Genomic DNA, 56,054 nt, shown 5'->3' on the forward strand with positions numbered 1-56,054 from the left:
GACCGGCTTTCCCGCCGTCACCCAGACCGGACTGCCGCAGCTCGTGCGCAGCCGCGCAGCCGGGCATGGCGAGCAAAACGCGCGACTCGACGCGCTGCTGGCGATCATGACCACGTTGTCCGACACCTGCGTGCTGTATCGGGCGGGTGAAGCGGGCCTGCACGCGATGCAACACGGCGCGCAACGGGTGCTGGACGCCGGTGGCAGCGCGACCCTCGGCGGACGTCGCGCGTTGAATCAGCTGGATCAACAACTGTTGGGCCTGAACGCCTCCCCTGGTGGCGCCGCCGACTTGCTCGCCGCCTGCCTGTTCATTGATCGCCTGGAGCCTGCGCTCGGCGAAGAAACGAGGAACGTCTGATTATGGAAACCTTGTCTTTTGAATTTCCTGCGGGGCAGCCTCCGCGGGGGCGTGCGCTGGTGGGGTGCGTTGGTTCGGGTGATCTCGAAGTGCTACTTGAACCGGGGCAGCCGGGCAAGCTGACGATCCAGGTGCTGACGTCGGTCAACGGCAGTTCGGCGCGTTGGGAGAACCTCTTTCAGCGCATGTTCGACGGCCAGACGCCGCCGGCGATGAGCATCGACATCCATGATTTCGGGGCGACGCCGGGCGTGGTTCGGCTGCGCCTGGAGCAAGGCTTCGAGGAGGTCGGTCATGACTGACAGCACGCGGCTTCTGCAGCAACACAGTTTCGTTGAACTCGGGGCCCGGCAACGCGCCCGCGCGCTGCTGGACGAAGGCACTTTTCGCGAACTGATCGATCCCTTTGAGCGGCTGGTATCGCCTTGGCTGGCCAAACAAGGCGTGGTGCCACAGGCAGATGATGGTGTGGTGGTCGCCAAGGGCACCCTTGATGGCAAGCCGGTGGTGATCTGCGCGATAGAAGGCGGTTTTCAGGGCGGCAGCATGGGTGAAGTCGGTGGCGCAAAGATGGCCGGCGCGCTCGAACTGGCCGCAGAAGACAATCGCAAGGGCATTCCCACTGCCGCCGTTCTGCTGCTGGAAACCGGGGGCGTGCGTTTACAGGAAGCCAACCTCGGGCTGGCAGCCATCGCCGACATTCACGCGGCCATTGTCGATCTGCGTCGGTATCAGCCGGTGATCGGCGTGGTCGCAGGCAGCGTCGGATGTTTTGGCGGAATGTCGATTGCGGCCGGGCTGTGCAGTTACCTCGTCGTGACCCAAGAGGCGCGTCTGGGACTGAACGGCCCGCAGGTCATCGAACAGGAGGCCGGCATCGAAGAATACGACTCCCGGGATCGGCCGTTCATCTGGAGCCTCACCGGTGGCGAGCAACGGTTTGCCAGTGGCCTGGTGGATGCGTTTGTCGCCGATGACATCAGCGCCATTCAGCAACAGGTGCAAGCGTTGCTGCATAAGGGCAAGCCCGAGCAGGAGCGCAGCAGCCAATACGCGTGGTACCTCGAACGTTTGTCGCAAGTGGATACCGCCCGGCAGATAGAGCCCGCCGCCGTGCGCACCGTCTACCAGGGAGACTGGTCATGAGTACGTATTCGCTTCGGGGATTGACCTGGTTCAACGCGCTCGCCGCGAATGCCGTGGAAGTGGCCGGGCTGCCGGCGTCAGTGAAAGCAGCTGACGGCACCTTGGGTGATCGTTCGGCGCGATTCCTGGCCGTCATCGCCGATCCGGCCAACCGTTTTCCTCGCGCGGAGAATGGCGAGGTCGGTCTGCTTGAAGGGTGGGGGCTGGCCAAGGCTGTGGACGGCGCCATCGAGCTGGATCGGAACAGCGACAACAAGCGCGCGCTGATCGCGATTATCGACGTACCGAGTCAGGCCTACGGCCGCCGCGAAGAAGCGCTGGGCATTCATCAGGCGCTGGCCGGTGCCGTCGACGCTTACGCCCGCGCTCGTCTGGCCGGGCATCCGGTGATTGGGCTGCTGGTCGGCAAGGCCATGTCCGGCGCCTTTCTCGCCCACGGCTATCAGGCAAACCGGCTGATTGCCCTGCGCGATCCGGGCGTGATGGTTCATGCCATGGGCAAGGCTTCGGCGGCGCGGGTGACCCTGCGCAGCGTCGACGAACTGGAAAAACTCGCCGCCAGCGTGCCGCCCATGGCCTATGACATCGACAGCTATGCCAGCCTCGGTTTGCTGTGGGAAACCCTGTCGGTCAGTCAGATCGAGCAGCCCGGTGAGTCGGACATCGCCCAGGTTCAGCAATGCCTGATTGCCGCAATCAACGACACTCAAGCCGGTGCCAATGACCTGAGTTCGCGGCTGGGCGCGCCGAACCGTGCGGCGTCATCGAAAGTGCGCGAACTGTTGCGAGCTCAATGGTGATGAACGTTTATCAGCCAGTGCAGCCCCATGATCTGTTATGGGGTCTGCCGGCGGCTGCGTTGCCGAGCGATGCGCCGGCATGGGCGTTCGAGGCCATCCGCCTCGGGCAACCGGTGGTGGTGCGCCGTGCTCGTGTCGCGGCAGGCCTGGTGGCGGTGGGCGTGCGAGGCGGGTCGCGGGATCAGCGCTACGCCACTCACATGAAACTTGACGACGTGGAACGCCGGGTGCGCCCCGAGGAACTGGTCGCCATGACGCCTGACACCGATTGGCCAGCGCTGCGCGCCTTGCAGCAGATCCGTCCAATGATGGACGCGCTGGGGCTGGCGTGGGGCGTGGCGGGCGGCGCCGGTTTCGAGCTGGCCAGTGGCGTGCCAGTGCTGCACGCAGACAGCGACCTCGACCTGATTGTGCACGCTCCTGAAGTCTTTGATCGCCAGCGCGCCGCTCGCTTGGTCGAGCAGTTTGCCAGCGCGGAGTGCCGCATCGACCTCCAGCTGCAAACCCCGCTGGGAGGCGTTGCGCTGCGCGAGTGGGCAGGATCGTCACGCCAAGTCCTGCTGAAAACCGCAGACGGTCCGCAGCTTGTAGAAAACCCCTGGCTGGCGCAGGCGTGCGCGGCATGAGCAGTTTCTGGGCGTTTCCCGGCCAGGGCGCGCAACAACCAGGCATGCTGCACGGGCTGCCAGATCATCCGCAGGTTGCGCAGTGCCTGGCAGAAGCGGGCGCTGCGTTGAGCGAGGACGTCCTGACGCTCGACGGTGCCGACGCCCTGCAATCAACCCGCTCCGTTCAGCTCTGTCTGTTGATCGCCGGCGTCGCCTGCGCGCGCATGTTGATGGCCGATGGAAATGGCCCCGACATGGTGGCGGGTCTGTCCATCGGCGCCTATCCGGCGGCAGTCATCGCAGGTTCGCTGGATTTCGCCGATGCGGTGCGGTTGGTCGCGCTGCGTGGCGAGCTGATGCAGAGCGCTTATCCACAGGGCTACGGCATGACGGCGCTCATCGGCCTTGACCAAGCCACGGTCGAGCACCTGATCGCCCGGATCCACAGCGTCGACACGCCGGTTTATCTGGCCAATATCAACGCCGACAGCCAGTTCGTGATTGCCGGTCGCGACGAGGCCATGGCTGCGGTCGCTGTACTGGCCAAAGAGCAAGGCGCCGCCGCGGCCAAGCGTCTCGCGGTCAGCGTGCCGTCCCATTGTGAACTTCTGGCCGAACCTGCACGCCTGCTGGCCGATGCGTTTGCCCGGGTTTGCGTGAAGGCACCGACGTTGAGATACCTCAGCGGCAGCACGGCCCGCCCGATGCTCAGCGCCGAGAAGGTGCGTGACGACCTGGCGTTCAACATGTGCCGCGTCATCGACTGGCGCAGCACGGTTGAGACCGCTTACGAGCGAGGCGCGCGGCTGCACATCGAGTTGCCGCCAGGCACGGTGCTCACGGGCCTGGCGCGCCGCGTCTTCGAACAAGGATCGGCCGTCGCTTTTCAGGGCGCCCGGCTGGACACGCTCAGCGCGCTGTCGCGAGAGGAGGAACGCCGCCACCCCTAAACCGACTGCTGCTTTCGAAGGACCACAAAAACAACAACTTCGACGATGCAATTTGAGGATAAAAACAATGGTGATTTATGGCGTGGCGTTACTCGCAATCTGCACCCTCGCGGGGGTGATTCTCGGCGATTTGCTCGGCGTACTGCTGGGCGTCAAATCCAACGTGGGCGGCGTCGGGATCGCGATGATCCTGTTGATCTGCGCACGGTTGTTCATGCAAAAGCGCGGCGGCATGAGCGAAGGCTGCGAGATGGGCGTCGGCTTCTGGGGCGCCATGTACATTCCGGTCGTGGTGGCCATGGCCGCCCAGCAGAACGTTGTCACGGCACTCAAGGGCGGGCCGATCGCGGTCATCGCCGCGGTGGTGTCGGTGGTGGTGTGTGGCTGCACGATCGCCGTCATCAGCCGTATCAACAAGGGCGAGCCACTGCCCAAAGAGGATGAACTTGCGAACCCGCTTCCAGTGATCGCACCGACTGTTTCCCCAGCAGGAGGCCGCTGATATGTGGGAGCTCATTCAGAAAGACCTGATCAGCCAGGGCCTCGTCACCGCATTCGCCGTCGTCGGCGTGGTGATGTGGATTTCGGTGGTGCTGTCCAAGCGCCTGACGTTCGGGCGCATTCACGGATCTGCCATCGCGATCGTCATCGGCCTGGTGCTGGCGTGGGTCGGCGGTGTGATGACAGGCGGGCAGAAAGGGCTGGCGGACCTGGCCTTGTTCTCCGGGATCGGTTTGATGGGCGGGGCGATGCTGCGAGATTTCGCCATCGTCGCCACCGCCTTCGAAGTGCAGGCGACCGAAGCGAAGAAGGCCGGATGGATCGGCGCGTTCTCGCTGCTGCTTGGCACACTGCTGCCCTTCATCGTCGGGTGTTGCGTGGCGTACGCCTTCGGTTATCGCGACGCCGTGAGCATCACCACCATTGGCGCGGGTGCGGTGACCTACATCGTCGGGCCGGTGACCGGCGCGGCGTTGGGCGCGACCTCGGATGTGATGGCGCTGTCAATCGCGACCGGTTTGATCAAAGCCATTCTGGTCATGGTCGGCACCCCGATGGCTGCGCGCTGGATGGGGCTGGATAACCCGCGTTCGGCCATGGTTTTCGGCGGGCTGGCCGGCACCGTGAGCGGCGTGACGGCCGGGTTGGCGGCGACGGATCGGCGGCTGGTGCCTTACGGCGCGCTGACAGCCACCTTCCACACGGGACTGGGCTGTTTGCTGGGACCATCACTGCTGTATTTCATCGTGCGCGGAATTTTAGGCTGAAGCTTCTGAAGTGCGTAGCGTTCAGCGACGTCATATGGGGCGGAACCGAGCTCAAGCCTGCGCGAGTCGGTTCGAATACATTCGGCACTCCGCCAACAACGCCAACAGGTTCGGGTCGCGTTCTCGGGCTTTAAGGAACACCAGTCCGATGTGTTGCTGCATGCGGTAGCGCGCTTGCAGCGGCACCAGCCGTACCCGGTTTTCGTAGACCGCAGCAATCCGTCCCGGCAGCAGCGCATAGCCCACACCCGAACTGACCATGCTCAGCAAGGTGAAGATGTCGTTGACCTGCATCGCCACCTTCGGCTCGAAGCCAGCCTGCTCAAACACCCGCGCGCCGTCGCGGTGGGTGGCAAACCCTTGGGTCAGCGTGATGAAGGTCATCTCGCGCAGATCGCCCAGGTCGACCTCACGCTGTTGCGCGAAGGGCGAGTCAGCCGGCGTGGCGAGGAAAATATCATCGGAAAACAGCGGCAGCTGCTCACAATCCGGATCACTTACGCTCTCGTTGAGTGACACCAGTGCTGCGTCCACCTCCATGTTCTTCAGCTTGTAGAAGAGGTCGATGTTGGAGCCCAGAATCAGGTCGATGTTGAGCTCGCTGCGGCGGATCTTCAGGCCCATGATCAATTGCGGCACCGTCTTGACCGTCAGCGAATACAGCGCACCCAACTTGAACCGCGCCGCCGAGAAGCCGGCCGCCTGTCGTGTCTGTTCGATGGTGGCGAGCACGTCTTGCACCAGCTTCTGCGCGCGCTCCTCCAACACATAAGCGCCTTCGAGTGGCGTAAGGTTGCGGCCTTCGTGCTTGAACAGTGGGCAACGCAAGGCGCTTTCCAGCGAGTGAATCGCTCGGTGCACGCTGACGGTACTGGTCTGCAACTCCGCCGCCGCGCGAGCCAGATTGCCGGTACGCATGAACGCCAGAAAAATTTCCAGCTTCTTGAGGGTCAGCTCTTCGTCGATCTGCATCGTATGGATCTGCGCCGGATTCTTGTTCTGAGAGCGCTCGATTGTGCCGAAGAGATCGGCCGCTGACTGCATTAAATTCTCGATAACACGACACCAGGCGTTGTCATTGCGCTTCAGAAGCAGGACGCTTGCCCCGTGTTGTGCAACTTAAGAGGCAGTTTGCTGATGTACTACGGAGAAAAATTCAACGCCTGGACCCATTTGGTGGGCGCGATTCTCGCCGCGATTGGCGCCGTGTGGATGTTGGTGATCGCCATGCTGGATGGCGATATCTGGAAGATCGTCAGCGTCGCGGTCTACGGTGTGGCACTGGTGTTGCTGTACAGCGCATCGACGGTCTACCACAGCGTGCGCGGCCGGGCCAAAGTGATCATGCAAAAGGTTGATCACTTTTCGATCTATTTACTCATCGCCGGTAGCTACACGCCATTTTGCCTGGTGACGTTGCACGGGGCGTGGGGCTGGACGTTGTTCGGCATTGTCTGGGCGCTGGCGATCATCGGGATCTTGCAGGAAATCAAGCCACGCTCCGAAGCGCGGGTGATGTCCATCGTCATCTATGCGGTCATGGGCTGGATCGTGCTGGTGGCGGTCAAGCCGCTGATCGCCGCGCTGGGCATGGCGGGATTCGTCTGGCTGGCGCTGGGCGGCGCGGCCTACACTCTGGGTATCATTTTTTTCGCGTTCGATACCCGCGTCCGACACTTCCACGGGGTCTGGCACCTGTTCGTCATCGCCGGCAGCCTGCTGCACTTTGTCGCGATCTCGCGTTATGTGCTTTGAATACCGGCACGATCTGACACATACGCACCGTCCGTAGGAGCCGGCTTGCTGGCGAACGCGTTAGGCCAGCCACCCTAATGTTGAATGCCAAAGCCGGTTCGCCAGCATGCCGGCTCCTACGGATTCAGGTCCGACCCGCATAGCGCATTTGAAGCAAGCCGACTCCTGCAAGCCCAGCTTATCCATGCGCCGCTTCGGTGCATGTCGGCCTGCTGATCACTGTTCATTTTCTGTACATCCCGCAGTCTTGCGCGCTTTGCCCCATGCACCAAGGCGGATAACTTTCGCACCCGATTGAAGCATTTAATTCATTTATTTTATTTGTTGAATTATTTGATTCGTCATCCTAGTCTGAGCCTCGAAACGCCCCCCTTGTGGAAGGCGGCCTTCTTGAACTGACTGATCAATCGGGGAGCAAGACATGAATGTGAAAGTACTCTTGAGCATGGCCGTGGCGACCGCCTTTTCCGCTTCCACCTGGGCCGCTGACTGGACCGTCGGCGCCAATGTGGGCAACGTGCCGTGGGAGTTTCAGGACGCCAAGGGCGAGATCGTCGGTTTTGAGGTCGACGTGGTGAAAGAAGTCGCCAAGCGCGCCGGCAAGACCGTGGAATTCGTCAATATCCCCTTTAACGGCCTGTTCAGTGCCGTGCAGTCCAAGCGCGCTGACATCGCCATCTCCTCGATCACCATCACGCCCAAGCGCCTTGAATCGGTTGGCTTCGCCCAGCCGTATTACGACAGCGACCAGTCCCTGTCCGTGCTGGCCAAATCCGGCATCACTGGCCTGAAGGACATGGACGGTAAAGTGGTTGGCGTCGACACCGGCTCCACGGGCGATATGTGGGTCAACACCCACCAGGCCGAATACAAATTCAAGGAAGTCTCGCGTTACGAAGGGCTTTCGCCTGCGATGCTCGACCTCGCTTCCGGCCGCATGGACGGCTACATCAGCGATATTCCCGCCGTCCTTTACTACATCAAGGACAAGCCGCAGTACAAAGTCGTCGCGCGAATTCCTACCGGTGAGAAGTACTCCCTGATGCATGCCAAGGGCTGGGCATCGGCGGGTCAGGTCAACGACATCATCACCGCGATGAAGAAAGACGGCGTGATTGCCGGCCTGCACAAGAAGTGGTTCGGTGCCGACGCTGATCCTGAGTCCAGCACCGTCAAAGTGGTCGACGTCCTCAAGTAATCGCTGATCGCTCGCGGCCGCGTCCGTCACTGCCCGCCACCAAGGAATCGCAATGGAGTTGTTAGAAACGTTCTTCAACTGGAGCGTGTTCGTCGATGCGCTGCCACTGATGCTCCGCGGCCTTGGGGTGACCGTGATGCTCGGCGTGGTCAGCATCATTCTCGGCCTGGTGGGCGGGCTGGTGCTGGCGATGCTGCGGTTGTACGGGTATGCGCCGGTGCGGTTTCTCGCGCGGGTATACATTGACGTGCTGCGCTCGATTCCCTTGCTGGTGCTGTTGGTGCTGATCTATTACGCGCTGCCGTTCGTGGGCATCCGGCTGTCATCGTTCGCGGCGGCCACGGCGGCGTTGTCGCTGGTGTCCTGCGCGTATTCGGCAGAGATTTTCCGCTCCGGCATCGAAGCCATTCCGCGCGGGCAGTTCGAAGCTTCTGCGTCCCAGGGCATGAGCTTTTTCAACACCATGCGCGACATCATCCTGCCGCAGGCCATGCGCATCGTCATGCCGCCGATGACCAGCAACTGCATCAACGTCATGAAAGACACCGCGCTGGCCTCCGTCGTGGCAATGCCGGACCTGCTCAAGCAAGCGACTCAGGCCCAGGCGCTGGCGGCCAACCCAACCCCGTTGGTGGGCGCGGCTGTCATGTACTTGTTGCTGCTTCTGCCGCTGGTGCAGTTGGTGAGCTGGATCGAGCGGCGTAACGGCGCCGGGGGGAAAAGCGCATGAGCAGCGTCATCGAAATGGAAGGCGTAGCCAAGTTCTACGGGCCCTTCCAGGCACTGACCGACATCAACCTGACCGTCGACCAAGGCGAAGTGGTGGTCATTCTCGGGCCGTCGGGCTCCGGGAAATCAACGCTGATCCGCTGCATCAATCTGCTGGAGGAATATCAGGAGGGCGACATCCGCGTCGGCAGTCAGCGTGTTGAAACCGGGCCGAAACTGGCGGGCATCCGGTGCGAAGTCGGCATGGTCTTCCAGAACTTCAACTTGTACCCGCACCTCACCGTACTGGCCAACGTCGCGCTGGCGCCGGTCCGGGTGCGCGGCATGTCGCGGCGTGACGCCAACGAGCGCGCACGCCTGTTGCTGGAGAAAGTCGGCATGGGCGCCCACGCGGCGAAGTACCCCAGCCAGTTGTCGGGTGGCCAGCAGCAGCGGGTGGCGATCGCCCGGACCATGGCGATGGAGCCGCGGGTGATCCTGTTCGACGAACCTACTTCTGCGCTCGACCCCGAGATGGTCGGCGAAGTGCTGGACGTCATGCAGAACCTTGCCCGCTCGGGCGTGACCATGGTCGTCGTGACCCATGAGATGGGCTTCGCGCGCAAGGTCGCGGACCGGGTGATCTTTATGGAAAACGGCCGAATCATCGAACAGAACAACCCGCACGATTTCTTCACGGCCCCGCAAGAGCCGAGAACCCGTGCGTTTTTGCAGGCCATCCTGCATCACTGATCAGACTGTGGAGCTCATCCCTTGAATGCCTTGAACATCGATTACGTACGCAGCCAGTTTCCTGCGCTCGGCAGCGGTTACGCCTACCTGGACAACGCCGGCGGTTCGGCCGTGCTCAAACCGGTCGCCGACCGCATCACCGACTACCTGCTCAACAGCGCCGTGCAACTGGGCGCGTCCTACAGCGAGTCGGTGGACGCCGGCGCGCGCGTCATGCAGGCGCGCGAATCGGTGGCGCAACTGATCAACGCGCGCTTCCCGGAAGAGTGCGTAATGGGTGGCTCGACCACGCATTTGCTGCAAATCCTCTGCCGCGCCATCGCCCCGTCGATCAGTCCCGGCGACGAGATCATCGTCACCAACTGCGACCACGAAGCCAACATCGGACCGTGGGTGCGACTGTGCCAAGAGCGCGGCGCGACGTTGCGCGTCTGGGCGGTGGACGCACTAAGCATGGACCTGGAGCTGGGCGATCTGGATGCGCTGCTGAGCGAGAAGACCCGCTACGTGGCCATGACCCATGCGTCGAACATCCTCGGCAGCGTCAACCCGGTTGCCGAGGTCGCGCGCCGGGTGCATGCGGTGGGCGGCAAGTTATGCGTCGACGCCGTGGCCTATGCACCGCATCGGCTGGTCGACGTGCAAGCCAGCGGCGCCGATTACTACGTGTTCAGCTTCTACAAGACGTTCGGCCCACACTTTGCGGTGCTGTGGGGCAAACGTGAGGCGTTACTGGAACTGCCGAGCTTGAACCACTTCTTCATCGGTCAGGAGGTGATTCCCTACAAGCTGCAGCCCGGCAACTTGAACTACGAGCTGTCCTACGGCTGCATCGGCATCAGCGATTACCTGATCGACATCGGCCGACGCCTCGGCGCTACCGGCACTGAACGCCAGCTGATGCAGGCGGCGTTCGATGCCTTCGAAGTCCAGGAAGACCTGCTGGCCGAGACGCTGCTCGCATTCCTGAGGGAAACACCCGGCGTGAGAATAATAGGCAAGCCGCGTGTCACGAACGGCGATCGTGTGCCGACCATCAGCTTTGTGGTCGAGGGCGTTCAGTCCGAAGCCATCGTGCGTCGCGTGGACAATCACCGCATGGGCATCCGCTTTGGTGACTTCTACGCCCGCCGCCTGATCGAAGAGCTGGGGTTGACCCCTTATGGCGGCGTGGTTCGTGTGTCGATTGCGCACTACAACAGCGTCGATGAGTTGAATCGTCTGGTGGAGCACCTGGCCCAGGCGATCACCGAACTGCGTCCATCCTGACTTCTACCGAGTGACTTTATGCCTGTACCCCAAACCCTGGCCGAGCTGCGTTCAGCCATCGTCGAACATCAGGAGCGGCTGACGGCGCGGCAGCGTGATGCCGCGCATTACCTGAACGAGCACCCGCATGACGTGGCGCTGAACACCGTCGCGGCGCTGGCGAAGATTTCCGGCATCCCGTCGTCCGCGTTCATTCGGCTGGCCCAGGCCCTGGGCTTTGGCGGGTTCAGCGATGTGCAGCGCTTATTCAAACAGCCGTTGCAACAGGCAGGGCAAGGCAGTTTCAAAGAGCGCATCCGGCACTATCGTGGCGAGCAATTACTGGATGACCCCACCGATGTGGGCGCCATGCTCTCGGCGTTCAGCCGTGCGAACATCGTGTCCCTGGAGCACCTGGCCGAAGGCGAGCAGGTCGAGGCCATCGAGCGCGCCATCGAACTGTTGGAGCAGGCGCGAACCACGTTCGTGGTCGGCATGCGTCGTTCGTTTCCCATGGCCTCCTACCTGAGTTACGCGCTGAGCCGTGTCGGTCGTCGTGCCGTACACATCAGCGGGCTGGGCGGCAGCCTGCGTGAACAGGTCGGCGCGCTGCACAGCGATGACGTGCTGGTGGCGGTGAGCTTTCCGCCGTATGCGCAGGAAACCATCGACGCCTGTCAGCAAGCGGTCGCCGCAGGGACACCCATCGTGGCAATCACCGACAGCATTCTCAGCCCCGTCGGACAAACCGCGTCGGTGATGATCGAGGTCAACGATGCCGAGCTGCTGGGCTTCCGCTCCCTGACCGCCGCGTTCTGCATTGCGCAGACGCTGGCCATGGGCCTGGCGTTTCGTACTGGTCAGAACCTCGACGGCCCGGACCACGATGCACTGAAAACCATCGACTGCTGAGCCCTGGCTTGGCGGTCTGCCGACTGTTCGAACGTTGCAGGAGTAGGCTTTTATGGCGTCACCCATTCGAGATCTGGTCGGCTATGGCCGGCAGCGCCCCCAAGGCACCTGGCCCAACGGCGCGCGCCTGGCCGTCAACTTTGTCATCAATTACGAGGAGGGCTCCGAGCGTTCACTGGCCATGGGCGATCCCGACCAGGAGAGCATGACCGAGTGGGGCAGCTATCAGTTTCCCGATGGCGTGCGCAATCTGGCGATGGAGTCGATGTACGAGTACGGCGCTCGCGTCGGCATCTGGCGCATCCTCGACATCCTGCAACAGGCCAACGTCCCGGCGACATTTCACGCCTGCGCGGTGGCCTTCGAGCAGAACCCGGATGTCGCCAAAGCAGCGGTGGAGCTGGGCCATGAAATCTGCAGCCATGGTTATCGCTGGGAGGAGGTCTTCCGCCTGAGCGAAGCCGAGGAACGCGAGCATATCCGCCTGGCGATCGAGTCGTTCGAACGCACATGCGGCAAGCGCCCGGTGGGCTGGTATTGCCGCTACGGCGCCAGTGTTCATACGCGACGCCTGGTGGCAGAGGAGGGCGGGTTTCTCTACGACTCAGATGCCTACAACGACGACGTGCCGTACTTCGTCGACGTCGAAGGCAAGCAGCATCTGGTGGTGCCGTACACCAGCGACGTCAACGACTTCCGCTACTGGAACTCCCCGGGACTTTCTCAAGCGTCCGATTTCCTCGAATACATGAAAGAAAGCTTCGACGTGCTCTACGAAGAGTCCGCCGACGGCCTGCGAATGATGTCCATCGGGCTGCACCCGCGCATGGTCGGGCGCCCTGGGCGGGTCCGCGCGATCAAGCATTTCATCGAGTATGCCCAAGCGCGCGAAGGCGTCTGGTTCACCACCCGCGAAGAGATCGCCAAGGCCTGGCTGGCCCGCGCCTGATGGAGTAACGACATGCAGGCTTTTGATCTGATCATCCGCAACGCCAATGTGGTGACGGCGGCGGACGGCTTCCTGTGCGACATCGGCGTGCGCGACGGTCGAATTGTCGCGCTGGGCCTTGGCCTGCAAGACGCTGTAGAAGAAGTCGATGCACGCGGGCGCACGGTCACGCCCGGCGGTATTGACAGCCATGTGCACCTGGACCAGCCGACCGGCGATGGCTCGGTCATGGCCGATGACTTCGAAAGCGGCACCCGTTCGGCGGCGTGTGGCGGGACGACCACAGTGATTCCCTTTGCCTGCCAGCAAAAGGGCCAGACCCTGCGCGCGGCAGTGGAGGATTACCACCGACGCGCGGACGGTCGGGCGCTGATCGATTACGCGTTTCACCTCATCGTTACTGACCCCACCGAAGACGTGCTGCGCCGCGAGTTGCCCGAGCTGATCGCCGAGGGCTATACCTCGTTCAAGATCTACATGACCTACGACGCCCTGAAGCTCAACGACCGGGAAATTCTGGAAACCCTGTCGGTGGCGCGTGCCGAAGGCGCGATGGTGATGCTGCACGCCGAAAACAGCGACTGCATTGCGTGGCTGACCGAGCGCCTGCTCGCCGCCGGCCACAGCGCGCCGCGCTATCACGCGACGTCTCGGCCGATGCTGGTGGAGCGCGAAGCCACGCATCGTGCCATTGCGCTGGCCGAGCTGGTCGATGTGCCGATTCTCATCGTCCATGTGTCCGGACGCGAGGCCATCGAGCAGATCCGCTGGGCGCAGAGCCATGGGTTGAAGGTTTATGGCGAAACCTGTCCGCAATACCTGTTTCTAACGGCGGATTCGCTGGGCTGCGATGACAGCTTCGAAGGCGCGAAATGCATTTGCAGCCCGCCGCCCAGGGATGCCGGCAATCAGCAAGTGGTCTGGGACGGGCTGCAGAATGGCTCGTTCGAAGTGTTCTCGTCGGATCATGCGCCGTTTCGTTATGGCGGCGTGGACGGCAAGCGCGCGCAAGGCGAAACGGCGCCGTTTCCCGAAGTGGCCAATGGCATTCCGGGCGTCGAGACGCGCATGGCGCTGCTCTGGTCGGAGGGCGTACGCAAAGGCCGGATCAGCCCGCAAGCGTTCGTCGCGCTGACCGCGACCAATGCGGCGCGGCTGTACGGGTTGTACCCGCGCAAGGGCAGCATCGCCATCGGCTCGGATGCGGACCTGGTGATCTGGGATGAGGACCTGGACATCGAACTGACCAACGACATGCTGCACCACAACGTCGATTACACCCCGTACGAAGGTATGCGTTTGAGTGCATGGCCAGCGATGACCTTCGCCAGAGGCGAGCGGGTCTGGGACGGCAGCCCGTTGGGTGAGCCTGGCCGTGGAGAGTTTCTGCCCTGCGCCCGCCCCGAACCTGCGAAATCACGGCGGCGGGGGTCGGAGTTACCGGAGTGATTCCCCGCGCACGTCAAACGCGGATTTGATTCCGCTTGCCGTGCATCACGGGCGACGCAAAACCGTAGGAGCCGGCTTGCTGGCGAACCGGGCAGGTGGGCGGATCATTTATTGGATGACTCCCGCGTTCGCCAGCAAGCCGGCTCCTACAGTGTGACCTGGGCTTTCCTGAACTAATAATCCCCCCACAACTGCTGCGCGATACTCAGCGCCACCACCGGCGCGGTCTCGGTGCGCAGGACACTGGGGCCGAGGCGGGCAGCGTGGAAACCGGCTTCCTGCGCCTGAACCACTTCTGCATCATTCAGCCCGCCTTCCGGACCGATCAGAAACGCCAGGCTGCCGGGTTTTTCATGGCTGGTCAGCGGCGCCGCCACCGGGTGCAGCACCAGCTTCAGGTCCGCTTCGGTCTGCTTGAGCCAGTCGGCCAGGGTGACGGGCGCATGGATCACCGGCACCACCGAGCGCCCGCACTGTTCACAGGCGCTGATCGCTATCTGCTGCCAGTGGGCCTGACGTTTTTCCGCACGCTCGTCTTTGAGGCGCACTTCGCAGCGCTCGCTGATGATGGGTGTGATTTGCGTCACGCCCAGCTCGGTGGCTTTTTGAATCGCCCAGTCCATCCGCTCGCCCCGGGAGAGGCCCTGGCCGAGGTGGATGTGCAGCGCAGATTCGGGCTGCCCCGTGAAGCTTTCGGTCACCTGAACCTGCACGCGCTTTTTTCCGACTTCCGTCAGCGTGGCGCGAAATTCATTGCCCGAGCCATCGAACAGCTGCACGGCGTCGCCTTCGGACATGCGCAGCACGCGGCTGATGTAATGGGCCTGGGCTTCTGGCAGTTCGTGCTCACCGATGCTGAGCGTGGCATCGACGAAAAAGCGGGACAGTCTCATGTTGTTTCTCTTTGAAGAGGTATCGCGAACGCACTTTGTAGGAGCCGGCTTGCTGGCGAACGCGTTGGGTCATGTTCATCTCTGTTGAATGACACACCGCATTCGCCAGCAAGCCGGCTCCCACAGTGTGGTCGCCATCGTGCGGAAGTCACGGCAGCTCGTACAGGGCTAACCCGGATCCCGGAAATCGGGATGGAAATTCTCTCTCACGGCCACGCTCACGCTGCTGCGCGTCGCGATGTCGATTCCTTCGGTCGCCACTTGCGCCAGGAAGTCGATCTGCTCCGGCGTGATCACGTAAGGCGGCAGGAAATACACCACGCTGCCCAGCGGACGCAGCAGTGCGCCTCGGGTCAGTGCGTGTTCGAACACCTTCAAACCGCGCCGTTCCTGCCACGGATAGGGCGTTTTACTGGCCTTGTCCTGGACCATTTCGATGGCAATCGCCATGCCGGTCTGCCGCACCTCGGCGACGTTGGGATGATCGACCAGGTGCGCCGTCGCGGTCTTCATGCGCAGCGCCAGCGCCTTGTTGTTTTCGATGACGTTGTCCTGCTCGAAAATATCCAGCGTCGCCAATGCCGCCGCGCACGCCAGCGGATTGCCGGTGTAGCTGTGGGAATGCAGAAACGCGCGCAGGGTCGGGTAGTCATCGTAAAACGCGTCGTAAACGTCATCGGTGGTGATGCACGCCGCGAGGGGCAGGTACCCGCCGGTCAGCGCCTTGGACAGGCACAGGAAATCCGGACGGATGCCGGCTTGCTCACAGGCGAACATGGTCCCGGTCCGACCAAAGCCCACGGCGATTTCATCGTGAATCAGGTGTACGCCATAACGATCACAGGCTTCGCGCAGCAGCTTGAGGTAGATCGGGTCGTACATGCGCATGCCGCCTGCGCCTTGGATCAGCGGCTCGATGATCACGGCCGCGACGCTGTCGTGATGCTCGGCCAGGGTCTGTTCCATGACCGCAAACATGGTGCGGGTGTGGTCTTCCCAGCTCACGCCTTCCGGCCGGTGGTAGCAGTCAGGGCTCGGCACCTTGATAGTGTCCAGCAACAGCGCTTTGTAGGTCTCGGTGAACAGCGGCACGTCGCCGACCGCCATGGCTGCCATGGTCTCGCCGTGGTAACTGTTGGTCAGGGTCACAAAGCGTTTCTTGTCCGGCTTGCCACGATTGAGCCAGTAGTGAAAGCTCATTTTCAGCGCGACTTCGATGCAGGACGAACCATTGTCGGCATAGAAGCAGCGCGTCAGGCCTTCGGGCGTCATCGCCACCAGACGCTCTGACAACTCGATAACCGGCTGATGGCTGAAGCCCGCCAGAATCACATGCTCCAGCTGATCGACCTGATCCTTGATGCGCTGATTGATGCGCGGGTTGGCGTGGCCGAAGACATTGACCCACCACGAGCTGACCGCATCCAGGTAGCGCTTGCCTTCGAAGTCCTCCAGCCAGACGCCTTCGCCGCGCTTGATCGGAATAAGCGGCAGGGTTTCGTGGTCTTTCATCTGGGTGCAGGGGTGCCAAAGGACCTTCAGGTCGCGTTGCATCCACTGGTCGTTAAGGCCCATTACTCTTCTCCACATAGCGGCTCGCATGACGCGAGGGCAAACAATCGCGCAAGCCTATGCAATGCATGCCAGCGGGACAACCTTTAGCGCGTTCTTTCAAACGCTGCCGGTGCCGTATTCCAGCCTGACGGACATTGCTGGCGGGCGTTTCGCGGCTGGCGTATCCTTCGCGCTCTTCGAAAAATCGGACAACAAAATCCGACAATTCCCCCCGTTTTTCTCCGGAGTTCGCTGAATGCTTTCTGGTTGGCTGCGCGCCTGTGCGCTGGTGATGGTTGGGCTGGTCAGCGCTTCAGCGCTTGCCGTGGATAAACCGCATACGGCCATTGTCGTCGGCGGCGGTCTGGCGGGACTCACGGCGGCTTACGAGCTGCAGAACAAAGGCTGGCAAGTCACCTTGCTGGAAGCCAAACCCACCGTGGGCGGCCGCTCCGGTCTGGCCGGCAGCGAGTGGATCGGCAACGCCAAGGCCCAGCCTGTACTGAATCAGTACATCGATCGCTTCAAGATCAAAGCGGTGCCCGCGCCGGAATTCGTGCGGACCCCGAGCTACCTGATCGAAGGCGAATACTTCACCGGCGCCGATCTGGCGACCAGGCAACCGGCGACCGCTGAAGCCATCAAGCGCTACGAAGCCGCGGTGGATGACCTGGCCCGCTCGATCACCGACCCGGACAACCCGGCTGCCAACAGCACGCTGTTTGCGCTGGACCAGATCACCGTCTCCAACTGGCTGGACCGTCTGAGCCTGCCACCGACTGCGCGTCAGTTGATCAATCAGCAGATCCGTACCCGCTACGACGAGCCTTCGCGTTTGTCGCTGCTGTATCTCGCACAGCAATCGCGGGTCAATCGTAACGTCGATGACCGCGACCGTCGCGCCGCTCGCCTGCCGGGCGGCAGCGCTGTATTGGCTGAGGAGTTCGTTAAACAACTGAAAGTCATCAAGACCAATTCGCCGGTGTCGGCCATCAGCCAGGACAAGGACGGCGTGACCGTAAAAGCCGGTTCGGTGGGCTACGAAGCCGACTACGTGGTGTTGGCCGTGCCATTGCGCGCCCTGAGCAAGATCCAGATGACCCCGGCGCTGGACGCCCAGCGTCTGGGGGCGATCAAGAGTACCAATTACGGCTGGCATGACCAGATCATGCTCAAGTTCAAGACCCCGGTCTGGGACAGCAAGGCGCGCATGTCCGGCGAGATCTACAGCAACACCGGCCTCGGCATGTTGTGGATCGAGCCTGCGTTGAAGGGCGGCGCCAACGTCGTGATCAACCTGGCCGGCGACAACGCTCGCATCATGCAGGCGTTCGGCGACAAGCAGCTGGTGGATCAAGTGCTGATTCGCATGCAGGCGTTCTATCCGCAGGCGCGCGGCGCCTTCACCGGTTATGAACTGCGTCGCTCCAGCATTGACCCGTCCAGCGGCGGCGCATACCTGGCGTTCGGCCCGGGCCAGATCAGCAAGTACTGGCGCTTGTGGGAACGGCCGCTGCAGCGCGTAGCGTTTGCCGGCGAGCACACCGACACCTTGTACCCGGGCACGCTGGAAGGCGCATTGCGTTCGGGTCAACGTGCAGCGGTTCAAGTGCAGGGTCTGTCGGAAGGCAAGTCGTACGAACCGGTCAAAGCTCCACCACCGAAGGCGCCGGAACCGGTCAAGGAAAGCAGCGGCGGCATTGGCGGCTTCTTCTCCAATCTGTTTGGCGGGTCCAAGCCTGAGCCAAAACCAGCCGAGAAGGCGCCAGAGCCTGCACCGGCCCCGGCCCCTGCGCCTGCTCCCGTGACGCCGCCGCCAGCACCGGTGGTTGAACCGGCCAAGCCTGCGGTCGTCGAGCCTGCGAAAAAGGCGCCCGCCAAGAAAGTGCCTGCGAAGAAGGAGCCTGTCAAAAAGGCCCCGGCCAAACCGGCAGCCCCCCACAAAACGCCTGCCAAGACCGACGCCTCTAAAAAAGCGCCGGCCAAGGCTACGGGTGACAAGGCGGCCCCGGCAACGCCAGCAGCACCCGCGACCGACAGCAAAAACTGATCGGTAACGACTGAAGAGAAAGGCGCGGCTTGATACCGCGCCTTTTTTTCGTCCGGGCTCTGCATAACGCTGGGTTAATCTCCCCCGGACGAAAATATGTCAGAAGATTTCAATCGGATTTCCTGATTCTTCAAAGCAACATTTTGCGCTTTCTTTCGATAGGTAAAGCGCTAGTCTCTCTCCCGGCCCTCACAGGATATTCAGCATGCAGCTACGCAACTCTTCTTCTCGCTATGGCTGGGTCAGCATCGTTTTGCACTGGGGTGTCGCGCTGACGGTTTTCGGCATGTTTGCGCTAGGGTTGTGGATGGTCGGGCTGGGCTACTACGACACGTGGCGCAAGGCTGGCCCGGACCTGCACAAGAGCATCGGCATTACGCTGTTCCTGTTCATGCTGATCCGGGTGATCTGGCGCTTTGTCAGCCCGCCGCCAGCGGCGCCTGGCACCCACAGCCGATTTGTCAAAACGGCTGCGAAACTGGGGCATGCGTTTTTGTACCTGGACCTGTTTTTGGTGATGTTCGCCGGTTACCTGATTTCCACCGCAGACGGTGTCGGGATTCCCGTATTTGGTTTGTTCGAAGTGCCTGCGTTGATCAGCGGACTGCCAGACCAGGCAGACGTGGCAGGCACCGTGCACTTGTACCTGGCCTGGACCCTGGTGATATTCGCGGGACTCCATGGGCTGGCCGCTTTGAAGCATCACTTCGTTGATCGTGATGCCACGCTTGTCCGTATGCTTGGCCGCTAGGCCTGATACCCAATTCAACTAGAAAGGAAGATGACGTATGTTGAAAAAGACACTGGCTGCACTGGCCCTCGGTACTGCCCTGCTGTCCGCAGGCCAGGCAATGGCTGCTGATTACACGATCGACAAGGAAGGCCAGCACGCCTTCATCAATTTCAAGATCAGCCACTTGGGCTACAGCTTCATCTACGGCACGTTCAAGGACTGGACCGGCACGTTCAGCTTCGACGCCGCCAAGCCTGAAGACAGCAAGATCAGCATCGACGTCAAGACCGCCAGCGTCTTCACCAACCACGCTGAACGTGACAAGCACATCAGCAGCAAGGACTTCCTGGACGTCGCGACTTATCCTGACGCCAAGTTCGTGTCCACCAAGGTCAGCAACGTCGGCAAGAACGCCGACGGCAAAACCACTGCTGACGTGACCGGCGACCTGACGATGCACGGCGTGACCAAGTCGGTTGTGGTCAAGACCACGTTCCTGGGCGAAGGCAAGGATCCATGGGGCGGCTACCGCGCTGGCTTCGAGGGCACCACCTCGATCAAGCGTTCCGACTTCGGCAAGATGATGGACCTGGGTCCACAGTCCGACACCATGGACCTGGACATCTCGTTCGAAGGCGTCAAAGCCAAGTAAGACAAGTTGTTGCAGTCATAAAGCGCCGGCCTTTGGGTCGGCGTTTTTGTGTCCGAGATTGCTTAAACCACGCAAACAAAAACGCCCCGAACCAGTCGGGGCGTTTTTATGGCTGCTGAGCAACCGGCGCTGCTTAACCTTCGCGGTTGCGGGTCAGCAGGGCTGGTTTTTCACCGCGCGGGCGGCTTGGCAGTTGATCAAGCTGCTCAGCCGAAGGGAAGCGATCGGTCTTGGACTCTTTGTGCATGATCTTCGGTGCCGGCTGACCGTCGCGGGGGCCGCGAACCGCTGGCTCCTGACGCGCTGGCTGTTGTTCTTCACGCGCAGGACGACGAGCGCGTGGCTGATCTTCGCGGCGCGCCTGACCGTCACGGCCAGAACCATTACGAGGGCCATTGCGCTTGGCGGGCGTACCTGCGGCGGTGCCGGTACTGGCGGGAGCGCTTGAACCCGAACCGCTGCCCGTTCCACTGCGCGGACCGCTACGGCCCGGCGCCTGACCACGCGGTGCCGGTGCGGCGCCAGTGGCAGGAGCGCCCGGACGACGGCCGCGGCTCTGGTTCTTGTTCTGGTAAGGACTGACGTAGTCGGCGCGGTTGCCGAAGTTGTCCACCTCGTCATCCAGGAACTCGTCCGGTGCACGGTTGGCACCTGAAGCGGCTGGCTGCGACTGGCGTGACTCGCTCGACGCTGTGCCCTGACGCGGCTTTTGAGGGCGTGCCGGACGTGCCGGGCGCTCGCCCGACGCTGCGGCCGCTGCCGGTTTTTCCTTGCCCTTGTCTTTGCCTTTGTCCTTGCGACCGCCACCACCACCGCTGCCGTTCGGCCCGTCGCCACGCGGGCCACGGGCATTGCGCGGGTTGCGCACGTCCGGACGCTCGCGGACTTCCGGCTTCTCGGCTTCAACCGCCGTGATGTCGAAGCCCATCAGATCGCCGTCGGCAATCTTCTGCTTGGTCATGCGTTCGATGCTTTTCAGCAGCTTCTCTTCGTCTGGCGCAACCAGCGAGATCGCCTCGCCGCTACGGCCTGCACGACCGGTACGACCGATGCGGTGAACGTAGTCTTCGTCGACGTTCGGCAGTTCGAAGTTGACCACGTGCGGCAACTGGTCGATGTCCAGACCGCGCGCTGCGATGTCGGTGGCGACCATGATGCGTACGGTGCCAGCCTTGAAGTCGGCCAGCGCTTTGGTGCGGGCGTTCTGGCTCTTGTTGCCGTGGATCGCCACAGCGCTGAGGCCGTGTTTATCCAGGTACTCGGCCAGGCGGTTGGCACCGTGCTTGGTGCGGGTAAACACCAGTACCTGTTCCCACGCGCCTTGAGTGATCAGATGCGCCAGCAGCGAACGTTTGTGGTTAGCCGGCAGGCGGAAAACGCGTTGCTCGATGCGCTCGACGGTGGTGTTCGGCGGCGTGACTTCGATGCGTTCCGGGTTATGCAGCAGTTTGCCGGCCAGCGCGGTGATGTCCTGCGAGAACGTTGCCGAGAACAGCAGGTTCTGACGCTTGGACGGCAGGCGCGCAAGGACTTTCTTCACATCGTGAACGAAGCCCATGTCGAGCATGCGGTCGGCTTCGTCCAGCACGAGGATTTCGACATGGGACAGATCGACGCTGCCCTGACCGGCCAGATCGAGCAAACGACCCGGGCAGGCAACCAGCACATCAACGCCGCGCGCCATGGCCTGGACCTGCGGGTTCATGCCGACACCGCCGAAAATGCAGGTACTGACGAACTTGAGGTTCTTGGCGTAGATCTTGAAGCTGTCGTGAACTTGAGCAGCCAGTTCACGTGTCGGGGTCAGGACCAGAACGCGTGGTTGACGCGGGCCATGACGCTGGGATTTGTCCGGATGACCGTTGGGAAACAACCGCTCCAGGATCGGGAGGGCGAAACCACCGGTTTTACCAGTACCTGTCTGTGCGGCGACCATCAGATCGCGGCCTTGCAACACGGCGGGAATGGCCCGCTGTTGCACTGGGGTAGGCTGGGTGTAGCCAGCAGCCTCGATGGCGCTGACTAAAGCCTCGGAGAGACCGAGGGAAGCAAAGGACATGAGTAATCCTGTCTTGAGTTGGGGCCATAGAGGCCCAAATAGGGATGATCTTCCAGGCGCAGACTAAAAGGTTCTGCACGTCACATGAATGCGCTCGACCCTGCTGCGGTCATCGCACACTCCATGGAAGGTGCAATGGCGTCCGGTCCTGTGGAGGTCTGTAAGTTCAACTCGGGCAGGGCGCGAAAAAGGCGCTGCTGACGTGTTCGAGAAGTCTTCTGTGAGACCGAGCACCCGGGCGCAAGCCTGGCGGGGACGCCGGAGTATAACAGAGCAATCACAACGCGCTGCTTTCCTGCTGCTCAACGGTTTTATCGACGCCTTTGCCCGATTCTGCAGAAACGGTCGCTGGTGTTTCGCCGGTGTATTGCGTCACCAGTTTCGCGTAGGCGGGTTCGCGCTTGAAACGTGTCAGCTCTGCGCTGAACCGCTGGGCCAGTAAATCCATGCCGGCATTGCGACGCAGCCCCAGATACTGCCCTCGGTGATTGAGCACGAACGGTAATTGACTGACTTGGCCACCGAGCTTGAGCTGCTCGATCATCTGTTGGCCTAGCAGGCGATCGGTCACCATCAAATCGATCCGGCCACGGATGAGTTTGCCAAAGTTCGCCTCATGGCTCGGCGCAGGTTCGCGGATGAACGCTGTCGAGCTGTCAAACGCCGGGCTGTATCGATACCCGGGGGAGACGCCAACGCTCAGCCCGTGCAGGTCGTCCACACCATTGACGACATGCGGTCTGGCATTGGCCTGAAACAGCACCCAGTCGACACTCGACAACGGTTCGCTCGGATACAGCAGATCAGCCCGCGCTTCATCCTTGAAGATGTCGAGAACACCGTCGGCTTCGCCTTCGCTGAGCATCATCAGACAGCGTTTCCATGGGAGAAACTGCCATTCGACGTCGATGCCCAGCCGCTCGAAGACAATCGCCGTGGCGTCATAGTCCAGACCGGAGGCGCGGTTGCCGTCCACGATGACGTACGGTGACCAGGGTTCGGTGACGATCCGCAGCTTTTCGCCCAGCGCACTGCAGCTGAGGCAGGCGAGGAGGGCGGCAACGGATATTCGGAGGATGGGCGACATGCGCGCGAGATTACGACGGGGGCCGACTAAATAGAAGCAGTGATTCTCAACAAAAACACAATGCAATGCTGAATGACGGCGCCGGCAGGGCTCGTGGTGACGAGGCCTGCCGCTGAAGCTGACGCCGCTCGAACCGTCTGAATTGAAGCCTCTCTTACGCAGAGAGCTTCAGGTTGTTCCAGACCGCCAGGCTCGGTTCGGCCTGATTCAGTGTGTAGAAGTGCAGACCGGGGGCGCCGCCGTGCAGCAGTCGTTCGCACATTTCAGTGATGACCTGCTCACCGAACGCCTGAATGCTCGCCGTGTCATCGCCGTACGCTTCCAGCTGCTTGCGGACCCAACGCGGGATCTCGGCGCCACACGCATCCGAGAATCGCGCCAGTTTGCTGTAGTTGGTGATCGGCATGATGCCCGGCACGATCGGGATATCCACGCCCAGCTTCTGTATGCGCTCGACGAAGTGGAAGTAGCTGTCGGCGTTGAAGAAATACTGGGTGATGGCGCTGTTGGCGCCAGCGTTGGCCTTGCGCACGAAGTTTTTCAAATCATCTTCGAAGTTGCGCGCCTGCGGGTGCATCTCGGGGTAGGCAGCGACTTCGATATGGAAATGGTCACCGGTTTCTTCACGGATGAAGCTCACCAGGTCATTGGCGTAACGCAGCTCGCCGCTGGCCATGCCCATGCCGGAAGGCAGATCACCGCGCAGGGCGACGATACGCTTGATCCCGGCTTGCTGGTACTGCGTCAGCAAGCTGCGCAAATCGGCCTTGCTGTCTCCGACACACGACAAGTGCGGTGCAGCAGGGACGTGTACTTCTTTTTCCAGCTGCAGCACGGTGTTGATCGTGCGGTCGCGCGTGGAACCTCCGGCACCGTACGTGCAGGAGAAAAAACCTGGGTTGTAGCTGGCCAGCGTGCGGGCCGTGGCAAGCAGTTTTTCATGGCCAGGGTCGGTCTTCGTGGGGAAGAATTCGAAGCTGTAGCTACGGTCTTGGGACATGGTCTTAACCTTGAAAGCTCAAAAGCCTGACGCGAACCCTGCAGGAGCCGGCTTGCTGGCGAAAACGGCAGTTCGGTCGACATCAAGGTGTCTGACCTGACGCTTTCGCCAGCAAGCCGGCTCCCACACGTTGCGGCCGTTCGTGCGGCGGCTGCGTGCCCGTAATGACGAGCACGCCCCGCAGACGTATCAGTAGCGGTAAGCGTGCGGCTTGAACGGACCTTCGACGGTCACGCCGATGTAGTCGGCCTGGGTCTTGGTCAGCTTGGTCACAACGCCGCCGAAGCCACGTACCATTTCCAGCGCGACTTCTTCGTCCAGCTTCTTCGGCAAGACTTCAACGGTCAGACGCTCGGCTTTCTGGGCAGGGCTCAGGTCCGCGTACTTCTGGCCGAACAGGAAGATCTGCGCCAGCACCTGGTTGGCGAACGAGCCGTCCATGATGCGGCTCGGGTGACCGGTGGCGTTGCCCAGGTTAACCAGACGGCCTTCGGCCAGCAGGATCAGGTAGTCGTCGTTCTGAGGATCGAACGCGCCAGCGCCGGTGCGGTGAATCTTGTGCACTTGCGGCTTCACTTCTTCCCATGCCCAGTTCTTGCGCATGAAAGCAGTGTCGATTTCGTTGTCGAAGTGACCGATGTTGCAGACGACTGCGCGTTTTTTCAGCGCTTTGAGCATGTTGGCATCACAGACGTTGACGTTACCGGTGGTGGTGACGATCAGGTCGATCTTGCCCAACAGTGCCTTGTCGATGCTCGCGTCGGTGCCGTCGTTCTCGCCGTTGATGAATGGCGAAACCAGCTCGAAACCGTCCATGCAGGCTTGCATTGCGCAGATCGGGTCAACTTCGGTGACCTTGACGATCATGCCTTCCTGACGCAGCGACTGAGCCGAGCCCTTGCCCACGTCACCGTAACCGATGACCAGCGCCTGCTTGCCGGACAACAGGTGGTCGGTGCCACGCTTGATGGCGTCGTTCAGGCTGTGACGGCAGCCGTACTTGTTGTCGTTCTTGCTCTTGGTGACCGAGTCGTTGACGTTGATCGCAGGGATCTTCAGTTCGCCCTTGGCCAGCATGTCCAGCAAGCGGTGAACGCCGGTGGTGGTCTCTTCGGTCACGCCGTGAACGCGGTCCAGGAGGGCCGGATATTTCTTGTGCAGCAGCTCGGTCAGGTCGCCGCCGTCGTCGAGAATCATGTTCACGTCCCACGGCTGACCGTCCTTCAGGATGGTCTGCTCCAGGCACCACTCGTACTCGGCTTCGGTTTCGCCTTTCCAGGCGAATACCGGGATGCCGGCAGCAGCGATAGCGGCAGCGGCCTGATCCTGAGTCGAGAAGATGTTGCAGGACGACCAGCGCACTTCGGCACCCAGGGCAACCAGGGTTTCGATCAGCACGGCAGTCTGGATGGTCATGTGGATGCAGCCGAGAATCTTCGCGCCCTTGAGCGGTTGTTCGCCGGCGTACTTGCGACGCAGGCCCATCAGGGCAGGCATTTCGGATTCAGCAATAATGGTTTCGCGACGGCCCCAGGCAGCCAGGGAAATGTCGGCGACTTTGTAGTCATTGAATTCGTTGGGCGTCAGTACAGCACTCATAAAGAGTCTCCATTCGTAGGGTGCGAATGGGCGCCGTTGTGCGTTTAAAGCTTGACCGGCCGTAAGCCTGATCAAACAACGCCCCATCCGAGCCTGACAGGTCTGACCTGCTGCAGCGCCCCTCGGACAGGTGGCGGGAAAACGGTAACAAGAGGTGATGACCGTTTTTTGAAGCGATGGCGATTATCTTTCTTTGAGCTGTAAGTGGCAAGCTGCAAGCGGTAAACAACAGCGGGCCAGCTTTTAACTTGCAGCTTCAGGCTTGAAGCTTGAAGCTTGGGCACAACCATTACCGTCTCCCAGACACCCCGGAGCCCCCATGAACTTCCACACCCGCAAATGGGTTAAACCCGAAGACCTCAACCCCAATGGCACGTTGTTCGGTGGCAGCCTGCTACGCTGGATCGACGAAGAGGCGGCCATCTACGCCATTGTTCAGCTAGGCAATCAGCGTGTAGTGACCAAGTACATCTCCGAAATCAACTTCGTCAGCGCCTCGCGTCAGGGCGACATCATCGAACTGGGGATTACCGCCACCGAGTTTGGCCGTACCTCCATCACCCTGACCTGTCAGGTGCGCAACAAGATCACCCGCAAGAGCATCCTGACCGTCGAAAAAATGGTTTTCGTGAATCTGGGCGAAGACGGTCTGCCAGCGCCGCATGGCAAGACCGAAATCACCTACGTGAAGGATCAGTTCAAGGAAGAATCGATCAACGAGTGATTCCCGCAATGGACGCAGATTTTCGATCAATGCAGACCCAGTAGGAGTGAGCTTGCTCGCGATTGCTGTGTGTCAGACGAAGTGGTTTCGCGGGTCTGACGCATCGCGAGCAAGCTCACTCCTAAAGCAGGAAACGGGTGCCTGTTATGCCGGATGACGCGACTGCCAGTCCCGCAGCCACTGCAGCCCTTCGCTGGTATCGCCTTTTGGACGGTATTCGCAGCCGACCCAGCCGGTGTAGCCCAGGCGGTCAATCTCTTCGAACAGCCACGGGTAATTGATTTCCCCCACGCTTGGTTCGTGGCGGTCCGGCACGCCGGCAATCTGGATGTGGCCGATGCCGGCGAAGTCGCGGCGCAGTTTGCTGGTGACGTCGCCTTCGACGATCTGGCAGTGATAGCAGTCGAACTGCACCCGCAAGTTGTCCGCACCGACTTCTTTGAGCACCGCCTGGCCTTGATCCTGACGGTTCAGGAAAAAGCCCGGAATGTCGCGGGTGTTGATCGGCTCGATCAACACCGTCAGCCCGACCTTTGCCGCCTGTTGTGCGGCGTAACTCAGGTTTTCCAGGTACACCGCGTGATGCTGCTCACGCAGGTCTTCACTCGCCAGCAAGCCGGCCATGACGTGAACGCGGTCGTTGCCCAGCACCGCGGCATACTCCAGCGCCTTCTGGAAACCGTCTCGAAACTCACTCTCACGGCCGGGCAACGACGCAATCCCGCGCTCGCCCTTACTGAAATCGCCCGGCGGGGCGTTGAACAGCGCTTGAGTCAGACCGAAGTCATCCAGGCGCAGCTTGATTTCCTCAGCCTTGAAGTCATAGGGGAACAGGTATTCGACACCCTTGAAACCGTCGCTCGCCGCCGCCGAGAACCGCGCCAGGAAGTCGTGTTGTGGGTACATCATGCTGAGGTTGGCAGCGAAGCGAGGCATGGTTATCTCCTAATTGAAGCCGTTAGACGAAAGGCCAGAGCAGCAGCGTCATCAAGAAACCGAGCGTGCCCAGTACGGTGACCAGAAACGTCCAGGTGCGCAGGCCGTCAGCCACGTTCAGGCCGGCAAGTTTGGTGAACATCCAGTAACCGGCGTCATTGATATGCGACATCGCCAAGCCGCCACCGCCCATGGCCAGACACAGCAGGGCCATGTGGTTGGCGCTCAGGTTCAGCGTCGCGATCAGCGGGCTGAGAATGCCGGCGGTGGTCACTAGCGCCACTGTGGTCGAGCCCTGTACAGCGCGCAACAAGAGCGTCAGCAGAAAGCCCAGCGCGAGCACTGGCAGGCCGGTATTGCGCAGTGCTTCGGACACCACCGCGCCGATGCCGGTGTCTACCAGCACCTTGCCGAACACGCCGCCGGCGCCTGCAATCAGAATCACCATCGCCACGCCGGGCAATGCCGAGCCCACGACATCGGACACCTGACTGCGGCTCCAGCCACGGCGCGAACCCAGCAACCAGGCGCACAACAGCGTGTCGATCAGCAGCGCCACCAACGGCGCGCCGAGTACGGTCAGCACGCTGCGCAGCGTCGAGTCGGCGGGCAACATGGTGGTCGCCAGCGTGCCCAGCAAGATCAGAATGATCGGCAGCAGAATCAGCGAAATGATGATGCCCGCGCCCGGCGCCGGTGCTTTTGGCAGGCGGGCCGCCAGGCTGCTGGCGTTTTCTTCCAGCCCCAGCTCTTTGGTGTGGGTCGCTTCAGACACCCGCGAGTAATCGTTATTGGCCCAGGCCACCAAGTCTTCATTGGTGACGTGGGAACCGTACACTTCGCTGCGGATATCGTCGGTCATCGGGTAGACCTTGCGGGTCATGCGCCCGGCGATCAGGTAGCCGATCAGGCACAGAACGCCCACCATCGGCAGCCCGAACATCAACACACGACCCAGGTCGGCACCCAGCTGGCCGGCGGCTGCAACAGCGCCTGGATGCGGCGGCAGAAAGGCGTGCACCGACAGCAGCGCAGCGCACATCGGCAGTGCGTAAACCAGCAACGGCTTGCGCGCAGCCCGGGCGACGCCGTAAGCCAGCGGCATGAGAATGATCACGCCCACCTCGAAGAACACCGGAATACCGACCATGAAACCTGCAACCGTGAGGGCCAGCGGCGTGCGCCGGTTGCCGAAGCGGTTGATCAGCGTCTTCGCCAGCGCTTCGGCGCCGCCGGACAGCTCGATGATGCGGCCGATCATGGCGCCCAGGGCGATGATGATCGCAATGTGGCCAAGGGTTTTGCCCATGCCGCCTTCGATGGTCGCCACCAGATCGCTCGGTTTAACCCCGGCCACCAGCGCCACGATAATGCTGACCAGCATCAGCGCCACGAACGGTTGGAATTTGTATTTCAGGACCAGAAGCAGCAACAGCGCAATGCCGGCTCCGGCAACGATCATGAGGAATAGAGGAGTCATGTTGTGTCCCGTTGTTATTGTTTTCCGGCGAAGCCGGTCCGCCGAAAACCGGAAGGCCGGTTTTCGATCAAAACGGCGTTGGGGTTACCAGTTCACGCCGAAGGTCTGGCGCAGTTCTTCCAGCGCCGCTGCGTCCAGCGGTTCAGGTTTGGGGTTGCTCATCAGCCAGAGGCGAGCGGTCTCCTCCAGCTCTTCCAGCGCATAAGAAGCCTTGGCGACCGAGCTTTCCCAGATCACCGGGCCAAGCCGTTCGAGCATCACGCCGCGCACACTGTTCGCCAGCTTCGCGACCTGTTCGGCGACGTTCGGCGAGCCGGGGCGCTCGTAAGCGATCAGCGGAATGTGCCCGACTTTCATCACCTGATACGGCGTGATCGGGGGGAGGATGTCGTCCGGTTTCCAGACGCCGGCCAGGGTGAGCGCAACCAGGTGCGTCGAATGGGTGTGCACCACGCCGCCGACGCCGGGATTGCGGTCATAAACCTGACGGTGCAGGGCCAGGGTCTTCGAGGGTTTGTCCCCGGAAACCCACTCGCCTGCCAGATTGACCTTGGCAATGGCCGCAGGGTCCAGACGCCCAAGGCAAGCGTCGGTCGGAGTGATCAGCCATCCGTCATCGAGACGGGCGCTGATGTTGCCCGCGCTGCCGACGGTGTAACCGCGTCCGAACAGCAGACGGCCGGTGGTGCAGATTTCTTCACGCTGCTTGTTTTCAGCGCTCACTGAACTGCTCGTTGCGTTGCTCATCGGGCACCCCCTGCCAGCTGCTTGAGGGCTTTATCAAAAAAGTCGCGGCCACCGAAATTCCCCGATTTAAGCGCCAGGGCCAGAGGCGTCGCGCCGCTGCTGATGGTCGCCGGAACACCCGGGTCAATCTGCGCGCCGATCTTCAGCAGGCTGACGCCCAACGCCTGAACCACGGCGCCGGAGGTTTCACCGCCGGCGACGACGAAACGTTTCACGCCTGCATCCAACAATCCTCGGGCAATCTGCCCCAGCGCGTCTTCGACCAGTGCGCCAGCACGTTCAACACCCAGCTTTTGCTGCACGGCTTTGACTTCTTCCGGGCTGCTGGTCGCGTAGATCAACACGGTCTGCCCGGCATCGCGTGCGAACGCCAATGCCTCTGCAACCACCGGTTTGCCGTCGGCCAATGCCAACGGATCAATGCGCAGGGCGGGCCGGCTCGCCTCAATCCAGGCCGCAACTTGCCCATTGGTGGCAACCGATGCGCTGCCAGCCAGCACCACTTCGCCGCCGTCGACTTGCTCAAGGGCCGCGGCATTAATCTCGCGCAGCTTGCCCGCCCTGCGGAAATTGCCTGGCAGCCCGAGTGCGAGACCCGAACCACCGGTGAGCAGCGGCAGGTCGGCGCAGGCCTCGCCCAAGGTGTACAAATCCGCGTCTGACAACGCGTCGGCGATCGCCATCACAACCCCGTCGGCACGCAGCTCTTCGATGCGCGCACGTACGCCATCAACGCCTTTGGCGATGCTGTCGTAACGCAGCAGCCCGACTTTCTGCGAGGTTTGCGATTGCAGAACGCGGACCAGATTGGCGTCGGTCATCGGCGTCAGCGGGTGGTTCTGCATGCCGCATTCGCTGAGCAACTGGTCCTGCACGAACAAGTGGCCGCGGAAAATGGTGCGACCGTTTTCCGGAAATGCCGGGCAAGCCAGGGTGAAGTCGCTGTTCAACGCCTTGAGCAGCGCTTCGCTGACTTGGCCGATGTTGCCTTTGGCCGTGGAGTCGAACGTTGAACAATATTTGAAGAAAATCTGTTCACAGCCGCGGTCACGCAACCATTGCAGGGCGGCGAGGGATTCCTCAACGGCTTCGGCGGCCGGAGTGGTGCGTGATTTCAGAGCGATGACGATGGCATCGGCGTCCATTTCAGCCAGGCTTTCCGCGCTCGGGATACCAATGCTCTGCACGGTGCGCATGCCGCCACGCACCAACATGTTGGCAAGGTCAGTGGCGCCGGTGAAGTCATCGGCGATGCAGCCCAGTAGAGGGCGCGCAGTCGTAGTGCTCATCAGCGTCATCTCAGTTGTTTTCGGGCTTGGCGGTTGGCAGTTCGATGCCCGGGAAAATCTTGATCACTGCGGAGTCATCTTCACGCCCGAAGCCTGCGGTGGACGCTTGCATGAACATCTGGTGGGCGGTGGACGACAGCGGTAGCGGGAATTTGCTGGCACGCGCGGTATCCAGCACCAGGCCCAGGTCCTTGACGAAGATGTCGACGGCCGACAGCGGCGTGTAGTCCGCCTTAAGGATGTGTGGCACGCGGTTCTCGAACATCCAGGAGTTGCCGGCGCTGTGGGTGATGACCTCATACAGAGCGTCTGCATCCACGCCTTCGCGCAGGCCCAGTGCCATGGCTTCGGCACTCGCGGCGATGTGTACGCCAGCGAGCAACTGATTGATGATTTTGACTTTGGAGCCTAAGCCGTGAACGTCGCCCAGGCGATACACCTTGCCCGCCATGCCGTTGAGGACCGCGTCGGCCTTGGCGTACGAATCAGCCGGGCCGGAGGTCATCATGGTCATTTCGCCAGCGGCTGCTTTGGCTGCGCCGCCGGAGATCGGAGCGTCGAGGTAGAGCAAGCCTTTATCGGTGAGGCGCTGACCCAGTTCAACGGCGAAGGTGGGCGCGACAGTGGCGCACCCGATGATCAGGCTGCCAGGGCGCAAGGCGGCGACTGCACCCTTGTCACCGAACAAGACGGTTTCGGTCTGCTCGGCGTTGACCACAACGGTGATGATTACGTCACAGGCAGCGGCCATGCTCGCGGGAGATTCACAGGCAACGCCGCCTTCACTGGCGAACTGCTCGGTTACCGCAGCGCGCACGTCACAGGCATGAACGTTGAAGCCGCTGCGTAGCAGGGAGCGCGCGATGCCTAAACCCATCGCACCCAAACCAATAACGCCGACATTTTTGTTAGTCATGAATCTCTCCTCGGGTGAGCGCCGAAGTTCATCAGCACTCGAACGGTGTTTGTTCTGATCTGTTAAAGATAGTGAGCCTGTGATCGGATAATGTGAGGTGCTTTTTTCGGTTAACAAAAATTAACACCGGTGCTATGGCGCAAAAAAAGCCCCGGAGGGCTGCCGGGGCTCTAATACCATTGCCGCTATGGGGACGATGCCGTCAGCGGGGCGTGTTTACCGAGGCCAGCATCAGCTCAACCCCCAGTGCGCGAATGCTGTCCGCAGCACCATGGGCGAGGCGATCATCGCTGATGATCGTGTCGAATTGCTCCAGGCCGGCAATTTTGTACATGCCGAACGTGCCGTATTTCGTGCTGGTGGTCAGCAACACTGTGCGCGATGCCGACTGCATCGCCGCCTGTTTGACCTCAATTTTCAGCGCAGAAGGGGTAGTGGTCCCACGCTGCAGATCCCACGAGCTGGTCGACATGAATGCCACATCGGTCGCCAATTGCCGCAGTGTCGCTGCCGCCAGTCCGCCGACGGAGGATCGGTTCGGATGGTCTAGCAGCCCTCCGGTGTGAATCACGTCGACATGGGTCGCGTCAGCGAGAGCGTTGACCACACCAAAATCGTTGGTCACCACGGTCATGCCCGCGAGCGCCACGATATGCGGGACGATTTCCAGTGTGCTGGTGCCGGCGTCCAGGTACACGGTCATTTCAGGATGCAGAAGGCTGGCGGCCAGTTTCGCCATCGCCTGCTTGTGCGGAAGCTCGACCACCGCCTTGGACTGATGACTGGGCTCGCTGTGCACCTGACTGGCGATGCGTACGCCGCCCGTCACCGAATAGGCGCGGCCGCTTTGCTCGAGCAGCGCGATGTCGCGGCGCACGGTCATGTGCGAGCAATCAAACATCTCCATCAGCTGATGCACGCTGAGCACCTGATGCTTGCGCAATTGGCGCAGCATCAACTCTCGGCGCTGATCGGGAATCATCGGCGCTGCGCCACTGACGGCGGCGTCTTCTTCGCTGGACATGCAGGCTCCTGGGCAACGGGATTCAGCCATACTTGGCTGCGTGGCAGGCATCTTAGCCAATCATGCGTCTGCGAAAGAACCTTTCGCAGGGATGTGGCTCTTAGCCGGTGTAGAAACAGTGGCCGAAACGCTTCCGATGAAGCGCAGATTCTAAAATAAGGATTCAGGTATGACCGTAGCGTTTTGGTGTGTGTTAGTTGTGATTCTGCTGCCCCTGGTCTGCACCTCGATTGCGAAATTCAGCAGCGGGAGCTTCGGCGCCAGGCAGAACCACAATCCGCGTGATTTTCTAGACAACCTTGAGGGCCTGCCCCGTCGGGCCCATGCCGCGCAGCAAAACAGCTTCGAAGCGATTCCAGGATTCGCGGCCGGCGTGATCATTGCCCACGTTGCGGGCGTTGCGCAGCTAGTGACCATCGACGTACTCGCCGTCTTGTTCGTGACGAGCCGGCTGCTCTACATCATTTTCTACCTGGCGGATCTTGCCGCATTGCGCTCGCTGGCATGGGCGATCGGGCTCGGGCTGGTGATAGCACTGTTTGGTGTTTCGGTTTGATCGCTCAACCCTGGCGCTGACACCCTGAGATGTTGCCGCGAAAAGGACCCTGTGGGGGTGAGCTGGCTCACGAAGAGGCCAGCACCTCCGCCAGATTTCATCGGCGCAAATGCCGTCTTCGCGGGCAAGCCCACTCCAACAGACAAAGACGAAGGCGCGCAGAGAACCTTATTCGTCGTCCTCGTCGGGCTGCACCTTCTCCAGCTTCTCCTGCTCGTCCTGCAACTCTTTGCGGGACTCGGCCAGCTTGTCTTTTCGCTTGTCGATTTTCTCCGGATCGCCTTTGCTCATCGCCTTGTTCAGATCGGCCTGGCGGCGGCTGACTTCGCGTTTGGCATCCAGTACTTTCTGTTCCTGCTGCTTGAGCAGGTCCGCGTCGGTGCAGTTGGCGTTCATTTCACCTAGGGCTTTTTCCAGCCCCGCCTGCTGACCGGTGTTGCCTGCAGCCTTGGCGTTTTCGATCTGGGTGGTGATGTCCTGACGCTTCGCAGCGCATCCGGACAGTTCCGGCGCTTGTTCAGCGGCCCATAGAGGCGCTGCCAGCAACCCGCACACGGTGAAGGCAATGAGGGATGATCGGAATTTCATGAATACTCCTTGAATACACACAGCCGCACGCTCTAAACAATCATGCAGCCCTTAAACACTAAAAACCTGAAATGCCTTCCTCCCTCAGCTGCCTGCTCAACGCCTGCACCTGAGGGCTCTGAAAAAATGCATGTAACTGCTTCGCACGCCCCGGGCCAATGCCGGGCTCGGCCTGCCATTCATCCATACTGCGCGATGCCAGTGCCACCCAGGACTCACCCAGATCAACACCCGTGGCGGGCGGCAAACCGATGGCTTTGAGCCAGACAACAAAAGGCTTCTCACGCGCCGCCTGGAAACTTGCCAGCAGTTTAGCGCTGCTGCGCTGACCTAGACCGGGAATGTTAGCAAGCTGCGCAGCGTCGAGGTTCATCCAGTCCAACAAACCATCGATTTGCCCAGCCTGAATCAACGTGTCCCACGTGCCCGGGCCCACGCCGGTCAGTGATAATCCCTTCTTGCCGCTCAGCCATTTCAGCCTCTCCCGGAACTGACTTTGGCAGCCCTCGACAGGTTGCCAACAGCTCAGCGAATGGAAATCTCCGGCTCGCGGAACGGCCAACGGTGTGCGCTCGACATTGCGCGACACCACCTCATCAAGGCGTGGAATCGTCAGCCCTGCGAGGCTAATCGCGACGTGATCACCGGGCCGAATGTCCATCTCCTGCCAGCGCTTCAATGAGCCCACGCTGATGCGAGAGACCATGCGGTCATCCAGGCGCACCGGCTCGATGTCCAGGACAGGGGTGATCTTGCCGCTGCGCCCGACATTGAAATTAACCTTGCGCACCTCCGCCAGCGCCTGGGCAAACGGATACTTCCACGCCGCAATCCAGTAAGGCGCTTTGGCCTGCCAGTGCTCTGCCGAGGGGCGCTCTCGCTGCCGGATGACCACGCCATCGGTGGCAAAGGGTAGCGGCGAGCGGTACCAATGCTCCCGCCAGTTCTGTGCCTGAACGAAACCTTCCAACGGTTCGCTGAAGCGCGCGCTGTCCTCGAAACCCATAGCCCTGAGTCCGGCCAATCGCCCACGCATATCCAGCGGACCCTCCGGCCAGTCCCAGACGAACAGGCCTACCTGCGCGCCTTCTTCCGCGCTGATGGCATGCCGCGCCAGCAAGCCCGCCACTTTACTGCGAGCGTTCAGGCTGCCGGCGTCTGCCTGAACGTGGTCTGTCAGCTTCCAGTACAGCTCGCCCTGAAGGATTACGGTCTTCTCCCACGCAAGACGCCGGGGAATCGCCTCGATCTGGTGAGCATGTCCGGTCCAGTCTTGCCCGGATACCCCATCGCCCCGGCTAATGGCGCTCACCAGTTTGCCGTCTACATAAACCAGCGTGACCGCCACCCCGTCTACCTTCGGTTGAATCCACAGGTCACTTCGGCCCTTGATCCAGGCCTGCACGGCGGCCTCGTCCGGCAGCTTGGTCACGCCGGTGTGAGGAATGGGATGTGCAACGGTGCCGCGCGAGGTTTGCAACGGATTTGACGGCGTCACCGAGGTGGCAGCGAAACAGCCTCGCAAACGGGCAAGGCGTTGGACGGATTGGTCGTAGAGCTCATCGGCCACCAGAGACACGCCCTGGCGGTGGTAACTGTCGTCCCATTGCGTGATCTGGTCGTGCAGCGTCAGGATCTCGCTTTGGGCTTTTGCTAATGGCCAGTCGGGGCAGGAAGAGCCATTCGCTGCGTTGGAAATAAGGGCGATCAGGGCGCAAATCATCGCGCGAGAGAGGGGCTGCATCGGAGCTTCCTTGCCGAGGGAGAAGGTCCGCAAGGCTAGGTTTTCTACAAAGGGCTCACATTACGCCTTGGTTACCGGGTTTGTCGCGCACCGGTACAGCCAGGCCCTGCTCCCGGTCCGGATGCGTATTGAGCCGGCTAGCCACGAGTGCAAAATAATGTTTCATCCCGGCATAAAGCAAAAAGCCCCTGACGACTTCCATCGCCAGAGGCTTTTTTTGTACCGGGTGCCGCTAAGCGCAATGCACCCGACGGGTATTACAAACCGGCAGCAGCGCGCAATGCGTCGGCGCGGTCGGTTTTTTCCCAGGTGAACGTGGTGAAGGTGTCGTCGCCCACGGTCTTGGTTTGCGGCGTGCGGCCGAAGTGGCCGTAGGCTGCGGTCTCCTGGTACATCGGGTGCAGCAGGTCGAGCATTTTGGTGATCGCGTACGGACGCAGGTCGAAGTGCTCGCGGACCAGTTGGACGATCTTGTCGTCGCTGATTTTGCCGGTGCCGAAGGTGTTCAGCGAGATCGATGTCGGCTGGGCGACGCCGATGGCGTAGGACACCTGAATCTCGCAGCGCTCGGCCAGGCCGGCAGCCACGATGTTCTTGGCAACGTAACGGCCAGCGTACGCCGCCGAACGGTCAACCTTGGATGGGTCCTTGCCGGAGAACGCGCCGCCGCCGTGACGCGCCATGCCGCCGTAGCTGTCGACGATGATCTTGCGACCGGTCAGTCCGCAGTCGCCCACCGGGCCGCCGATGATGAACTGGCCGGTCGGGTTGATGTGAAACTGAGTGTCTTTGTGCAGCAGTTCGGCAGGCAGCACGTGCTTGACGATCAGCTCCATCACGCCTTCGCGCAGGTCGTTGTAGGCGACTTCCGGGTTGTGCTGAGTCGACAGAACAACGGCGTCGATGCCCACCACGATGCCGTTTTCATAGCGGCAAGTGACTTGGGATTTGGCGTCCGGGCGCAGCCACGGCAGCAGGCCGGATTTACGGGCTTCGGCCTGGCGATGTACCAGCTGATGCGAGAACGCGATCGGCGCCGGCATCAGCTCGGCGGTTTCGTTGCTGGCGTAACCGAACATCAGGCCCTGGTCGCCAGCGCCCTGATCTTCAGGCTTGGCGCGGTCGACGCCTTGATTGATATCAGGAGACTGCTTGCCAATGATGTTCATCACGCTGCACGTGGCGCCGTCGAAACCGACGTCAGAGCTGGTGTAGCCGATCTCGCAGATCACATCGCGAACGATCTGCTCGAGGTCAACCCATGCACTGGTGGTGACTTCGCCAGCAACGATGGCCACACCGGTCTTGACCAGGGTCTCAACGGCAACGCGAGCCTGTTTGTCCTGAGCAATGATGGCGTCCAGCACCGCATCGGAGATCTGGTCGGCGATTTTGTCCGGATGTCCTTCAGACACGGACTCGGAGGTGAAAAGGGAGTATTCGCTCATCTCGACGGTTTTCCTGATTATTACCGATGGTGAGTGTTGCCAGCCGGTCGCTGAAAATGGCGGACCTGGATCTGGAAACCATTACGTAAGCCTATGTACAGGCTTTCCCCGGGGACCAGCCCCGCAGCGATGGCCCAACGGGCCAGATCTTCCTGTTCGAAGCCTAACCAGAGATCGCCACAGGCCTCCTTGGCCCAGCTCTGGTCATGACTGCACAACTCTGTCACCAGCAGGCTACCGCCCGGTTGCAACAGGTTGGCCAATTGTTTGAGCGCGTCGGCGGGCGCGGCGAAATGGTGCAGTACCATATTCAAGACCACGCAATCGCCGGAAATATTAGCGTTGGCCAGGGCATCGGCCAGTTTCAGCTCGACGTTAACCAGCGCCTTCTGTGTGCAAATCTTGCGCGCCAGATCGAGCATTTCCGGGCTGTTGTCCAGCCCGGTCACGTGCTGAAAGCGCCGCGCCAGGTCAGGGAGAAAGCCGCCATCCCCGGGCCCCACTTCTATCGCCGTGGCGTCGGCGGGAAAGCTCAGCTTGTCCAGCAACGACAGCAGGCTGTCGCGGTATTGGGGCAGTCCCGCAATCAGGTCCTGCTGGGCACGAAATTTCTCAGCGGTGCGTGCGAAGAAGTCCTGACTGGCATTCGCCCGTTGTCGGTGAACGTGTCCGATGCGCATCTGTACGTCATCGGGCAGGCGCAGGTTGTCGGCTTCTTCGAGCATGGCCGCATGCAGCTTGCCGCCGGTGTGTTCGGTGTGGGGCAGGGCGCGTCGGTAAAAGATCGCGTTGCCTTCACGCCGCGTCGCCACCAGATCGGCCTGCGCGAGCACCTTGAGGTGATGGCTCATGCCGGACTGGCCGATGGCAAATATCTGCGCCAGCTCCAGCACGCCAAAGGAATCGTTCGACAGCGCACGCAAGACATTCAGCCGCAGCGGGTCGCCGCCGGCTTTGCACAGGGCAGCCAACTCGTCGCAATCATCATGGCTAATGGCAGGTACGCGAAGATTCATAAGGCAGGCAGTCTAGTTATCGACCGTGCCCGTCGCAAGGTCAATATCAAAAAGTTTTGATATTGCACGATCAGTGGCGGCACGCTGGCGCCGTGATTCTGCCGTTTGCCATGGTGTGTTGGCTGCGGGGTACGAAAACGCGCCAGCGCAGCAGGAAAAAGCCGATGGCGCGTGATCTGTCATTGCCCCCGGAGGGAGCCTGAGGGAAAATGGCCGCCTTTTTCCGGTCCCACTTCTTTCTGCCCCAGGAGATCAGCGATGCCAAGCCGTCGTGAGCGAGCCAATGCCATTCGTGCCCTCAGCATGGATGCCGTGCAAAAGGCCAACAGCGGCCATCCCGGTGCCCCGATGGGCATGGCGGATATCGCAGAAGTCCTTTGGCGCGATTATCTGAAGCACAACCCGACCAATCCGATGTTTGCTGACCGTGACCGGTTCATCCTGTCCAACGGCCACGGCTCGATGCTGATCTACTCGCTGCTGCACCTGACCGGTTACGACCTGTCGATCGACGACCTGAAGAACTTCCGTCAACTGCACAGCCGCACGCCGGGTCACCCGGAATACGGTTACACCCCAGGCGTTGAAACCACCACCGGGCCGCTGGGTCAGGGTTTCGCCAACGCCGTTGGCTTTGCTGTCGCCGAGAAGACCCTCGCGGCACAGTTCAACCGTCCAGGCCATGACATCGTCAACCACCATACCTACGTGTTCATGGGTGATGGCTGCATGATGGAAGGCATCTCCCACGAAGTCGCTTCGCTGGCCGGTACCCTGCGCTTGAACAAGCTGGTCGCGTTCTATGACGACAACGGGATCTCCATCGACGGCGAAGTCGAAGGCTGGTTCACCGATGACACCCCGAAGCGTTTCGAGTCCTACGGCTGGCTGGTCATCCGCAACGTCGACGGTCATGACGCCGACGAGATCAAGACCGCCATCGACACCGCGCACAAGAGCAACAAGCCGACGCTGATCTGCTGCAAGACCACCATCGGTTTCGGTTCGCCGAACAAGCAGGGCAAGGAAGATTGCCACGGCGCTCCCCTGGGCACTGAAGAAATTGCCTTGACCCGTGCTGCACTGAAATGGACCCATGGCCCGTTCGAAATCCCGGCTGATATCTACAGCGAATGGAACGCCAAGGAAAAAGGCCTGGCCGTTGAAGCCGAGTGGGATCAGCGCTTCGCTGCCTACTCCGCTGCCTTCCCGACCGAAGCCAACGAACTGATCCGCCGCATGAGCGGTGAGTTGCCTGCCGACTTCGCTGAAAAATCCGCCGCGTACGTGGCTGAAGTCAACGCCAAGGGCGAAACCATCGCCAGCCGCAAGGCCAGCCAGAATGCATTGAGCGCCTTCGGTCCACTGCTGCCTGAGTTCCTCGGCGGCTCGGCTGACCTGGCAGGTTCCAACCTGACCATCTGGAAAGGCTGCCGCAGCATCACCGGCGACGACGCCTCCGGCAACTACTTGCACTACGGCGTTCGTGAGTTCGGCATGGGCGCGATCATGAACGGTATCGCCCTGCACGGTGGTTTTGTGCCCTACGGCGCCACCTTCCTGATCTTCATGGAATACGCCCGCAACGCGGTGCGCATGTCCTCGCTGATGAAGAAGCGCATTATCTATGTCTTCACCCACGATTCCATCGGTCTGGGGGAAGACGGCCCGACTCACCAGCCGATCGAGCAACTGACCAGCCTGCGCACCACGCCAAATCTGGACTGCTGGCGCCCGGCGGATGCCGTTGAATCTGCCATTGCCTGGAAACACGCCATTGAACGTGACGATGGCCCGTCGGCGCTGATCTTCTCTCGTCAGAACCTGCAACATCAGGCGCGTGACGCCGAGCAGCTGGAAAACATCAACCGCGGTGGTTATGTGCTGCGCGACTGCAGCGGCGAGCCGGATCTGATCCTGATCGCCACCGGTTCCGAAGTCGGCCTGGCTGTTCAGGCATTCGACAAGCTGACCGCAGACGGCAAGAACGTGCGTGTGGTGTCCATGCCCTGCACCAGCGTCTTCGAAACTCAGAGTGCCGAGTACAAGCAGTCGGTTCTGCCGCTGGAAGTCAGCGCGCGTATCGCCATCGAAGCCGCTCATGCGGACTACTGGTACAAATACGTCGGCCTGGAAGGTCGCGTGATCGGCATGACCACGTTCGGTGAGTCGGCACCCGCCAACCTGCTGTTCGAAGAGTTCGGCTTCACGCTGGAGAACGTCCTGTCCACGGCTGAAGAACTGCTCGAAGACTAAAAGCAACGCGTTGCCGTGTAGGGGCGCGCTTGCCCGCGAAAGTATTCTGTCACTGGCCTGAGTCAGGGCCGCAGAGTGCAATCGCGGGCAAGCGCGCTCTTACGGGTTTTGATGAATGCCTGCGAGAACACCATGCCTCAGCCACGCCCTTATAAAGTCGCTCTCAATGGTTATGGTCGTATCGGCCGCTGCGTGCTGCGCGCGCTGTGCGAGCGAGGTGCGAAGGCGGGCTTTGAAGTGGTGGCAATCAACGACCTGGCCGACATGGCCAGCCTCGAATACCTGACGCGGTTTGACTCCACACATGGCCGGTTCCCCGGCGAAGTGCGGGTCGATGGCGATTTTCTGCACATCAATGATCACGTCATCAAAGTGTTTCGCAGCGCGACGCCGGAAGGCATCGACTGGGGCTTGCTTGACGTGGATCTGGTGCTGGAATGTTCCGGCGTTTACAACACACGTGTCGATGGCGAACGTTTTCTGTCTGCCCGGGCGCCGCGTGTATTGTTCTCCCAGCCCATGGCCAGCGAAGCCGACGTTGATGCAACCATCGTCTACGGCATCAATCAGGAGCACCTGACGGGCAATGAGCGGCTGGTGTCTGCCGCCTCGTGTACGACCAATTGCAGCGTGCCGTTGCTCGACCTGCTAAACCGCGAGCTGGGTCTCGAATACGTGAACATCACCACGATTCACTCGGCGATGAACGATCAGCCGGTAATCGACGCCTATCATCATGAAGACCTGCGCCGCACGCGGTCGGCGTTTCAGTCGATCATCCCGGTGTCCACTGGTCTGGCGCGTGGCATCGAGCGTTTGCTTCCGGAACTTGCGGGCCGAATTCAGGCCAAAGCAGTTCGTGTGCCGACGGTGAATGTCTCGTGCCTGGACATCACGCTGCAGGTTGCGCGTGATACCGATGCCGGCGAGATCAACCGCATTCTGCGCGAGGCCGCCACCCATGGTCCGCTGAAGGGCTTGCTGGCATATACCGAGTTGCCGCATGCCAGTTGCGATTTTAACCACGACCCGCACTCGGCCATCATCGACGCGAGTCAGACGCGAGTCTCGGGTCCTAGGCTGGTGAGCATTCTGGCCTGGTTCGACAACGAGTGGGGTTTTGCCAATCGCATGCTGGACGTCGCTGATCACTACCTGCACACCATCCATAAACAACAGTAAAAACAGGGAACGCTCCATGACCGTGTTGAAGATGACCGATCTTGATCTGCAAGGTAAGCGTGTACTGATCCGCGAGGACCTCAACGTTCCGGTCAAAGACGGCGTAGTGACCAGCGATGCTCGCATTGTTGCATCGCTGCCGACCATCAAACTGGCGCTGGAGAAGGGCGCAGCCGTGATGGTCTGTTCGCACCTGGGTCGTCCGACCGAGGGCGAGTATTCCGCCGAAAACAGCCTCAAGCCGGTCGCTGACTACTTGAGCAAGGCGCTCGGGCGTGAAGTGCCGCTGGTTGCAGAATACCTGGACGGCGTCGACGTCAAAGCCGGCGAAATCGTGCTGTTCGAGAACGTGCGCTTTAACAAGGGCGAGAAAAAGAATGCTGACGAGCTGGCACAGAAATATGCCGCTCTGTGTGATGTGTTCGTAATGGACGCCTTCGGCACAGCCCACCGTGCCGAAGGCTCGACCCACGGCGTGGCCAAATTCGCCAAGGTTGCTGCTGCCGGTCCGCTGCTGGCCGCAGAGCTGGATGCGCTGGGCAAGGCCCTGGGCAATCCGGCCCAGCCAATGGCCGCCATCGTGGCCGGCTCCAAAGTCTCCACCAAGCTGGACGTGCTCAACAGCCTGAGTCAGAAGTGCAATCAGCTGATCGTCGGCGGCGGCATTGCCAATACCTTCCTCGCTGCGGCAGGCCATCCGGTTGGCAAGTCCCTCTACGAGCCGGATCTGCTTGAAACTGCCAAAGCCATCGCCGCCAAGGTCAGCGTACCGTTGCCGGTCGATGTGGTGGTTGCCAAGCAATTCGCCGCCGATGCCGAAGCGACGGTCAAACTGATCGCTGACGTGGCCGACGACGACATGATTCTCGACATCGGTCCTCAAACGGCCGCTCATTTCGCCGAACTGCTGAAATCTTCCAAGACTATTCTCTGGAACGGCCCGGTCGGTGTGTTCGAGTTCGACCAGTTCGGCGAGGGCACCAAGACGCTGGCCAAGGCAATCGCAGAAAGCTCGGCCTTCTCGATCGCCGGTGGCGGCGACACGTTGGCCGCCATCGATAAATACGATGTAGGCGACAAGATTTCCTACATCTCCACCGGCGGCGGCGCGTTCCTCGAGTTTGTCGAGGGCAAGGTTCTGCCTGCCGTAGAAGTTCTGGAGCAACGCGCCAAGTCCTGACCGGGCGAGGTGAAGGGGAGTGAAATGGTCAAGCCATTACCGCTGTTGATCATGGCGGGTCTGCTGGTCGGCTGTGCAAGCAAGCCTGAGGCACAGACGCCGTCCAGCACGGCGCCAGGGTTGCTTCAGCTCAGCTGCTATCAGGCGGGCTGGCAGGCGGAAACCGTACCGATCGTTTACAAGCGTGGCGGGCCTGAAGTCTGGGAAAAATACGAATTCATGCCAGCCGTGGGACCAGTCCCCTGTCACTGACATCCAGTTGACCACTGAGTATCAGCTGGCGGTGTGCCGGAACATAGGAACAGCATTGCCCCTGCCATGGTCGACATACGTCAGGCGGCGCAGGGGATTCAGGAGTAGTAATGAAAGGCTTGTTAGCCCTTGCGACACTGATGCTGCTGGGCGGTTGCGCCAGCATGAAAGCATCGGAACCGGCAGCGCCCTGGACCCACTGGGTCTGCGACAGCAAAGCCGAGATTTTCTGGAAATACGCCGATGCCGCGAAGAAAGAGGTCGATGTACGCCTCAATCAAAGCGAGCAGGTGTTCCGTCTGCAAGCATCGCCCGGAGCCTCCGGCGCGCTTTACAGCAACGGTGTGCTGGCGTTCGACAACAAAGGCAGCGAAGGCCTGGTCTACTGGGACGCTACCAACGATTTAATCGGTCGTGGCTGCAAGGCCCCGTAAGGGATCAAGCGGTTCGATCGAGGCAACACCGGGCGGCGAGCAAGCTATCCGCCCCTATAATTTGAATAGCCGTCACTACGGCACGCACGATTAACGACCCCACCGGGAGAGAGACAGACAATGGCACTTATCAGCATGCGCCAGATGTTGGACCACGCAGCAGAGTTCGGCTACGGCGTCCCCGCATTCAACGTGAACAACCTGGAACAAATGCGCGCCATTATGGAAGCGGCCGACAAGACCGATTCTCCGGTGATCGTTCAGGCTTCGGCCGGTGCGCGCAAGTACGCTGGCGCTCCGTTCCTGCGCCACCTGATTCTCGCGGCAATCGAAGAATTCCCGCACATCCCGGTAGTCATGCACCAGGATCACGGCACCAGCCCGGCCATCTGCCAACGCTCCATCCAGTTGGGCTTCAGCTCAGTGATGATGGACGGTTCGCTGCGCGAAGACGGCAAGAGCCCCGCTGACTACGACTACAACGTTCGCGTCACTCAGGAAACCGTCGCCATGGCCCATGCCTGCGGTGTTTCGGTTGAGGGTGAGCTGGGTGTTCTGGGCTCGCTGGAAACCGGTATGGCCGGTGAAGAAGACGGCGTCGGCGCAGAAGGCATGCTGGATCACAGCCAGATGCTGACCGATCCGGAAGAAGCGGCCGATTTCGTCAAAAGAACGCAGGTCGACGCACTGGCCATTGCCATCGGCACCAGCCACGGCGCCTACAAGTTCACCAAGCCGCCTACCGGCGACATCCTGGCAATCGAGCGGATCAAAGAGATCCACAAGCGTATTCCGAACACTCACCTGGTGATGCACGGCTCTTCTTCCGTTCCGCAGGAATGGCTGAAAATCATCAACGAGTTCGGCGGCGACATCAAAGAAACCTACGGCGTGCCGGTCGAAGAGATCGTCGAAGGCATCAAGCATGGCGTGCGCAAGGTCAACATCGACACTGACCTGCGTCTGGCGTCCACCGGTGCCATCCGCGAGTTCATGGCGAAGAACCCGAGCGAGTTCGACCCGCGTAAATACCTGGCGAAGACCGTATCGGCCATGCGCGACGTGTGTATCGCCCGTTACGAAGCGTTCGGCACCGCTGGCAACGCCTCCAAGATCAAGCCGATCTCCCTGGAGAAGATGTTCGAGCGTTATGCCAAAGGCGAGTTGAACGCCAAGGTTAATTGATCGATTTTTGATCGATTTGCCGAAATGAAGAAGCCCGCAGCGATGCGGGCTTTTTTGTGTCTGTTATCCGCGAATGCTATTTCGGCAGTCCGATGACTCTCCCGACATAGGACGGCATCGGCTGGTCATGTTGGGCTTCGCTCAGTAGTCGCAATGCCTGCAACGACGCTTCGCTAAACGGCGCTGATTTCGGCCCAGCCGCCAGATCTACGTGCAGCAGCATCTGCTCGCTCGCTGCCAACTCAAGGCCTCCATCTGCTTTGTACAGCCCGTGATAGAGGTGCACGCGCTTGCGATCGTGTCCGACGATCTGCGAACGCACCTCCACCGTCTCCCCAAGCTTCACTTCATGCAGGAAGTTGATGTGGGCCTCGAGCGTGAACAGCGAATGGCCGCTTGCGTCCCGATCATCACTGGCGAGGCCGATACGGTCCATGAACGCGTCTGTGGCGAAGCTGAAGATCAGCAAATAGAACGCGTCGCGCAGATGGCCGTTGTAGTCGACCCAATCGGCGAGGACCGGGGTTTTATAGGTAATGAGCGCAGGCATAGGATTCCCCAGGCTGAAATCTTGGTGAGCTGGACGGGCCCATTCGCGAGCAAGCTCGATCCCACAGGTCTTGGCTGGACGAAGAAGAGTATTTCCCCTGCAGGAATGCGCTGGTCCAAACTAGGCCCGGTTTTGGCGATGTGAAGCTCAATCCCCAAACGCCATCCCATGTTTGGCCTTGGTGGTTTTTACCGCTTCAAGCACTGCCAGCAGGCAATCATCGCGATACCGCTCCAAAGCCGCGATGCTGTGGCTGCCCAACTGATCGGAGGTGCCGTCGACCACGTCGTCGATCAGCTTGTCGGTCAGCGCGGGCGCCGGAAGATAGGTCCACGGCAGCTGCAGCGCCGGTCCAAACTGCGCCATGAAGTGGCGCATGCCTGCATCGCCGCCGGCCAGGGTGTAGGTCAGAAAAGTACCCATGAATGACCACCGCAGGCCGGCACCGAAACGGATGGCGTCGTCGATTTCGCCGGTGGTCGCAACGCCATCATTCACCAGGTGCAGCGCCTCACGCCACAATGCCTCGAGCAAGCGATCTGCAATAAAACCCGGGACCTCTTTGCGCACGTGCAGCGGGCGCATGCCAAGCGATTCATAAACTTGGATCGCCGCCTGCACCGCTTCCGGCGCCGTGTTTTTTCCACCGACCACTTCCACCAGGGGCAACAGATAAACCGGGTTGAACGGATGGCCCACCACACAGCGTTCCGGGTGCGTGGCGCTCTCGTAAAACTCTGACGGCAGCAGGCCGGAAGTGCTGGAACCTATGATCGCGTCACGCTTGGCGGCCGCGCTGATTTTGCTGTGAAGATCGAGTTTGAGGTCCAGTCGTTCCGGGGCGCTTTCCTGAATGAAGTCGGCGTCGCGGACGCATTCTTCGATGGTGTCGACGAAGCGCAAGCGCTCTTGAGAGGCGCCTGCCGCCAGGCCCTTCTGTTCAAGCGTTGGCCAGGCGTTGGCGACACGCTTGCGCAAAGCTGCTTCTGCTCCAGGGGCGGGGTCCCATGCCAAGACATCCAGGCCATGAGCGAGCGCGCGCGCCACCCAGCCGCTGCCGATGACACCGCTGCCCAAGGCCGCGAAGGTTCTGATGGTGGTGATAAAGGTCATATCGGTGCTCGAATGATTTGTGAATGGTTCGGCGGGACGAGGCGGGACGAGGCAGGACGTGGACACGGGCTCAAAACCGCTTTGTCAGCCCCATTTTCACGCGCCCCTCGGCGGGGGTCAGAACGCGAGCGCCCAAGCGGCTGAGGATTTCGCTGGCGCGTTCGACCAGTGCGCCATTGCTGGCGAGTACACCTTTGTCGAGCCAGATGTTGTCCTCCAGACCGACCCGCACGTTGCCGCCGAGCAGTACCGCCTGCGCGGCCATGGGCATTTGCATGCGGCCGATGCCGAAAGCAGCCCAGACCGCGTCGGCAGGCAGGTTGTCGACCATGGCTTTCATTGTGGTGGTGTCCGCCGGCGCCCCCCATGGAATGCCCATGCACAGCTGGAACAGAGGATTGTCCAGCAAGCCTTCTTTCATCATCTGCTTGGCGAACCACAGGTGGCCCGTGTCAAAAATCTCCAGTTCGGCTTTTACACCCAGCGCCTGAATACGCTTGGCGCCGGCCCGCAGTTGCGCGGGCGTGGACACATAAATGGTGTCGCCATCGCCAAAGTTGAGGGTGCCGCAGTCCAGCGTGCAGATTTCCGGCAGCAGCGCTTCAACGTGCGCCAGCCGGGTCAGCGGACCGACCAGATCGGTACCGGGGCCGAAGTCGGTCGGCCGCTCGCCCGGGCCGATCTCCAAATCGCCGCCCATGCCGGCGGTCAGGTTGACGATGATGTCGATGTCCGCTTCACGGATGCGATCCATGGTTTCGCGGTACAGCTCAACGTCACGGCTGAACTTGCCTGTTTCGGGGTCGCGCACGTGGCAGTGCACAACCGTCGCACCGGCCTTGGCCGCCTCGACCGCCGCTGCGGCGATCTGTTTGGGCGTGATCGGGACCAGATGGCTCTTACCGGTCGTGTCGCCAGCACCGGTGAGTGCGCAGGTGATGATGACGTCGTGATTCATGGGTGAGGTTCCTTGCAGGCCATGCGGTGACGCAGACATTGCGGTCCGCTTTTGAGGTGCAACGCTACGCAGCGGCGAGCCCCTCAAAACGCACAGCGGCGACAAGGTCTTGCACAGCAGCGACCTGTGCTGTTGCTGCCAATCGGCAAGAGGTGTATTTGATGATCGGGCCCGAGAATCGGGACTGTCTCTGAATACCTCACGCCGAATCCCAAGGAACGCGCCAACGATGTCCCAGGATTTCTACTTTCTACTCATGCCCGGCTTTTCGATGATGGGCTTCGTGTCGGCGCTGGAGCCGTTGCGCGTCGCCAATCGCTTTGGTGGTGAGCTGTTTCGCTGGCACATCCTGAGTGTCGATGGCGGTCCGGTCATTGCCAGCAACGGCATGTCGGTGAACGCTGACGCCGCGCTCGAACCGTTGAAAAAAGGCGCGACACTTTGGGTCATGGGCAGCGTCGACCCGTTGGAGTTTTACACAGGGGTACTGGAACACTGGCTGCGTCGTCTGGATCGGGAAGGCGTGACGCTGGGTGCAATCGACACCGGCAGCTTCGTGCTCGCGCAGGCCGGTCTGCTGGACGGCTATCGCCTGACCCTGCACTGGGAAGCGCTGGATGCATTCAAGGAAACCTATCCCCGGTTACAAGCGACGCAGGAATTGTTCGAGATCGACCGGCGCCGCATCACCTCGGCCGGCGGCACGGCGTCTATCGATATGATGCTCGACCTGATCGGGCAGGCGCATGGGCCGGACATGGCGATCAAGGTTTCCGAGCAGTTCGTACTCGGGCGCATACGCCAACGCAAAGACCACCAGCGCATGCAGATCGCGACCCGCTATGGAATCAACAACAAAAAACTGGTGCAGGTCATCGGCGTCATGGAGCTCAACACCGAGCCGCCGCTGAGCACGTTGGCGCTGGCCGAAGGCATTCAAGTAACGCGACGTCAGCTGGAGAGGCTGTTTCGCTTGCACCTTAACGACACGCCGAGCAATTTCTACCTCGGCCTGCGCCTGGAAAAAGCCAGGCAACTGCTGCGTCAGAGCCACATGAGCGTGCTGGAAGTCAGCATCGCCTGCGGGTTTGAGTCGCCGTCCTATTTCACCCGCAGTTACAGGGCGAAATTTGTTGTGTGCCCGAGGGAGGACAGGGGGCGCATACGCGAGGTGAAGGCTGTTTGACTCCTGATTATTGTCAATTATACTCACGACCATAAATTATGGTTTCTAAGATAATTGGGTATAAATGATGACCAGGCGCAGTGGTTTCGTATTCCGGCGTAGCAGCCTCGCGTCCACCATCGCAGCAGGTTTGACCGGCGAAGGTCTGCACGATTATTCATCAGGGCTGTTCCTCGCGGCGCCACGTCGCACTGGCAAGAGCACCTTCCTGCGCGAGGACTTGGTTCCGCAGTGTCTCGACCAAGGTTGGCTGCCGGTGTACGTTGACCTCTGGGCCGATCGGGAACAGGACCCTGCCGACCTGATTAGCTCAGCAATCGCGGTTGCCCTCGTGCCGTACGAAAAAGGCATTCGCAAGCTCGCCAAATCAGCCGGGATAGATAAGCTCAATTTCCTGCGCACGCTGTCGTGGGATTTCACAAGGCCGCAATTGCCAGTGGGCTCGACGTTAACGCAGGCCTTGCAGTTGTTGCACAGTGCATCGCAGAAGATGATCGTGCTGATCATCGATGAGGCCCAACACGCCTTGACCAGCGAGGCCGGGGTCAACGCGATGTTTGCATTGAAGGCCGCACGGGACGAGCTCAATCAAGGTCATGAGCAAGGCGACGGCGCTTTGCGGCTAGTGTTGACGGGTTCGAACCGAGACAAGCTGGCCCATCTGGTATTGAACAAAAATCAACCGTTCTATGGCTCGAGCATCACACCATTTCCGCTGTTGGGCAAAGACTTCACCAAGGCCTACACAGCCCACCTCAACAGCCACTTGGCGCTCACCAACCAGTTTTCCGCCGCCGATATCGATGCCGCCTTCGAGCTGGTAGGGCGTCGCCCTGAAATGCTGCGCTCGATCATCGGCGATGTGGCGCTTGAGCTGGGAGACGCCGAGAACCTGGGCCAACTGCTGCAGGACAGTGCCCGGTTGCTGCGGGCGGGCGTGTGGGAGGAGTTCGAGAGCGCTTATAACGCCCTGACATTGCCACAGCGCGCTGTGCTGGAAGTGATGGCTGACCGGGGCCGCGATAACCAGCCATTCGCCCCCTTCGCTGATGCGACCTTACTTGCAGTGGGCAAGGCGTTGGAAACGTTGGGCAGCGAAGTGGTGCCTGGTACCCAAACCATTCAAGCGGCGATCGATGCGCTCCGTGGCAAAGAGCTCGTGTGGAAATCCAGCCGCGGCGCATATGCACTGGAGGACAAGGCGCTCGGCGAGTGGCTGCTACAACGAAGGGAGCGCTCATAAGCGCGCTTGAGCGACGCGAGACGGATGTTCCCGTTATTGGTACGCCTGGCTTTATACATCCAATGGCTCCGCTCGCTCCGAATCCACCGTTTTTTTCAACGCACTGTTTATAGACCCCTGTTGGCCCAGGCGATAAATTGCCCCGGCATCGCCAAAGCGGTTTTAACAACAGGGAAGTTATCACGTGAATCGTGTGTTGATAGTGTCTGCGGGAATGGAAAACCCCAAGAAAAGAAACAGCATCATTGCTCGGCGTCAGCAGTATCTGAATTACGGAGCGCTGACGCTTGCGACCCTTCTCCATAACGCCGGCCATGAGACATCGCTTGCACATGGCGGGCACGTTAGCCCGGAAGTGTTTGCGCAGTCTTTGTTTGAAGATGGACGTCTGCGCGTTGTCGGACCTCTATTGTTGTCCATTCCAAGTTTTTACGCGCTCGCCTGGTCGCAGCGTTTCACTGACCGTGTGAAGAAACTGCTGCCGTCGAAAAAGATAATTGTTGGCGGGCGTTGGGTGGTGGATTCCGATCCGGCCTGGATCCGTTCGAAGTTGCCGTCTGTGGACACTTTCATACATGGCTTGGTAGGGAACGAGATCACCCGTCTCGTCAGCCAGCCTGATGCGATTCACGTACACGACTTGAACAGCAGGTCCGTGCCCGACTTCAATCTTCATCATCCACTGGTCGACTACTTCACCGAATTTCAGCCCAGTATCGAGGCATCAAGAGGATGCGGGAGGGGATGCCATTTCTGCGCAGAACGAAACATCGCGCTGACCCGCCTGAAGGATCCCGACGTGCTCGCGTCGCACATGCGCGAAGTCATGGAACAATACGGTGACGAAGGCATTCGGCCCTATATTCAGTCGTCTTTCTTTGCCCCCAATCGCAAGTGGGCTGACGATCTTGCGACCGAAGTCGGGAAAGCACAGCTCAAGGTAAATTGGCGATGCGAGACACGCGTCGATGCAATGAAAGTCCAGACCGTCGCATCGCTCGCCGCCGCCGGGCTCAAGGTCATCGATCTGGGAATGGAGGCCGCATGCGCGACCCAACTGCTCGCCATGGGCAAAACCGAGGACCCGGATAAATATCTCAGATCCGCGTCAGACCTCATCAACGCCTGTCGAGATAACGGCGTCTGGGTAAAACTGAATATTTTGATCTATGCCGGCGAGACGCTGCGTACGCACGAAGAGACCTTGCGCTGGATGGACGATCACGCGACCGCCATCAAGGGCGTATCCGTTGGGCCGGTGGTTATATTTGGCTCACCCGACGCGTCCGCTGTCTTCAGCCGTGAGGTGCAGCAGATGGGCGCTAGACTCGTCGATCCCCAGAGTGCAGAGCGAACCGGTATCACCCATGTCCACCCAGGCCCGCAGATCTCTGCGGCAGACGCCGAAGCACTCAGCCTTCAGGCGTCACGCCGGTTCATGACAAAGCAGGACTACTTCGACCTCAAGTCCTTTTCGTATTACCCCAGGCAGTACGGGCGGCAAGACTTTGAAAACGATCTGATTGACTGCGATCCGGGTTGTTTACCCTTCCGTTGATTCACAGGCAAAGAGTCGTCTCAATGCAGCAACCGCCAGGGAGGCGACTATTTCGCCTTCATCAACGCCGAACACGCTGCCTTGTAGGCCTCGTGCTGATATTTGTTCAGCGCTGGCGGCAGCTCAAAGCTGTGCTTTTTCATCTGCGCATTGAGGGTCTGGGGCGACAGCAGGATGACTTCGCAGTCCTCTAACAGCTGGAAAATAGTCTCGATTTTGAACGTCGTCGGCCCGCCGGCGAACTCGCCTTTCTTGCTGCGCTTTTTGATTGCGATATGGCCGATGCCGTTGTCACGCACAAATGCCTCGATCTGGCGCGCGAACGCCTTCACGTTGCCTGCCTCGTCGTCGTCTTCAAGGGCAATTTTCTTGGTCGGCAGAGGGACGTGTTCGAGCGCGCCGGATGCGCGGCTGGCGACAGCGAAGATGGCCTCGCTGCCTTTGATTTCTACACCGCAGATGTTCATGTGCATACCTTGAGCTCGGGAAGGGCGTCAGGGTAGCGCATTAACGGTTATTCAGACTGCGCGACGGTATCCAGGTATTCCGATCGTTCGTCGCTGGCGCGGGTCAGGCAGTCGTTCTGGTCGATGTTGAATTCTTTAGTGCCGGGCTTGGCCGGAAACACTTCGACGGCGCAGTCAGCGTCGCGCAGTTTTTTCCAGGCTTCCTGGGCCGCCTTGAGTTTGCTGGCGAACTCTTCAGCCTGCGCCTTGTTCGCCCCGAACTGCGTCTGCACGCGCTCAAGCACGTTCTGAACATTCTCTGTCAGCAACTTCTCCGCCGTGTCGCGGCTGTACACCGAGCACTCGAGCGTCTGCTGATCTTCTTCAACGCCGTCGCAAGGGTTAGCGGCCGGACTGGCTGCTGCGTGTGCGCCTGTCGCGAATAAAGCCAAAGCCAGAAACATGGTTTTCATGGGGACTTTCCGAGTCAGAGATGGATGGATTCTCGCCCAAGCGCGGGGCAAAGAACAGGTATCAAATGCGGGGATCGGCCGTACGCTGTGAGCCGGCGTCGCTTGTTGACGGTTTCGACACTTTCCCCGTCGTTATTGCTCGCGGCGCTTGGCCTTTTTGATGCGTCAGGTAGGTAGCTTCGTCGAATGTCCACCAAGTAAAAGAACCGTCCTACGGAAAGGTCTGAATTTCTCCAATAGGGTTTTTGCAGTGAGTTTCTTTGGGTAGGATCCAATCCGTGCTGTTAACCGGCGCTCGGAAACGATAACGATCAAGCAACTCAGGGAGAGAACTCATGGCGCTCGACGCGTTTATCCAATTCGACGGCATCCCGGGCGAGAGCCTCGACGACCAGCACAAGAACTGGATCGAAATCCTCGGCTATAACTTCGGCACCCATCAAAGCGCATCGGCGACGGCCAGTTCAGCGGGCGGTGCTTCGTCAGGCCGAACCACTGTTACCACTTTCAACATCTCCAAATTCCTCGACGCTGCCAGTGCGAAGCTGCTGCAGGCGAGCTGTGCCGGTCAGCACTTTTCAAAAGTGACCATCGCGGTACATCGTGCCGGTGGTGACAAGCTCAAGTATTTCGAAATCGTGCTTGAGGAAGTGATTATCTCCGACTACGCCCAAAGCGCGAGCGACGGCGTGCCCCGCGAAGTGGTGCAGCTCGATTACGGGCGTATCAAAACCAACTACGTTCAGCAGCGTCGAAGCGATGGTGGTGGGGGCGGCAACGTGACGGGTGGCTGGGACCGTATCAAAAACACGATTTACGCGTGAGGGTCGTCTATGTCGCGGCCTTACAGCTTCATCAATGATCAGATGCAGACCTATTTTTCTATCAAGGCAAAACTGCCCTTGGGGCGCCGCGCGGCCGATAAATTCGATGTGCTTAATGCCCACATCCGGAATTCCACCGTAGCGGCGGGAGAAATCGTCATCGTCCCCGATGATTCAACCTCCGCGTGCACGTCTGAAGAAGCCGAACTCATGAGGCTTGCTACGATGACCCATCAGGGCCTCATCGATAACGACGCAGGAGGCGACGACTTCATCGTGGCCAACCACGAACTCATCACGCGGCTACTTGGCAATACCTCCATCGGTATCGGAATGGCTGCTGACGCTTGGGAAAAGCATCTGGAGCAGATCAAGACCACGCTCGACAGCATCGATGCCCTGCATAAGCAACACATGGCCTCGGGAACCCTGATCGAACGAAATCTGTTCTATACCAAACGCCGCCAGCTTTTCGACAAACTCGAAAAGCTGCTGAAAGGCTTTCTTAGTCTGGGAGCAGGACTGCGGAACACAGGCTCAATCCGGCGAATGCTGGGGATCTCAACTAAAAGCTACCTGCACACTGGCGAGATCAGACACTACGCCGAAAAAACGAGCGGCGTTGCCAAAGCGGCGAAGCTAATAAAAAGAGGAGCTTATGTGGGGATAGTTCTCGATACAGCTTCGACGGCGGTTGATATCAAGACGGCTTGCTCGACGGGCCGGGAGGATGAGTGTACGAAGGCGAAGTATGTTGAGGGGAGTAAGCTGGTTGGTAATTTGGGGGGCGCTGCGGCCGGCGCGGGAGTGGCTACTGTGATTTGCGTTACCGGGTTGGGGCTTACAACAGGTCCGGGTGCACTCGCCTGCGGTGTCATCACTGCTGGGATATTGGGTTGGTTGGGGGGCGAGATAGGAGGTAAGGGAGGCGAGATGACGGGCGAGTTACTCTATGAGGTCTCTCAATGAAAGATATCGTACCTGGCCTAGTTGCAACTTCGATAATGATCCCTGGAATCCTGAACTTATTGGTGCTGCTATTCATCACCTGGTGGGTAAGGGACGAGGTGGACAGCCGTCTTTCTCGATGTTCCATAATTGTAGATATCAAGGCCACTTTTGGTGGCTTGGGATTTATCGGAGATGTCTATAGGGTAGGCACTGTGGCGTGTGTCTTAATTTTCCCTAAGCTGTTCCTCAAGCGAGGAGTCATTGATGTCCGGCAGATAGTGGACTTTCCAAAAAAATGGAAACTATTGATCGTGGTGCCGTTTTTTCTAAATATCATTTTTTTTACGGCCATGTTGGTGTTTCGTGCCTGGCTCTACTTTTATGATTTCTAACGACTTCATATGCTTTGAAGAATATCTCCATTGGCACCGAAATAGCAGCCGACGCTGGTGAGAGCTATTTTCAAAGGGTGGCATCATCAATGTAAGCATGTAAGCATGTAAGCATGTAAGCATGTAAGTATTTTGGTTGTATTTGCAGGGTGCGTGAAGATATTGACATCTGACAGCTTTTTTGTGATCGGCCCGGAGGTCATTATGATAATCAGAAGCGGACACTATCGTCATGGTGGCGCCATTCATTCTGCGGATCATGACTTTATCGTTTTGACGATGAGTATCCTTTTCGTAGTCACTCTGTTGTATACGGTGTTGATAACGTTGTATCTGCGAAACAAGATCAATAGATCACTGGATAACTGTTTAGCGGTTACGGACTCTAGCTTGTTCCAGATCGGAACCGGGTTTCTAGGAGATATCAGAAAGTTAGCCATCGTCAGCGCGATGTTCCTTCGGCCCCAAATGTTTCTGAAACTGGACGCCATCGACTTGGAGCAGGTCAATACATTCCCAAAAAAATTCAAATACATGATGTTGGCTCAGGTGGCTCTGGTCACATTGACGACGTTAATCACCCTCGTTTTTTTTTTGGCGCATTTTCCCGACTTCTGAATTCCGCCCCAGAGCGATCCTCCCTGCCTGAATGGCTGCGTTCTCGTGAGGACCTGCTGCGTCGTCATGCCTTTGCCCTTTGTCGTTTCTTGACGCTTTCGGCAATTCCCCTGTCGTTTTTGCACCCGGCTCCTCCGACCCTCAGGCATATGCTGACCCCAAAGCGCCGGTAGACCTTCCGGCCATTAAAGAACCCCAGGGGACCGCCTGATGAGCCCAGCCGAATTACACGCCGACAGCATCGTCATTGACGGGTTGATCATTGCCAAATGGAACCGTGAGCTGTTCGAAGACATGCGCAAAGGTGGCCTGACCATGGCCAACTGCACGGTCTCGGTGTGGGAAGGTTTTCAGCAGACCGTCAACAGCATCGCGTCGAGCCAGAAACTGATTCGTGAAAACAGCGACCTGGTGATCCAGGTGCGCAACACGGCAGATATCCGCAAAGCCAAGGAGCTGGGCAAGACCGGCATCCTGTTCGGCTTCCAGAATGCCCATGCCTACGAAGACCAGATCGGCTACGTCGAGATCTTCAAGCAGCTTGGCGTCGGCATCGTGCAGATGTGCTACAACACCCAGAATCTGGTGGGCACTGGCTGCTACGAGCGCGACGGCGGTTTGTCGGGTTTCGGTCGTGAAATCGTGGCGGAGATGAACCGCGTTGGCGTCATGTGCGACTTGTCGCATGTCGGCTCGAAGACCTCCGAAGAAGTCATCCTCGAATCGAAGAAGCCGGTGACGTATTCCCACTGCCTGCCTTCGGGTCTCAAAGAGCACCCTCGCAACAAGTCCGACGCCGAACTGAAGTTCATTGCCGATCACGGCGGGTTTGTCGGCGTGACCATGTTTGCGCCGTTTCTGGCCAAGGGCATTGATTCGACCATCGACGATTACGCCGAAGCCATCGAGTACGTAATGAACATCGTCGGCGAAGACGCCATCGGTATCGGCACTGACTTCACCCAGGGCCATGGCCAGGAGTTCTTCGAGTACCTGACCCACGACAAAGGCTACGCCCGCCGCCTGACCAACTTCGGCAAGATCATCAACCCG

General features: G+C 60.3%; 57 protein-coding genes and 1 riboswitch (1 of these 58 running past the window's edge). Of the genes, 35 read left to right on the plus strand and 22 right to left on the minus strand.

Annotated elements, in window-relative coordinates; translation table 11 throughout:
• The 8 genes from VF672_RS05890 to madM all read left to right on the plus strand — a co-directional run.
• A partial coding sequence (locus VF672_RS05890; protein ID WP_331102439.1) for a triphosphoribosyl-dephospho-CoA synthase occupies positions 1-361 on the plus strand: 361 nt, incomplete at its 5' end.
• Positions 362-363: 2 nt separating this feature from the next.
• Entirely contained in the window at positions 364-663 is a 300-nt protein-coding gene (locus VF672_RS05895) for a malonate decarboxylase subunit delta (protein ID WP_133775589.1), read from the plus strand.
• Entirely contained in the window at positions 656-1,507 is an 852-nt protein-coding gene (locus tag VF672_RS05900; protein ID WP_331102443.1) for a biotin-independent malonate decarboxylase subunit beta, read from the plus strand. The genes VF672_RS05895 and VF672_RS05900 overlap by 8 nt, the downstream gene beginning before the upstream one ends.
• Entirely contained in the window at positions 1,504-2,307 is an 804-nt protein-coding gene (gene mdcE, locus VF672_RS05905; protein ID WP_331102446.1) for a biotin-independent malonate decarboxylase subunit gamma, read from the plus strand. Before VF672_RS05900 ends, mdcE begins: the two co-directional genes overlap by 4 nt.
• A complete protein-coding gene (locus VF672_RS05910) occupies positions 2,301-2,933 on the plus strand; it encodes a malonate decarboxylase holo-ACP synthase (RefSeq protein ID WP_331102448.1) in 633 nt (210 codons plus the stop codon). Before mdcE ends, VF672_RS05910 begins: the two co-directional genes overlap by 7 nt.
• Complete coding sequence (gene mdcH / locus VF672_RS05915; protein WP_331102450.1) at positions 2,930-3,865, plus strand: malonate decarboxylase subunit epsilon; 936 nt, start codon at positions 2,930-2,932, stop codon at positions 3,863-3,865. Before VF672_RS05910 ends, mdcH begins: the two co-directional genes overlap by 4 nt.
• Before the next feature lie 67 nt (positions 3,866-3,932).
• The gene (gene madL / locus VF672_RS05920; protein ID WP_065991198.1) at positions 3,933-4,367 is read left to right on the plus strand and encodes a malonate transporter subunit MadL; all 435 of its coding nucleotides are present in this window, start codon (positions 3,933-3,935) and stop codon (positions 4,365-4,367) included.
• Position 4,368: 1 nt separating this feature from the next.
• Positions 4,369-5,133, plus strand: a complete 765-nt coding sequence (gene madM / locus VF672_RS05925; RefSeq protein ID WP_331102454.1) for a malonate transporter subunit MadM — start codon at positions 4,369-4,371, stop codon at positions 5,131-5,133.
• Positions 5,134-5,184: 51 nt separating this feature from the next.
• Here madM and VF672_RS05930 read toward each other — a convergent pair whose 3' ends face one another.
• A complete protein-coding gene (locus VF672_RS05930) occupies positions 5,185-6,105 on the minus strand; it encodes a LysR family transcriptional regulator (protein WP_331102566.1) in 921 nt (306 codons plus the stop codon).
• Between the two features lie 165 nt (positions 6,106-6,270).
• Between VF672_RS05930 and trhA the strand changes: the two genes are divergently transcribed.
• The 8 genes from trhA (at position 6,271) to hydA (ending at position 14,105) form a co-directional block, all read left to right on the plus strand.
• Entirely contained in the window at positions 6,271-6,888 is a 618-nt protein-coding gene (gene trhA / locus VF672_RS05935; protein WP_331102456.1) for a PAQR family membrane homeostasis protein TrhA, read from the plus strand.
• Between the two features lie 421 nt (positions 6,889-7,309).
• A complete protein-coding gene (locus tag VF672_RS05940) occupies positions 7,310-8,086 on the plus strand; it encodes a transporter substrate-binding domain-containing protein (RefSeq protein ID WP_331102458.1) in 777 nt (258 codons plus the stop codon).
• 52 nt (positions 8,087-8,138) lie between these two features.
• Complete coding sequence (locus tag VF672_RS05945; RefSeq protein WP_331102461.1) at positions 8,139-8,816, plus strand: amino acid ABC transporter permease; 678 nt, start codon at positions 8,139-8,141, stop codon at positions 8,814-8,816.
• Positions 8,813-9,547 carry an amino acid ABC transporter ATP-binding protein gene (locus VF672_RS05950; RefSeq protein ID WP_331102464.1) on the plus strand — a complete coding sequence of 245 codons (735 nt, stop codon included), beginning with the start codon at positions 8,813-8,815 and terminating at the stop codon, positions 9,545-9,547. The genes VF672_RS05945 and VF672_RS05950 overlap by 4 nt, the downstream gene beginning before the upstream one ends.
• Positions 9,548-9,568: 21 nt before the next feature.
• Positions 9,569-10,816: a cysteine desulfurase-like protein gene (locus VF672_RS05955; protein WP_331102466.1), complete on the plus strand. Its 1,248-nt coding sequence runs from the start codon at positions 9,569-9,571 to the stop codon at positions 10,814-10,816.
• A gap of 18 nt (positions 10,817-10,834) precedes the next feature.
• The gene (locus tag VF672_RS05960) at positions 10,835-11,707 is read left to right on the plus strand and encodes a MurR/RpiR family transcriptional regulator (protein WP_331102468.1); all 873 of its coding nucleotides are present in this window, start codon (positions 10,835-10,837) and stop codon (positions 11,705-11,707) included.
• A 52-nt stretch (positions 11,708-11,759) separates the two neighbouring features.
• On the plus strand, positions 11,760-12,656 hold the full coding sequence (locus VF672_RS05965; protein ID WP_331102470.1) for an allantoinase PuuE: 897 nt from the start codon (positions 11,760-11,762) through the stop codon (positions 12,654-12,656).
• Between the two features lie 12 nt (positions 12,657-12,668).
• Entirely contained in the window at positions 12,669-14,105 is a 1,437-nt protein-coding gene (gene hydA / locus VF672_RS05970) for a dihydropyrimidinase (protein ID WP_331102472.1), read from the plus strand.
• Positions 14,106-14,278: 173 nt separating this feature from the next.
• Here hydA and VF672_RS05975 read toward each other — a convergent pair whose 3' ends face one another.
• Together VF672_RS05975 and VF672_RS05980 are read right to left on the minus strand one after the other, a co-directional pair.
• Positions 14,279-14,998, minus strand: coding sequence for a 16S rRNA (uracil(1498)-N(3))-methyltransferase (locus tag VF672_RS05975; RefSeq protein ID WP_331102474.1), 720 nt, complete (start codon positions 14,996-14,998; stop codon positions 14,279-14,281).
• Between the two features lie 168 nt (positions 14,999-15,166).
• Positions 15,167-16,573 carry an adenosylmethionine--8-amino-7-oxononanoate transaminase gene (locus tag VF672_RS05980; protein WP_331102476.1) on the minus strand — a complete coding sequence of 469 codons (1,407 nt, stop codon included), beginning with the start codon at positions 16,571-16,573 and terminating at the stop codon, positions 15,167-15,169.
• A 235-nt stretch (positions 16,574-16,808) separates the two neighbouring features.
• Between VF672_RS05980 and VF672_RS05985 the strand changes: the two genes are divergently transcribed.
• From VF672_RS05985 to VF672_RS05995, 3 genes are all read left to right on the plus strand, one after another.
• Positions 16,809-18,602 carry a flavin monoamine oxidase family protein gene (locus tag VF672_RS05985; RefSeq protein ID WP_331102478.1) on the plus strand — a complete coding sequence of 598 codons (1,794 nt, stop codon included), beginning with the start codon at positions 16,809-16,811 and terminating at the stop codon, positions 18,600-18,602.
• Between the two features lie 205 nt (positions 18,603-18,807).
• Positions 18,808-19,353: a cytochrome b gene (locus tag VF672_RS05990; protein ID WP_331102481.1), complete on the plus strand. Its 546-nt coding sequence runs from the start codon at positions 18,808-18,810 to the stop codon at positions 19,351-19,353.
• A 37-nt stretch (positions 19,354-19,390) separates the two neighbouring features.
• Positions 19,391-19,987, plus strand: a complete 597-nt coding sequence (locus VF672_RS05995) for a YceI family protein (protein ID WP_331102483.1) — start codon at positions 19,391-19,393, stop codon at positions 19,985-19,987.
• A 133-nt stretch (positions 19,988-20,120) separates the two neighbouring features.
• Here VF672_RS05995 and VF672_RS06000 read toward each other — a convergent pair whose 3' ends face one another.
• The 4 genes from VF672_RS06000 to ahcY all read right to left on the minus strand — a co-directional run bounded on the left by VF672_RS06000 (position 20,121) and on the right by ahcY (position 25,732).
• Positions 20,121-22,046: a DEAD/DEAH box helicase gene (locus tag VF672_RS06000; RefSeq protein WP_331102485.1), complete on the minus strand. Its 1,926-nt coding sequence runs from the start codon at positions 22,044-22,046 to the stop codon at positions 20,121-20,123.
• Between the two features lie 277 nt (positions 22,047-22,323).
• Positions 22,324-23,133 carry a substrate-binding periplasmic protein gene (locus tag VF672_RS06005; protein WP_331102487.1) on the minus strand — a complete coding sequence of 270 codons (810 nt, stop codon included), beginning with the start codon at positions 23,131-23,133 and terminating at the stop codon, positions 22,324-22,326.
• A gap of 154 nt (positions 23,134-23,287) precedes the next feature.
• Positions 23,288-24,133: a methylenetetrahydrofolate reductase [NAD(P)H] gene (gene metF / locus VF672_RS06010; RefSeq protein ID WP_331102489.1), complete on the minus strand. Its 846-nt coding sequence runs from the start codon at positions 24,131-24,133 to the stop codon at positions 23,288-23,290.
• Between the two features lie 189 nt (positions 24,134-24,322).
• Positions 24,323-25,732, minus strand: a complete 1,410-nt coding sequence (ahcY, locus tag VF672_RS06015) for an adenosylhomocysteinase (RefSeq protein WP_331102491.1) — start codon at positions 25,730-25,732, stop codon at positions 24,323-24,325.
• Positions 25,733-25,753: 21 nt separating this feature from the next.
• Positions 25,754-25,862, minus strand: a riboswitch (S-adenosyl-L-homocysteine riboswitch).
• A 189-nt stretch (positions 25,863-26,051) separates the two neighbouring features.
• On the opposite strand from ahcY, the gene VF672_RS06020 reads away from it, so the two are divergent.
• A complete protein-coding gene (locus VF672_RS06020) occupies positions 26,052-26,456 on the plus strand; it encodes an acyl-CoA thioesterase (RefSeq protein ID WP_122536437.1) in 405 nt (134 codons plus the stop codon).
• Between the two features lie 144 nt (positions 26,457-26,600).
• Here VF672_RS06020 and otnI read toward each other — a convergent pair whose 3' ends face one another.
• The 6 genes from otnI to VF672_RS06050 all read right to left on the minus strand — a co-directional run bounded on the left by otnI (position 26,601) and on the right by VF672_RS06050 (position 32,848).
• On the minus strand, positions 26,601-27,392 hold the full coding sequence (gene otnI, locus VF672_RS06025) for a 2-oxo-tetronate isomerase (protein WP_331102494.1): 792 nt from the start codon (positions 27,390-27,392) through the stop codon (positions 26,601-26,603).
• Between the two features lie 22 nt (positions 27,393-27,414).
• The gene (locus VF672_RS06030) at positions 27,415-28,872 is read right to left on the minus strand and encodes an SLC13 family permease (protein WP_331102496.1); all 1,458 of its coding nucleotides are present in this window, start codon (positions 28,870-28,872) and stop codon (positions 27,415-27,417) included.
• Between the two features lie 84 nt (positions 28,873-28,956).
• The gene (locus VF672_RS06035) at positions 28,957-29,619 is read right to left on the minus strand and encodes an aldolase (RefSeq protein ID WP_331102498.1); all 663 of its coding nucleotides are present in this window, start codon (positions 29,617-29,619) and stop codon (positions 28,957-28,959) included.
• Positions 29,616-30,908: a 3-oxo-tetronate kinase gene (gene otnK, locus VF672_RS06040; protein ID WP_331102499.1), complete on the minus strand. Its 1,293-nt coding sequence runs from the start codon at positions 30,906-30,908 to the stop codon at positions 29,616-29,618. Before otnK ends, VF672_RS06035 begins: the two co-directional genes overlap by 4 nt.
• A gap of 10 nt (positions 30,909-30,918) precedes the next feature.
• Positions 30,919-31,941: an L-threonate dehydrogenase gene (gene ltnD / locus VF672_RS06045; protein ID WP_331102501.1), complete on the minus strand. Its 1,023-nt coding sequence runs from the start codon at positions 31,939-31,941 to the stop codon at positions 30,919-30,921.
• Positions 31,942-32,026: 85 nt separating this feature from the next.
• Positions 32,027-32,848, minus strand: coding sequence for a DeoR/GlpR family DNA-binding transcription regulator (locus VF672_RS06050; protein WP_331102503.1), 822 nt, complete (start codon positions 32,846-32,848; stop codon positions 32,027-32,029).
• Between the two features lie 169 nt (positions 32,849-33,017).
• Here VF672_RS06050 and VF672_RS06055 point away from each other — a divergent pair, with 169 nt between their 5' ends.
• A complete protein-coding gene (locus VF672_RS06055) occupies positions 33,018-33,404 on the plus strand; it encodes an MAPEG family protein (RefSeq protein ID WP_331102505.1) in 387 nt (128 codons plus the stop codon).
• A gap of 168 nt (positions 33,405-33,572) precedes the next feature.
• Here the strand turns inward: VF672_RS06055 and VF672_RS06060 are convergent, their stop codons facing one another.
• The 4 genes from VF672_RS06060 to VF672_RS06075 form a co-directional block, all read right to left on the minus strand.
• The gene (locus tag VF672_RS06060; protein WP_331102507.1) at positions 33,573-33,992 is read right to left on the minus strand and encodes a DUF1090 domain-containing protein; all 420 of its coding nucleotides are present in this window, start codon (positions 33,990-33,992) and stop codon (positions 33,573-33,575) included.
• A 58-nt stretch (positions 33,993-34,050) separates the two neighbouring features.
• Positions 34,051-35,736 (minus strand): NAD-dependent DNA ligase LigB, encoded by a 1,686-nt coding sequence (ligB, locus tag VF672_RS06065; protein WP_331102509.1) that lies wholly within the window; start codon positions 35,734-35,736, stop codon positions 34,051-34,053.
• Between the two features lie 257 nt (positions 35,737-35,993).
• Complete coding sequence (gene metK, locus VF672_RS06070) at positions 35,994-37,184, minus strand: methionine adenosyltransferase (RefSeq protein ID WP_331102511.1); 1,191 nt, start codon at positions 37,182-37,184, stop codon at positions 35,994-35,996.
• Positions 37,185-37,204: 20 nt separating this feature from the next.
• Positions 37,205-38,200 carry a metalloregulator ArsR/SmtB family transcription factor gene (locus VF672_RS06075; protein WP_331102513.1) on the minus strand — a complete coding sequence of 332 codons (996 nt, stop codon included), beginning with the start codon at positions 38,198-38,200 and terminating at the stop codon, positions 37,205-37,207.
• Positions 38,201-38,458: 258 nt separating this feature from the next.
• On the opposite strand from VF672_RS06075, the gene tkt reads away from it, so the two are divergent.
• The 6 genes from tkt (at position 38,459) to fba (ending at position 44,689) form a co-directional block, all read left to right on the plus strand.
• The gene (gene tkt, locus VF672_RS06080) at positions 38,459-40,456 is read left to right on the plus strand and encodes a transketolase (RefSeq protein WP_331102515.1); all 1,998 of its coding nucleotides are present in this window, start codon (positions 38,459-38,461) and stop codon (positions 40,454-40,456) included.
• Positions 40,457-40,588: 132 nt separating this feature from the next.
• Positions 40,589-41,638 (plus strand): erythrose-4-phosphate dehydrogenase, encoded by a 1,050-nt coding sequence (gene epd, locus VF672_RS06085; RefSeq protein ID WP_331102517.1) that lies wholly within the window; start codon positions 40,589-40,591, stop codon positions 41,636-41,638.
• Between the two features lie 16 nt (positions 41,639-41,654).
• Positions 41,655-42,818: a phosphoglycerate kinase gene (locus VF672_RS06090; RefSeq protein WP_331102519.1), complete on the plus strand. Its 1,164-nt coding sequence runs from the start codon at positions 41,655-41,657 to the stop codon at positions 42,816-42,818.
• 24 nt (positions 42,819-42,842) lie between these two features.
• Positions 42,843-43,070 carry a hypothetical protein gene (locus VF672_RS06095; protein WP_331102521.1) on the plus strand — a complete coding sequence of 76 codons (228 nt, stop codon included), beginning with the start codon at positions 42,843-42,845 and terminating at the stop codon, positions 43,068-43,070.
• A gap of 110 nt (positions 43,071-43,180) precedes the next feature.
• Positions 43,181-43,504, plus strand: a complete 324-nt coding sequence (locus VF672_RS06100; RefSeq protein ID WP_331102523.1) for an MliC family protein — start codon at positions 43,181-43,183, stop codon at positions 43,502-43,504.
• A 120-nt stretch (positions 43,505-43,624) separates the two neighbouring features.
• Positions 43,625-44,689, plus strand: a complete 1,065-nt coding sequence (fba, locus tag VF672_RS06105; protein WP_331102525.1) for a class II fructose-bisphosphate aldolase — start codon at positions 43,625-43,627, stop codon at positions 44,687-44,689.
• A gap of 76 nt (positions 44,690-44,765) precedes the next feature.
• Here the strand turns inward: fba and VF672_RS06110 are convergent, their stop codons facing one another.
• The 3 genes from VF672_RS06110 to VF672_RS06120 all read right to left on the minus strand — a co-directional run bounded on the left by VF672_RS06110 (position 44,766) and on the right by VF672_RS06120 (position 47,310).
• A complete protein-coding gene (locus tag VF672_RS06110; protein ID WP_331102527.1) occupies positions 44,766-45,239 on the minus strand; it encodes a thioesterase family protein in 474 nt (157 codons plus the stop codon).
• 147 nt (positions 45,240-45,386) lie between these two features.
• Positions 45,387-46,352: an L-carnitine dehydrogenase gene (locus tag VF672_RS06115; RefSeq protein WP_331102529.1), complete on the minus strand. Its 966-nt coding sequence runs from the start codon at positions 46,350-46,352 to the stop codon at positions 45,387-45,389.
• Between the two features lie 70 nt (positions 46,353-46,422).
• Positions 46,423-47,310 carry a 3-keto-5-aminohexanoate cleavage protein gene (locus VF672_RS06120; RefSeq protein ID WP_331102531.1) on the minus strand — a complete coding sequence of 296 codons (888 nt, stop codon included), beginning with the start codon at positions 47,308-47,310 and terminating at the stop codon, positions 46,423-46,425.
• Positions 47,311-47,539: 229 nt separating this feature from the next.
• On the opposite strand from VF672_RS06120, the gene VF672_RS06125 reads away from it, so the two are divergent.
• The 3 genes from VF672_RS06125 (at position 47,540) to VF672_RS06135 (ending at position 51,297) form a co-directional block, all read left to right on the plus strand.
• On the plus strand, positions 47,540-48,496 hold the full coding sequence (locus VF672_RS06125; protein WP_331102533.1) for a GlxA family transcriptional regulator: 957 nt from the start codon (positions 47,540-47,542) through the stop codon (positions 48,494-48,496).
• Between the two features lie 67 nt (positions 48,497-48,563).
• The gene (locus tag VF672_RS06130; RefSeq protein ID WP_331102535.1) at positions 48,564-49,739 is read left to right on the plus strand and encodes a hypothetical protein; all 1,176 of its coding nucleotides are present in this window, start codon (positions 48,564-48,566) and stop codon (positions 49,737-49,739) included.
• Positions 49,740-49,923: 184 nt separating this feature from the next.
• Positions 49,924-51,297, plus strand: a complete 1,374-nt coding sequence (locus VF672_RS06135) for a B12-binding domain-containing radical SAM protein (protein WP_331102537.1) — start codon at positions 49,924-49,926, stop codon at positions 51,295-51,297.
• Positions 51,298-51,344: 47 nt separating this feature from the next.
• Here VF672_RS06135 and VF672_RS06140 read toward each other — a convergent pair whose 3' ends face one another.
• On the minus strand, positions 51,345-51,764 hold the full coding sequence (locus tag VF672_RS06140; RefSeq protein ID WP_331102539.1) for a DUF3010 family protein: 420 nt from the start codon (positions 51,762-51,764) through the stop codon (positions 51,345-51,347).
• Positions 51,765-51,811: 47 nt separating this feature from the next.
• Positions 51,812-52,216: a lysozyme inhibitor LprI family protein gene (locus VF672_RS06145; protein WP_331102541.1), complete on the minus strand. Its 405-nt coding sequence runs from the start codon at positions 52,214-52,216 to the stop codon at positions 51,812-51,814.
• 335 nt (positions 52,217-52,551) lie between these two features.
• Between VF672_RS06145 and VF672_RS06150 the strand changes: the two genes are divergently transcribed.
• From VF672_RS06150 to VF672_RS06170, 5 genes are all read left to right on the plus strand, one after another.
• Positions 52,552-53,040, plus strand: a complete 489-nt coding sequence (locus tag VF672_RS06150; RefSeq protein WP_331102543.1) for a type VI secretion system tube protein Hcp — start codon at positions 52,552-52,554, stop codon at positions 53,038-53,040.
• A gap of 9 nt (positions 53,041-53,049) precedes the next feature.
• Positions 53,050-54,009, plus strand: a complete 960-nt coding sequence (locus VF672_RS06155; RefSeq protein ID WP_074886729.1) for a hypothetical protein — start codon at positions 53,050-53,052, stop codon at positions 54,007-54,009.
• Positions 54,006-54,383, plus strand: coding sequence for a hypothetical protein (locus tag VF672_RS06160; RefSeq protein ID WP_331102546.1), 378 nt, complete (start codon positions 54,006-54,008; stop codon positions 54,381-54,383). Before VF672_RS06155 ends, VF672_RS06160 begins: the two co-directional genes overlap by 4 nt.
• A gap of 390 nt (positions 54,384-54,773) precedes the next feature.
• Positions 54,774-55,001, plus strand: coding sequence for a hypothetical protein (locus tag VF672_RS06165; RefSeq protein ID WP_331102548.1), 228 nt, complete (start codon positions 54,774-54,776; stop codon positions 54,999-55,001).
• 210 nt (positions 55,002-55,211) lie between these two features.
• Positions 55,212-56,054, plus strand: the 5' portion of a protein-coding gene (locus VF672_RS06170) for a dipeptidase (protein ID WP_074886739.1). It continues 135 nt past the right edge of the window; the window shows 843 of its 978 coding nt (coding positions 1-843); its start codon is at positions 55,212-55,214; its stop codon lies off the right edge, out of view.

The sequence above is a fragment of the Pseudomonas sp. genome (assembly GCF_036387035.1).
GTDB lineage: Bacteria > Pseudomonadota > Gammaproteobacteria > Pseudomonadales > Pseudomonadaceae > Aquipseudomonas.

Excerpts from the sequence above, each read along its gene's own strand:
- VF672_RS06120 (WP_331102531.1), bottom strand. The coding sequence starts at position 47,310 with ATGAATCACGACGTCATCATCACCTGCGCACTCACCGGTGCTGGCGAC.
- VF672_RS05900 (WP_331102443.1), top strand. The coding sequence starts at position 656 with ATGACTGACAGCACGCGGCTTCTGCAGCAACACAGTTTCGTTGAACTC.
- VF672_RS06110 (WP_331102527.1), bottom strand. The coding sequence starts at position 45,239 with ATGCCTGCGCTCATTACCTATAAAACCCCGGTCCTCGCCGATTGGGTC.
- VF672_RS05960 (WP_331102468.1), top strand. The coding sequence starts at position 10,835 with ATGCCTGTACCCCAAACCCTGGCCGAGCTGCGTTCAGCCATCGTCGAA.
- VF672_RS06095 (WP_331102521.1), top strand. The coding sequence starts at position 42,843 with ATGGTCAAGCCATTACCGCTGTTGATCATGGCGGGTCTGCTGGTCGGC.
- madM (WP_331102454.1), top strand. The coding sequence starts at position 4,369 with ATGTGGGAGCTCATTCAGAAAGACCTGATCAGCCAGGGCCTCGTCACC.
- VF672_RS06060 (WP_331102507.1), bottom strand. The coding sequence starts at position 33,992 with ATGAAATTCCGATCATCCCTCATTGCCTTCACCGTGTGCGGGTTGCTG.
- VF672_RS06035 (WP_331102498.1), bottom strand. The coding sequence starts at position 29,619 with ATGAGCAACGCAACGAGCAGTTCAGTGAGCGCTGAAAACAAGCAGCGT.
- epd (WP_331102517.1), top strand. The coding sequence starts at position 40,589 with ATGCCTCAGCCACGCCCTTATAAAGTCGCTCTCAATGGTTATGGTCGT.
- VF672_RS06150 (WP_331102543.1), top strand. The coding sequence starts at position 52,552 with ATGGCGCTCGACGCGTTTATCCAATTCGACGGCATCCCGGGCGAGAGC.
- mdcH (WP_331102450.1), top strand. The coding sequence starts at position 2,930 with ATGAGCAGTTTCTGGGCGTTTCCCGGCCAGGGCGCGCAACAACCAGGC.
- VF672_RS05910 (WP_331102448.1), top strand. The coding sequence starts at position 2,301 with ATGGTGATGAACGTTTATCAGCCAGTGCAGCCCCATGATCTGTTATGG.
- VF672_RS06125 (WP_331102533.1), top strand. The coding sequence starts at position 47,540 with ATGTCCCAGGATTTCTACTTTCTACTCATGCCCGGCTTTTCGATGATG.
- VF672_RS05940 (WP_331102458.1), top strand. The coding sequence starts at position 7,310 with ATGAATGTGAAAGTACTCTTGAGCATGGCCGTGGCGACCGCCTTTTCC.
- VF672_RS06145 (WP_331102541.1), bottom strand. The coding sequence starts at position 52,216 with ATGAAAACCATGTTTCTGGCTTTGGCTTTATTCGCGACAGGCGCACAC.
- ahcY (WP_331102491.1), bottom strand. The coding sequence starts at position 25,732 with ATGAGTGCTGTACTGACGCCCAACGAATTCAATGACTACAAAGTCGCC.
- VF672_RS06005 (WP_331102487.1), bottom strand. The coding sequence starts at position 23,133 with ATGTCGCCCATCCTCCGAATATCCGTTGCCGCCCTCCTCGCCTGCCTC.
- VF672_RS05995 (WP_331102483.1), top strand. The coding sequence starts at position 19,391 with ATGTTGAAAAAGACACTGGCTGCACTGGCCCTCGGTACTGCCCTGCTG.
- hydA (WP_331102472.1), top strand. The coding sequence starts at position 12,669 with ATGCAGGCTTTTGATCTGATCATCCGCAACGCCAATGTGGTGACGGCG.
- VF672_RS06050 (WP_331102503.1), bottom strand. The coding sequence starts at position 32,848 with ATGTCCAGCGAAGAAGACGCCGCCGTCAGTGGCGCAGCGCCGATGATT.
- fba (WP_331102525.1), top strand. The coding sequence starts at position 43,625 with ATGGCACTTATCAGCATGCGCCAGATGTTGGACCACGCAGCAGAGTTC.
- madL (WP_065991198.1), top strand. The coding sequence starts at position 3,933 with ATGGTGATTTATGGCGTGGCGTTACTCGCAATCTGCACCCTCGCGGGG.
- VF672_RS06100 (WP_331102523.1), top strand. The coding sequence starts at position 43,181 with ATGAAAGGCTTGTTAGCCCTTGCGACACTGATGCTGCTGGGCGGTTGC.
- VF672_RS06155 (WP_074886729.1), top strand. The coding sequence starts at position 53,050 with ATGTCGCGGCCTTACAGCTTCATCAATGATCAGATGCAGACCTATTTT.
- VF672_RS06055 (WP_331102505.1), top strand. The coding sequence starts at position 33,018 with ATGACCGTAGCGTTTTGGTGTGTGTTAGTTGTGATTCTGCTGCCCCTG.
- VF672_RS05980 (WP_331102476.1), bottom strand. The coding sequence starts at position 16,573 with ATGGGCCTTAACGACCAGTGGATGCAACGCGACCTGAAGGTCCTTTGG.
- tkt (WP_331102515.1), top strand. The coding sequence starts at position 38,459 with ATGCCAAGCCGTCGTGAGCGAGCCAATGCCATTCGTGCCCTCAGCATG.
- VF672_RS05965 (WP_331102470.1), top strand. The coding sequence starts at position 11,760 with ATGGCGTCACCCATTCGAGATCTGGTCGGCTATGGCCGGCAGCGCCCC.
- trhA (WP_331102456.1), top strand. The coding sequence starts at position 6,271 with ATGTACTACGGAGAAAAATTCAACGCCTGGACCCATTTGGTGGGCGCG.
- mdcE (WP_331102446.1), top strand. The coding sequence starts at position 1,504 with ATGAGTACGTATTCGCTTCGGGGATTGACCTGGTTCAACGCGCTCGCC.
- VF672_RS05950 (WP_331102464.1), top strand. The coding sequence starts at position 8,813 with ATGAGCAGCGTCATCGAAATGGAAGGCGTAGCCAAGTTCTACGGGCCC.
- VF672_RS06160 (WP_331102546.1), top strand. The coding sequence starts at position 54,006 with ATGAAAGATATCGTACCTGGCCTAGTTGCAACTTCGATAATGATCCCT.
- VF672_RS06075 (WP_331102513.1), bottom strand. The coding sequence starts at position 38,200 with ATGAATCTTCGCGTACCTGCCATTAGCCATGATGATTGCGACGAGTTG.
- VF672_RS05930 (WP_331102566.1), bottom strand. The coding sequence starts at position 6,105 with ATGCAGATCGACGAAGAGCTGACCCTCAAGAAGCTGGAAATTTTTCTG.
- otnI (WP_331102494.1), bottom strand. The coding sequence starts at position 27,392 with ATGCCTCGCTTCGCTGCCAACCTCAGCATGATGTACCCACAACACGAC.
- VF672_RS06115 (WP_331102529.1), bottom strand. The coding sequence starts at position 46,352 with ATGACCTTTATCACCACCATCAGAACCTTCGCGGCCTTGGGCAGCGGT.
- otnK (WP_331102499.1), bottom strand. The coding sequence starts at position 30,908 with ATGAGCACTACGACTGCGCGCCCTCTACTGGGCTGCATCGCCGATGAC.
- VF672_RS05985 (WP_331102478.1), top strand. The coding sequence starts at position 16,809 with ATGCTTTCTGGTTGGCTGCGCGCCTGTGCGCTGGTGATGGTTGGGCTG.
- metK (WP_331102511.1), bottom strand. The coding sequence starts at position 37,184 with ATGAGCGAATACTCCCTTTTCACCTCCGAGTCCGTGTCTGAAGGACAT.
- ligB (WP_331102509.1), bottom strand. The coding sequence starts at position 35,736 with ATGCAGCCCCTCTCTCGCGCGATGATTTGCGCCCTGATCGCCCTTATT.
- VF672_RS06000 (WP_331102485.1), bottom strand. The coding sequence starts at position 22,046 with ATGTCCTTTGCTTCCCTCGGTCTCTCCGAGGCTTTAGTCAGCGCCATC.
- VF672_RS06030 (WP_331102496.1), bottom strand. The coding sequence starts at position 28,872 with ATGACTCCTCTATTCCTCATGATCGTTGCCGGAGCCGGCATTGCGCTG.
- metF (WP_331102489.1), bottom strand. The coding sequence starts at position 24,133 with ATGTCCCAAGACCGTAGCTACAGCTTCGAATTCTTCCCCACGAAGACC.
- VF672_RS06140 (WP_331102539.1), bottom strand. The coding sequence starts at position 51,764 with ATGAACATCTGCGGTGTAGAAATCAAAGGCAGCGAGGCCATCTTCGCT.
- VF672_RS05990 (WP_331102481.1), top strand. The coding sequence starts at position 18,808 with ATGCAGCTACGCAACTCTTCTTCTCGCTATGGCTGGGTCAGCATCGTT.
- VF672_RS06090 (WP_331102519.1), top strand. The coding sequence starts at position 41,655 with ATGACCGTGTTGAAGATGACCGATCTTGATCTGCAAGGTAAGCGTGTA.
- VF672_RS05945 (WP_331102461.1), top strand. The coding sequence starts at position 8,139 with ATGGAGTTGTTAGAAACGTTCTTCAACTGGAGCGTGTTCGTCGATGCG.
- VF672_RS05975 (WP_331102474.1), bottom strand. The coding sequence starts at position 14,998 with ATGAGACTGTCCCGCTTTTTCGTCGATGCCACGCTCAGCATCGGTGAG.
- VF672_RS06020 (WP_122536437.1), top strand. The coding sequence starts at position 26,052 with ATGAACTTCCACACCCGCAAATGGGTTAAACCCGAAGACCTCAACCCC.
- VF672_RS06130 (WP_331102535.1), top strand. The coding sequence starts at position 48,564 with ATGACCAGGCGCAGTGGTTTCGTATTCCGGCGTAGCAGCCTCGCGTCC.
- VF672_RS05895 (WP_133775589.1), top strand. The coding sequence starts at position 364 with ATGGAAACCTTGTCTTTTGAATTTCCTGCGGGGCAGCCTCCGCGGGGG.